The organism is Arthrobacter sp. CG_A4, assembly GCF_035985125.1.
Lineage (GTDB): Bacteria > Actinomycetota > Actinomycetes > Actinomycetales > Micrococcaceae > Arthrobacter.
Genome location: NZ_JAXCID010000037.1, coordinates 1 through 42,727, shown reverse-complemented (window position 1 = coordinate 42,727; position 42,727 = coordinate 1). Strand labels below are relative to the sequence as shown.

General features: G+C 67.4%; 40 protein-coding genes. 23 read left to right on the top strand and 17 right to left on the bottom strand.

Annotated features, from left to right (window positions below):
- Positions 1 to 90: 90 nt before the first annotated feature.
- Positions 91 to 654, bottom strand: coding sequence for a GtrA family protein (locus RCH07_RS14785; RefSeq protein ID WP_326968235.1), 564 nt, complete (start codon positions 652 to 654; stop codon positions 91 to 93).
- Positions 655 to 978: 324 nt separating this feature from the next.
- On the opposite strand from RCH07_RS14785, the gene RCH07_RS14780 reads away from it, so the two are divergent.
- The 5 genes from RCH07_RS14780 to RCH07_RS14760 all read left to right on the top strand — a co-directional run bounded on the left by RCH07_RS14780 (position 979) and on the right by RCH07_RS14760 (position 6,824).
- The gene (locus RCH07_RS14780) at positions 979 to 2,127 is read left to right on the top strand and encodes a 5-(carboxyamino)imidazole ribonucleotide synthase (protein WP_326968243.1); all 1,149 of its coding nucleotides are present in this window, start codon (positions 979 to 981) and stop codon (positions 2,125 to 2,127) included.
- On the top strand, positions 2,124 to 2,759 hold the full coding sequence (purE, locus tag RCH07_RS14775) for a 5-(carboxyamino)imidazole ribonucleotide mutase (protein WP_442784840.1): 636 nt from the start codon (positions 2,124 to 2,126) through the stop codon (positions 2,757 to 2,759). Before RCH07_RS14780 ends, purE begins: the two co-directional genes overlap by 4 nt.
- Positions 2,760 to 2,769: 10 nt before the next feature.
- On the top strand, positions 2,770 to 4,416 hold the full coding sequence (locus RCH07_RS14770) for an LCP family protein (protein WP_326968234.1): 1,647 nt from the start codon (positions 2,770 to 2,772) through the stop codon (positions 4,414 to 4,416).
- A gap of 103 nt (positions 4,417 to 4,519) precedes the next feature.
- Complete coding sequence (gene manA / locus RCH07_RS14765; protein ID WP_326968233.1) at positions 4,520 to 5,812, top strand: mannose-6-phosphate isomerase, class I; 1,293 nt, start codon at positions 4,520 to 4,522, stop codon at positions 5,810 to 5,812.
- A gap of 4 nt (positions 5,813 to 5,816) precedes the next feature.
- On the top strand, positions 5,817 to 6,824 hold the full coding sequence (locus RCH07_RS14760; RefSeq protein WP_326968232.1) for a lipid II:glycine glycyltransferase FemX: 1,008 nt from the start codon (positions 5,817 to 5,819) through the stop codon (positions 6,822 to 6,824).
- A 166-nt stretch (positions 6,825 to 6,990) separates the two neighbouring features.
- Here RCH07_RS14760 and galE read toward each other — a convergent pair whose 3' ends face one another.
- Together galE and glpX are read right to left on the bottom strand one after the other, a co-directional pair.
- A complete protein-coding gene (gene galE, locus RCH07_RS14755; RefSeq protein WP_326968231.1) occupies positions 6,991 to 7,962 on the bottom strand; it encodes a UDP-glucose 4-epimerase GalE in 972 nt (323 codons plus the stop codon).
- Between the two features lie 173 nt (positions 7,963 to 8,135).
- On the bottom strand, positions 8,136 to 9,158 hold the full coding sequence (glpX, locus tag RCH07_RS14750; protein WP_326968241.1) for a class II fructose-bisphosphatase: 1,023 nt from the start codon (positions 9,156 to 9,158) through the stop codon (positions 8,136 to 8,138).
- A 238-nt stretch (positions 9,159 to 9,396) separates the two neighbouring features.
- Here glpX and RCH07_RS14745 point away from each other — a divergent pair, with 238 nt between their 5' ends.
- From RCH07_RS14745 to RCH07_RS14735, 3 genes are all read left to right on the top strand, one after another.
- Positions 9,397 to 10,176: a DUF4245 domain-containing protein gene (locus RCH07_RS14745; RefSeq protein WP_326968230.1), complete on the top strand. Its 780-nt coding sequence runs from the start codon at positions 9,397 to 9,399 to the stop codon at positions 10,174 to 10,176.
- A gap of 10 nt (positions 10,177 to 10,186) precedes the next feature.
- A complete protein-coding gene (locus tag RCH07_RS14740; RefSeq protein ID WP_326968229.1) occupies positions 10,187 to 10,801 on the top strand; it encodes a carbonic anhydrase in 615 nt (204 codons plus the stop codon).
- A 72-nt stretch (positions 10,802 to 10,873) separates the two neighbouring features.
- Positions 10,874 to 12,310 (top strand): class II fumarate hydratase, encoded by a 1,437-nt coding sequence (locus tag RCH07_RS14735; RefSeq protein WP_326968228.1) that lies wholly within the window; start codon positions 10,874 to 10,876, stop codon positions 12,308 to 12,310.
- A 115-nt stretch (positions 12,311 to 12,425) separates the two neighbouring features.
- Here the strand turns inward: RCH07_RS14735 and RCH07_RS14730 are convergent, their stop codons facing one another.
- Complete coding sequence (locus RCH07_RS14730) at positions 12,426 to 12,938, bottom strand: VOC family protein (RefSeq protein ID WP_326968227.1); 513 nt, start codon at positions 12,936 to 12,938, stop codon at positions 12,426 to 12,428.
- Between the two features lie 73 nt (positions 12,939 to 13,011).
- Between RCH07_RS14730 and RCH07_RS14725 the strand changes: the two genes are divergently transcribed.
- On the top strand, positions 13,012 to 13,827 hold the full coding sequence (locus tag RCH07_RS14725) for an AraC family transcriptional regulator (protein ID WP_326968226.1): 816 nt from the start codon (positions 13,012 to 13,014) through the stop codon (positions 13,825 to 13,827).
- Positions 13,828 to 14,113: 286 nt separating this feature from the next.
- Here RCH07_RS14725 and RCH07_RS19315 read toward each other — a convergent pair whose 3' ends face one another.
- Both RCH07_RS19315 and RCH07_RS14720 read right to left on the bottom strand, forming a co-directional pair.
- Positions 14,114 to 14,503: an META domain-containing protein gene (locus RCH07_RS19315; protein ID WP_442784841.1), complete on the bottom strand. Its 390-nt coding sequence runs from the start codon at positions 14,501 to 14,503 to the stop codon at positions 14,114 to 14,116.
- Positions 14,504 to 14,828: 325 nt separating this feature from the next.
- The gene (locus tag RCH07_RS14720; RefSeq protein WP_326968225.1) at positions 14,829 to 15,386 is read right to left on the bottom strand and encodes an A24 family peptidase; all 558 of its coding nucleotides are present in this window, start codon (positions 15,384 to 15,386) and stop codon (positions 14,829 to 14,831) included.
- Positions 15,387 to 15,443: 57 nt separating this feature from the next.
- Between RCH07_RS14720 and RCH07_RS14715 the strand changes: the two genes are divergently transcribed.
- The 5 genes from RCH07_RS14715 (at position 15,444) to lepB (ending at position 19,749) form a co-directional block, all read left to right on the top strand.
- Positions 15,444 to 16,280 carry a hypothetical protein gene (locus RCH07_RS14715; protein ID WP_326968224.1) on the top strand — a complete coding sequence of 279 codons (837 nt, stop codon included), beginning with the start codon at positions 15,444 to 15,446 and terminating at the stop codon, positions 16,278 to 16,280.
- 46 nt (positions 16,281 to 16,326) lie between these two features.
- The gene (locus RCH07_RS14710) at positions 16,327 to 16,971 is read left to right on the top strand and encodes a GNAT family N-acetyltransferase (protein WP_326968223.1); all 645 of its coding nucleotides are present in this window, start codon (positions 16,327 to 16,329) and stop codon (positions 16,969 to 16,971) included.
- A gap of 80 nt (positions 16,972 to 17,051) precedes the next feature.
- Positions 17,052 to 17,582 (top strand): hypothetical protein, encoded by a 531-nt coding sequence (locus RCH07_RS14705; RefSeq protein ID WP_326968222.1) that lies wholly within the window; start codon positions 17,052 to 17,054, stop codon positions 17,580 to 17,582.
- Between the two features lie 77 nt (positions 17,583 to 17,659).
- Complete coding sequence (locus tag RCH07_RS14700; protein WP_326968221.1) at positions 17,660 to 19,264, top strand: multicopper oxidase family protein; 1,605 nt, start codon at positions 17,660 to 17,662, stop codon at positions 19,262 to 19,264.
- Positions 19,243 to 19,749, top strand: a complete 507-nt coding sequence (lepB, locus tag RCH07_RS14695) for a signal peptidase I (RefSeq protein ID WP_326968220.1) — start codon at positions 19,243 to 19,245, stop codon at positions 19,747 to 19,749. Before RCH07_RS14700 ends, lepB begins: the two co-directional genes overlap by 22 nt.
- Before the next feature lie 100 nt (positions 19,750 to 19,849).
- On the opposite strand, the gene RCH07_RS14690 is transcribed toward lepB, so the two are convergent.
- The 3 genes from RCH07_RS14690 to RCH07_RS14680 all read right to left on the bottom strand — a co-directional run bounded on the left by RCH07_RS14690 (position 19,850) and on the right by RCH07_RS14680 (position 23,104).
- On the bottom strand, positions 19,850 to 20,410 hold the full coding sequence (locus tag RCH07_RS14690; protein ID WP_326968219.1) for a Dps family protein: 561 nt from the start codon (positions 20,408 to 20,410) through the stop codon (positions 19,850 to 19,852).
- Between the two features lie 259 nt (positions 20,411 to 20,669).
- Positions 20,670 to 22,109, bottom strand: a complete 1,440-nt coding sequence (locus RCH07_RS14685) for a PhoH family protein (protein WP_326968218.1) — start codon at positions 22,107 to 22,109, stop codon at positions 20,670 to 20,672.
- A 233-nt stretch (positions 22,110 to 22,342) separates the two neighbouring features.
- Positions 22,343 to 23,104: an isoprenyl transferase gene (locus tag RCH07_RS14680; RefSeq protein ID WP_326968239.1), complete on the bottom strand. Its 762-nt coding sequence runs from the start codon at positions 23,102 to 23,104 to the stop codon at positions 22,343 to 22,345.
- 213 nt (positions 23,105 to 23,317) lie between these two features.
- Between RCH07_RS14680 and trhA the strand changes: the two genes are divergently transcribed.
- The gene (gene trhA, locus RCH07_RS14675) at positions 23,318 to 23,980 is read left to right on the top strand and encodes a PAQR family membrane homeostasis protein TrhA (protein ID WP_326968238.1); all 663 of its coding nucleotides are present in this window, start codon (positions 23,318 to 23,320) and stop codon (positions 23,978 to 23,980) included.
- Between the two features lie 59 nt (positions 23,981 to 24,039).
- On the opposite strand, the gene RCH07_RS14670 is transcribed toward trhA, so the two are convergent.
- From RCH07_RS14670 to mca, 3 genes are all read right to left on the bottom strand, one after another.
- Positions 24,040 to 26,247, bottom strand: a complete 2,208-nt coding sequence (locus RCH07_RS14670) for a thioredoxin domain-containing protein (RefSeq protein WP_326968217.1) — start codon at positions 26,245 to 26,247, stop codon at positions 24,040 to 24,042.
- A complete protein-coding gene (locus tag RCH07_RS14665; protein ID WP_326968237.1) occupies positions 26,225 to 26,629 on the bottom strand; it encodes a hypothetical protein in 405 nt (134 codons plus the stop codon). Before RCH07_RS14665 ends, RCH07_RS14670 begins: the two co-directional genes overlap by 23 nt.
- A 143-nt stretch (positions 26,630 to 26,772) precedes the next feature.
- On the bottom strand, positions 26,773 to 27,678 hold the full coding sequence (gene mca, locus RCH07_RS14660; protein ID WP_326968216.1) for a mycothiol conjugate amidase Mca: 906 nt from the start codon (positions 27,676 to 27,678) through the stop codon (positions 26,773 to 26,775).
- Positions 27,679 to 27,846: 168 nt separating this feature from the next.
- On the opposite strand from mca, the gene RCH07_RS14655 reads away from it, so the two are divergent.
- The gene (locus RCH07_RS14655) at positions 27,847 to 28,305 is read left to right on the top strand and encodes a DUF4307 domain-containing protein (protein WP_326968215.1); all 459 of its coding nucleotides are present in this window, start codon (positions 27,847 to 27,849) and stop codon (positions 28,303 to 28,305) included.
- 255 nt (positions 28,306 to 28,560) lie between these two features.
- Positions 28,561 to 29,055: a transcription elongation factor GreA gene (gene greA / locus RCH07_RS14650; RefSeq protein WP_326968214.1), complete on the top strand. Its 495-nt coding sequence runs from the start codon at positions 28,561 to 28,563 to the stop codon at positions 29,053 to 29,055.
- Positions 29,056 to 29,865: 810 nt separating this feature from the next.
- Here greA and RCH07_RS14645 read toward each other — a convergent pair.
- Genes RCH07_RS14645 through RCH07_RS14630 form a run of 4 tightly spaced genes read right to left on the bottom strand, consistent with a single transcriptional unit; the run spans position 29,866 to position 34,124 of the window.
- Entirely contained in the window at positions 29,866 to 30,489 is a 624-nt protein-coding gene (locus RCH07_RS14645; RefSeq protein WP_326968236.1) for a rhomboid family intramembrane serine protease, read from the bottom strand.
- A gap of 8 nt (positions 30,490 to 30,497) precedes the next feature.
- A complete protein-coding gene (gene ilvA / locus RCH07_RS14640; protein ID WP_326968213.1) occupies positions 30,498 to 31,736 on the bottom strand; it encodes a threonine ammonia-lyase in 1,239 nt (412 codons plus the stop codon).
- Positions 31,737 to 31,780: 44 nt separating this feature from the next.
- Complete coding sequence (locus tag RCH07_RS14635; protein WP_326968212.1) at positions 31,781 to 33,079, bottom strand: AI-2E family transporter; 1,299 nt, start codon at positions 33,077 to 33,079, stop codon at positions 31,781 to 31,783.
- Between the two features lie 4 nt (positions 33,080 to 33,083).
- A complete protein-coding gene (locus tag RCH07_RS14630) occupies positions 33,084 to 34,124 on the bottom strand; it encodes an aldose 1-epimerase family protein (RefSeq protein ID WP_326968211.1) in 1,041 nt (346 codons plus the stop codon).
- 46 nt (positions 34,125 to 34,170) lie between these two features.
- On the opposite strand from RCH07_RS14630, the gene galK reads away from it, so the two are divergent.
- Both galK and RCH07_RS14620 read left to right on the top strand, forming a co-directional pair.
- Positions 34,171 to 35,322, top strand: coding sequence for a galactokinase (galK, locus tag RCH07_RS14625; protein WP_326968210.1), 1,152 nt, complete (start codon positions 34,171 to 34,173; stop codon positions 35,320 to 35,322).
- 20 nt (positions 35,323 to 35,342) lie between these two features.
- Positions 35,343 to 36,581 carry an acetyl-CoA C-acetyltransferase gene (locus tag RCH07_RS14620; protein WP_326968209.1) on the top strand — a complete coding sequence of 413 codons (1,239 nt, stop codon included), beginning with the start codon at positions 35,343 to 35,345 and terminating at the stop codon, positions 36,579 to 36,581.
- A gap of 218 nt (positions 36,582 to 36,799) precedes the next feature.
- On the opposite strand, the gene RCH07_RS14615 is transcribed toward RCH07_RS14620, so the two are convergent.
- Complete coding sequence (locus tag RCH07_RS14615; RefSeq protein ID WP_326968208.1) at positions 36,800 to 37,696, bottom strand: Bax inhibitor-1/YccA family protein; 897 nt, start codon at positions 37,694 to 37,696, stop codon at positions 36,800 to 36,802.
- A 504-nt stretch (positions 37,697 to 38,200) separates the two neighbouring features.
- On the opposite strand from RCH07_RS14615, the gene RCH07_RS14610 reads away from it, so the two are divergent.
- From RCH07_RS14610 to RCH07_RS14595, 4 genes are read left to right on the top strand one after another with little or no spacing between them, the layout of a single operon-like run.
- Positions 38,201 to 39,484 (top strand): branched-chain amino acid ABC transporter permease, encoded by a 1,284-nt coding sequence (locus RCH07_RS14610; protein WP_326968207.1) that lies wholly within the window; start codon positions 38,201 to 38,203, stop codon positions 39,482 to 39,484.
- Between the two features lie 9 nt (positions 39,485 to 39,493).
- Positions 39,494 to 40,462, top strand: a complete 969-nt coding sequence (locus RCH07_RS14605) for a branched-chain amino acid ABC transporter permease (protein ID WP_326968206.1) — start codon at positions 39,494 to 39,496, stop codon at positions 40,460 to 40,462.
- Positions 40,459 to 41,544, top strand: a complete 1,086-nt coding sequence (locus RCH07_RS14600) for an ABC transporter ATP-binding protein (protein ID WP_326968205.1) — start codon at positions 40,459 to 40,461, stop codon at positions 41,542 to 41,544. Before RCH07_RS14605 ends, RCH07_RS14600 begins: the two co-directional genes overlap by 4 nt.
- On the top strand, positions 41,541 to 42,314 hold the full coding sequence (locus tag RCH07_RS14595) for an ABC transporter ATP-binding protein (protein WP_326968204.1): 774 nt from the start codon (positions 41,541 to 41,543) through the stop codon (positions 42,312 to 42,314). The genes RCH07_RS14600 and RCH07_RS14595 overlap by 4 nt, the downstream gene beginning before the upstream one ends.
- The last annotated feature ends 413 nt before the right edge of the window (positions 42,315 to 42,727 follow it).

Genomic DNA, 42,727 nt, shown 5'->3' with positions numbered 1-42,727 from the left:
CCCAGAGACCCTGCCGAATCCCGGGAACCGGCCCGGCGATTTAAACCCAAAATCGAGAACCCGCCGCTACCCGACTAATGACCCACGCACCTAGGCGGGAGGGCCGGGACGTTCCGGATTTTTGACGGACTGCTCCGGCACCCGGACGCCCGGCTGGGTGTGCGGGTGGCGTTCGATGATCTCGTGGTCGTGGGAGAACTCCGGCTCGTCGTCGAGTTCCTTGTTGAAGACCAGGAAGCGGTAGGCGAAAAACCGCACCACGGTTGCGACGAGGATGCCGACGATTCCCGCGGCGAAGAGCATGTTTTTGTCGGTAACACCGAGGCTGTACTTGGCCAGGGCGGTGAACCCGGTGGAGATGCCGATGCCGATGCCGTTGATCAGGACAAACATCAGGAACTCGCGGATCACGTTGTCCTGGCGGCGGTGGCGGAAGGTCCAGAAACGGTTCGCGATCCAGGAGAATACGGTCGCGATGCTGGCTCCCACGAACCGGGCCTTGGCCTCGCTGTCCGTCATCGGGCCGTGCATCAGGTAGTAGGTGAACCCGTTGTCAATGATGAACGCAACACCGCCCACCGCCCCGAACTTGGCCACTTCCCGCCAGAAGAGCGAGGCAAGGCCCCGCAGGCGCTCAGCAAGTGTAGTAATCATGACCCTCCGTGGCCTGTTGGAACTGTCGGCCAGTGGGCCACCGGCCCTATTTTAGCGCCGATTCCCGTGAGCGCGCCCCGCCCGCCAGCCTGATCGCTGTCCCGGCGTCGCCCTGTCACCGCCGGGAAGACGGCGTCACCCCCGGCGGGCAGCCGGCGCTGTGCCCTGCGGCAACACCGTGGCAACACTGCCGAAATGCGCCCAAATGCCGCACCGGACCGGCGCAGGAAGTCCCCAAAGCCCGGTTGTGCTGAGGTTTTCGGTAGGCTGGGACTTGTGACTTTTCCTGTGATCGGTGTTGTTGGCGGCGGCCAGCTTGCCCGAATGATGGCCCCGGCGGCCACCGCCCTGGGCTTTGAGCTCCGCGTCCTTGCCGAACGTGAGGACGTCTCCGCCGTCTCCGCCGTGGCCAACGCCCCGGTGGGTGACTACACCGATCTGGACCATCTGCTCGAGTTCTCCCGCGGCCTGGACGTCCTGACCTTCGATCATGAGCACGTCCCTGCCGGCCACCTCCGCTCCCTGCTCGAGTCCGGCGTCAATATCCACCCGGGTCCGGATGCCCTGCTCAACGCCCAGGACAAGCTCGTGATGCGGGCCGCCGTCGACCGGCTGGAACTGCCCAATCCGCGCTGGGCGTCCGTCGACGACGTGGCCGGGCTGATTGCCTTCGGCGATGACATCGGCTGGCCGGTGGTCCTGAAGACTCCCCGCGGCGGCTACGACGGGAAGGGTGTTCGGATGGTGGGCTCAGCGGAAGAGGCCGGGGCCACCGCGGACTGGTTCCAGGCCATGACTCCCCTGCTGGCCGAAGCCAGGGTGGATTTCAGCCGCGAGCTCTCCGCCCTGGTCGCACGGACCCCTGACGGGGAGTGCCGTGCCTGGCCGGTGGTGCACACGATCCAGGTCGACGGTGTCTGCGACGAAGTCATCGCCCCCGCGCTGGACATCCCCCTTGAGGTGGCCGCCGCGGCTGAGAACGCCGCGATCCGGATCGCCAACGAACTCGACGTCACCGGCGTCATGGCCGTGGAATTGTTCGAGACCCCCGGCGTCGGGCCAGGCTTCCTCATCAACGAACTCGCCATGCGCCCGCACAACACGGGCCACTGGACGCAGGATGGTTCCGTCACGAGCCAGTTCGAGCAGCATCTCCGGGCCATCCTTAACCTTCCGCTCGGCGCGACGGACCTGCTCGGTCCCGTCGTTGTGATGAAGAATTTCCTCGGCGGAGCGAACCAGGATCTGTTCTCCGCCTACCCCGCCGCCCTCGCCAGCGAACCCGCTGCGAAGGTCCACTGCTACGGCAAGGCCGTCCGCCCGGGCCGCAAGTTGGGCCACGTCAACCTCGTCGGCGGTTCCGCGGCCGAGGTCGATTCCGTCCGGGAACGGGCCAGCACCGTAGCCAACATCATCCGGAACGGCCGGGCCCAGTCCAACACCGCATCGGGAATCTCCGAGGAGAACGCATGAGCGCCAGCAACGCAGCCACGCCCCCGGCAGCCCAGTCCCCGAAAGCCCAGTCCCCGCTGACGCAGGACTCCTTGGTCACTGCCCCGATCGTGGGCCTCGTGATGGGATCGGACTCGGACTGGCCGGTCATGGAGGCCGCCGCGGAGGCTCTCGCGGAGTTCGGCATCCCGTTCGAGGCCGACGTCGTCTCCGCCCACCGCATGCCCGCCGAAATGATCCGATACGGGCAGACTGCGCAGGCCCGCGGTCTGCGGGTCATCATTGCCGGTGCCGGCGGCGCCGCCCACCTGCCCGGCATGCTTGCCTCCGTCACCCCGCTGCCGGTGATCGGCGTCCCCGTGCCGCTGAAGACCCTCGACGGCATGGACTCCCTGCTGTCCATCGTGCAGATGCCTGCCGGGGTTCCGGTCGCCACCGTCTCCATCGGCGGGGCCCGCAACGCCGGGCTCCTTGCCGTGCGTATCCTCGCCTCCGGAACCGATGCCCCCGCCGCCCGGCTCCGGGCCGGGCTCCTCGACTTCGCCCAGGAACTCAACGACGCCGCCACCCGCAAGGGCGACAGGCTGCGGCACAAGGTGAGTGAAGTGTTCTCCGACGAAAACGGAAGCACAGCCACCCGGGGCAGCCGTTAAGGATTCCCAGATGACCAACAGGTATGCCCCCTCCCGCCGGCCGGGTCGGCAGAACGGGCAGCAGCCGGGCCAGACCCTGACAGACCCGGTCCGCCACCCCTCGGGCGCGGCGGCGGCGGTCCTGAACAAGCGTGCCTTCCTGCTGATCCTGATGACACTGCTGGTCCCCGGCAGCGCGCAGACTGTCGCGGGCAACCGGCGGATCGGGCGGATCGCCCTGCGCATCACGCTGACGGTCTGGGCCGTGACCCTCGCAGTGGTCCTCCTCCTGGTGACGTCCCGTTCAACGCTGATCACCTTGCTCACCAACCCTGTGGCCTCGCTCCTGCTGGTCATCGTCCTGGCGACGCTGGCCGTCGGCTGGGCTGGCCTGTTCATCAACACCCTGCGCCTGATCCGCCCGGTGATGCTCGCACCGCGGATCCGCGCCGCCGTCGTCGTAAGCCTCGTGTTCGCCATGATCCTTAGCAGCGGCTCGCTGGGCTACGCCGCCTACCTGCTTAACGTCGGCCGCACCGCCATCGGCAGCATCTTCTCCAACGGACCCGCCATGGAGCCGTCCGAGGGCCGCTTCAACTTCCTGATGATGGGCGGCGACGCCGGTGCGGACCGCACCGGCCGCCGGCCGGACAGCCTTTCCGTGATCAGCGTGGACGCCAAGACCGGCCAGACCGCCATCATCTCTGTACCCCGGAACCTCCAGAACGCGCAGTTCAGCGAGGGCTCACCGATGCGCCAGATCTACCCCGACGGCTACGACTGCGGCGACGAATGCCTCATCAACGCCATCAACACCGAGGTCACCAACGAACACAAGGACCTCTACCCCGGTGTCGCAGACCCGGGCGCCCAGGCCACGCTGGAAGCCGTGTCCGGTTCGCTGGGCATCAAGGTGCAGGCCTACGTCCTGGTGGACATGGACGGCTTCGCCAAGCTCGTCGATGCCATGGGCGGCATCCGGATCAAGGCCGGCGGCTGGGTCCCCATCAGCGGCGAGACCATCGATGAGGCCAACGGCATCCACGGCATGCCGCTGGGCTGGATCCCGGCCGGCGACACTACCCTCGATGGCTACCACGCCCTCTGGTACGGCCGCTCCCGCGAATTTGTGGACGACTACGCCCGCATCGCGCGGCAGCAGTGCGTCCAGCAGGCCATGCTCAAGCAGCTGGACCCGGGGACCCTGCTGTCGAAATTCGAGGACATCGTGAATGCCGGCACCAAAGTGGTGGACTCCAACATCTCCGCTGGCCAGCTCGGCAGCTTTGTTGACCTGGCGATGAAGGCCAAAGGCCAGGAGACGAGCCGGCTGACCATCGGGCCCCCCGACTTCGACGCCTCCTTCTCCACGGTGCCGGACTTCGACCAGATCCACGAAAAAGTGGATAAGCTCCTTGCGCCCCAGGCCTCGGGGTCAGCGGAGGACGGCATCCTCCAGCCGGGCACCGCGCCCGGGCCACTCTCGGCCGCCGGCACGGCGCGCTTCGCCCAGCCCGGCACGCAGCCCGCTCCGCCGACGTCGGACTTCACTCCGGTGACCACAACGCCCGACGGCGAGCCGATCACCGAGGAGATGCTCAACCAGTTCAAGCGCCAGGGCGACGAACAGTCGATCCGCGAACTGGTGGCCACCAACGGCCAGTGCGCCCCGCTCTAGGCTGCGCAACGAAAGGCCCGGCGCCAGCGGCGGGCATCAATGTCCGACCTCCAATGACCGAACGTCAGTGACCGAACGTCAGTGACCAGATAGGGACCAGGCAGTGCACGAACTTGAGAACGTCCTCCGGCCCTACGCCTGGGGCTCCACGACCGCCATCGCCGGGCTGCTCGGCCGGCCCGCTTCGGGCGGGCCCGAGGCGGAGCTGTGGATCGGCGCCCACCCGGACTCACCATCCGTGGCGCTGTCGTACGCCGCGTCCGGTTCCCGCGGGGCGCACGCCGCAGGATCCGAGGACGGCGGACGCCGGCCCCTGGATGAGCTGATCGCGGAAGATCCGGTGCGCCACCTGGGCAGTGACAGCATCGCAGAGTTCGGCCCCCGGCTGCCGTTCCTGCTCAAGGTCCTGGCCGCGGAACGCCCGCTTTCCCTGCAGGTGCACCCCACACTCGACCAGGCCCGGGCAGGTTTCGCCCGCGAGGAAGCCGCCGGCGTCCACCGTTCCGCCGCCGAGCGGAACTACAAGGACGCCTTCCACAAGCCCGAAATGCTCTTCGCACTGTCACCCTTCGAGGCGCTGTGCGGCTTCCGGCCGGCGGTGGAATCCCGCCGCGTCTTCCTGCACCTGGCGGCGTGCTTTGACCTGGCCGGGCTCGAACTTCCCCCGCTGCTTCCCCAGCTGCTGGCAGACCTGGCCCAACCCGATGAGCACGCCGCCTTGCGAGCCGCGTTCGAACGGCTGATTGCCGGCGGAGAGAGCGTCTCGCACGCGACCGCGATGATCGTCGCGGCCCTCATCTCGGGTGCGCCGATGGCCCCGCACCAGGCAGAACTCTCCACCGTGGTCAACCTCAACGGCGAATATCCCGGCGACCCCGGAGTGCTCATCTCGCTGCTGCTGAACCGGATCTCGCTGGCGCCGGGCGAGGCCGTATACCTGCCCGCCGGCAACGTGCACGCCTACCTGAACGGGCTCGGTATCGAGGTGATGGCCTCCTCGGACAACGTGCTCCGCGGCGGGCTGACCCCGAAATTCGTGGACGTGCACGAACTGCTCCGGACCGTCGCGTTCGAGGCCGTCGGCGTGCCGGCGCTCAGCCCCGAGACCACGATGCTGGGCCAGGAACTCTACCGGCCGCCGTTCCGGGAATTCCAGCTGCAGCGGATCGAGCTTGTTCCCGGTGCGGAGCCCGTTCCGCTGGCGCAGTCCGGAGCGGCCGTGATCATTGTGGTCTCCGGCTCCGTGCTCCTCGACTCCCCCAAGGGCGATCTCCGGCTGGGCCGCGGAGCGAGCGCTTTCCTGCCCGCCGCCGAGGCGCCGGTCAACGTGCACGCCGTGTCCGGCGCCACCGGAACCGCCCTGGCCTTTGCCGTCACCACTGCCCTGAAAGCCTGAGAACGTGGACTATTTCCTGCACAGCCCGGTCTGGGCCGACTTCCAGCGCGCCCTGGGCCGCACCGTCCATGAACAGTCCGGTCCGGGCTGGAGCTTTTTGGCCGTCGAGGAGTCGAACCCGGCGGGGAAGCTGCTCTACGTGCCCTACGGGCCGGTCGCCGCGTCCCTGCAGGCATTTGACGCCGCGCTGGGGGCGTTGACGGAATTGGCCCGCCGCTGCGGGGCCGTGTTCGTCCGGATCGAACCGGTCGACGCCGGAATTGTGGCAGCCGACGCCGGGATTGTGGCAGCCGACGCCGGCATGGCGGCGGCCGACGCTGTGCTGCGCAGCCGCGGCCTGCGTCCCGCGCCGGCCAACCAGCAGCCCGAGCTGAGCTGGATCGTGGACCTGGACCGCGACTTCAAGGACGTCCTGGCGGACATGAAGCCGGTCAACCGCAACCTGTACCGGAACGTCCACAAGAAGGGCGTGACGTTCCGCTCCAGCCAGGATCCGGCCGAAATCTCGGTACTGCTGGACTTCCTGCACATGACGGCGGCCCGCAACGGTTTCAAGCCGCAAAGCGATGAGTACCTCAGCCAGATCGCCCGCTCACTGATGCCCGCCGGTGCAGCGACCCTCTTCGTCGCCGAGCTCGCCGGTACACCGATCGCCGCCGCCCTGGCCTACGACTCCGCGGACACCCGCACCTACGCCCACGCCGCGCTGGATGACACGCACCGGAAGCTCAGCGCCGGAATCCCGCTGCTGGTCACCCTGATCGCCGACGCCATGGAAAAGGGCCTGAAGCACGTGGATCTCTGGGGCGTGGCCCCAGCGGACCAGCCGGAGCACCCGTGGGCCGGTTTCACCGCGTTCAAGAAGTCCTTCGGTGGCCGCGAAATCGCGTACCCGGGAACCTGGGACCTGCCGGTGAACAAACTTCGCTACGGCGCCTACCAAATGGCCCGCGCGGCCGCCCAGACGGCAAAGAAGCTCGTGAGTGGGCTGCGGACCCGGCTCCACCGCTAGAGTTTCGCCTACCCGCGCGCCTTACCGCGCCCCCGCCTTCCTGACTCCCCGCCTCCACGGGACATGCCTCACGCTCAGGCCGGCGCGTGGACATAGTCCCTACATGCGCATTCCCCCGCACGAAGACTGGACATGTCCCCCTGCCGCAGCTGCCCCGCCTGCCCGCCTAACTTTCGGAGGCGGCTTTCATCTGCGCCTCGTAGGCGCTGGCAACCATGTCCTCGACGGAGTGCCGCATCTTCCAGTCCAGGTCCCGGGCGGCCAGTGTGCCGTCCGCGACGATCCGGTCCGGGTCGCCCGTCCGCCGGGGGCCGATCTCCGGTTCAAAGTCGATTCCCGTCACCTTAGCCATCGCCGTCATGATCTGACGAACGGACAGCCCGTCACCGGAGCCTAAGTTGTATACGCGTTCCAGCGGCCTGCCGGCGGCGAGGGCCCGGGCGGCGGCAACGTGTGAGGTCGCGAGATCGGCCACGTGCACGTAGTCCCGCACGCAAGTCCCGTCTTCGGTCTGGTAGTCGGTGCCGTTGATGCGGGGCGTCTTCCCTGCCGTGAGCGCGCGGAGCACGATGGGGAACAGGTTGTGCGGACTGGTGTCGTAGAGCTCGGGCGACCCGGAGCCAACGACGTTGAAGTAGCGCAGCGAGGTGTGCAACAGACCCCGGGCCCGTCCCTGATCCCGGATCAGCCATTCGCCGATGAGCTTGCTCTCGCCGTACGGCGACTCCGGAAGCGTGGGCGTGGACTCAGTGACGACGGCGCCGGTAGGGGTGCCGTAGGTGGCTGCGGAGGAGGAGAAGACCAGTTTGTCGACGCCGACACGTTCCATAGCCGTGAGCAGCGCAGCGGTGCCGGTGACGTTCTGTTCATAGGTGAGGAGCGGCTCCTGCACCGAGACGCCCGCGTACTTGAACCCGGCGAGGTGGATCACCCCGGTGACGCCGTGCTCCAGCATGGTGCGGGCCACCAGATCGGCGTCGAGGATGCTGCCGTGCACAAACGGCACCCCCGCCGGGACGAACTCCCGGTGCCCGCTGGACAACGAATCAATCACCACCGGAGGGATCGAGGCCGCGCGCAACGCGGCAACCACATGCGAACCGATATATCCTGCACCACCAGTAACAAGCCAAGTCATGGCTCCACCCTATCCAATGGCAGCCGAGCAAGGGCAACGGCAGCAATCCGACGACGACGGCAGCCGACCAGAGCCGGGGACCGGTCGCCCGGAACCGCCAAAGCAGCGGATCCCGGGGCGCAAAACGCGTCCCCGGGATCCGGTGGTGCCTATGGTGCCTTTCGTTCGGAAAGCTAAGCCCTGCGGGCGTAGCCTTCCCACTTGCTGGCCTGGTGCTCGCCGTCCACGAAGCGGATGGTGCCGGACTTGGAGCGCATCACGATGGACTGGGTGAGGACCTTGTCCTTGGAGTAGCGCACTCCCTTGAGGAGGTCGCCGTCAGTGATGCCGGTGGCGGCAAAGTAGCAGTTGTCGCTGGAGACGAGGTCGTTGGTGGAGAGCACCCGGTCCAGGTCGTGGCCGGCGTCGATGGCCTTCTGCTTCTCGTCGTCGCTCGTGGGCCACAGCCGGCCCTGGATCACGCCGCCGAGGGACTTGATGGCGCAGGCCGAGACGATGCCTTCCGGCGTGCCGCCGATTCCCATCAGGGCGTCAACGCCGGTCCCGGCGCGTGCGGCAGCGATGGCGCCGGCGACGTCGCCGTCCATGATGAATTTGGTGCGCGCTCCGGCTTCACGGATTTCCTCCACGAGCCCGCGGTGGCGGTCCCGGTCCAGAATCATGACGTTGAGCTGGTTGACCTTGACGCCCTTAGCCTTGGCGATCAGATGCAGGTTCTGCTTGACCGGCAGGCGCAGGTCCACCATGTCGGCCGCTTCCGGGCCGGTGACGAGTTTCTCCATGTAGAACACGGCGGAGGGGTCGAACATGGAGCCGCGCTCGGCGACGGCCAGGACGGCGAGGGCGTTGTTGATACCGAGCGCTGCCAGGCGTGTTCCGTCGATCGGGTCGACGGCGACGTCGCACTCGGGGCCGGTGCCGTCGCCGACGTTCTCACCGTTGAAGAGCATCGGGGCTTCGTCCTTCTCGCCTTCACCGATGACAACAACACCGTTGAAGTGGACGGTCTGGAGGAAGGAACGCATGGCGTCGACGGCGGCACCGTCTGCCTTGTTCTTGTCCCCGAAACCAACCCAGTGGCCGCCGGCGATGGCTGCGGCTTCGGTGACGCGGACCAGTTCCAGAGCAAGGTTGCGGTCCGGCTCGTCGATCCCGACGGCGAGGGACGGGGAAAGCGTGGAGTACTTCTGGGTCATTGGCGCTGGTGTCACGTGAACCTCTTCTTCGAGTGGCGATCATCGAACCCGGACGGCCAAGATCGATCCGTCGCGGTGTGCGTCTACTACGATCTCGTCTGTTAATGATCCGTCTGCTAACGATCATAGTCGCGGCGGGAACATGCGTCGCGGGCTAACCATCCGCGAAACGTCCCGCTCCATCCCCGCCGATGCTACCGAATGTGAGATCAGCGCGGATATGGGCGACTATAGAGGGGTGAGTGAATTGCAGGACACGTCCGCAGCATCCCCGGCGTCCCCCGCTGCCCGGGCCGGTCAGGAAGCCCGCGCCGGCCAGGAAGCCCGGGCCGGCCTGGAAACCACCGTCGGGGCAGGCCAGCCGCCCGTCAGGCCCGTCCTCCGCCCCGGTGCGGCGAAGCGGGCGAATGCCTCCGTGATTGGGATGTTCATTGCGCTGGCTCTGAGCATCGGCACATTTCTTCCAATCGTCCTGATGAACCCTTCGCCGAAGTCCGACGGTTACCGCCCCGACATCAACGTCAGTGAGATCGCCCGGTACGCCGCGGATGTGGCGGGATTCACACCCGTCACTCCGGCGACCGGCGACACATTCCGCCCGAACTACGCGCGCTGGGAGTCCGGAACCGGAAACGGCGTCCCGACCTGGGAGGTGGGCTACCTCACGCCGAAGGAATCCTTCATCGGCCTCGTGCAGACTCGGCAGCCCAATCCGACCTGGCTGCTGCAGCAGGTGAAGAACGCCCCCGTGACCGGGACCCGGAACGCCGGCGGCCGCGACTGGGAACTGCGGGACAGCGGCAAGGGGGAGAAGAGCATGGTGCTCGAGGACGGCGGCACCACCGTCATCCTGACGGGCACGGCGCAGCTGGACGAATTCTCCGTGCTCGCCGCCGCCGTCGTGTCGTCCCTCGCCAGCGCTGCCCCCGCAAGTGACGCGCCGGCCAACCCGCCGGCGAGCCTTCCGGCCGGCACGCCGGGAGTAACAATTTCCCCCTCAGCCGCTCCCTCGCCGTAAGGTAAATTCCGTGGCCACTTATCTGACTCCCGCCCTCGCCTGGCGCCGCCTCCGGGAAGGCAACGAACGTTTTGTTGCCGGCGAATCCTCGCACCCCAACCAGGACGCCTCGCGCCGGTCGTCCCTCGTGGAAAACCAGCACCCTTTCGCCGTGATCTTCGGTTGCTCCGATTCGAGGCTCGCCGCCGAGATCATCTTTGACCTGGGCCTCGGGGACGCGTTCGTCGTCCGCACGGCCGGCCAGGTGATCGACGACGCGGTGCTCGGTTCGCTGGAGTACAGTGTCAGCGTGCTGGGCGTTCCGCTGATCGTGGTGCTCGGCCATGACAGCTGCGGAGCGGTCACCGCCACCAAGAACGCCGTGGAAACCGGTCAGATGCCCGTCGGCTTCATGCGCAGCCTGGTCGAACGCATCACCCCGTCCGTGCTGACCTCGTTGCGCAACAACCAGCCCGAGATTAATGACATGGTGGTCGAGAACGTCAAGCAGACCTCCCAGCGCCTGGTGGATAGCTCCCGTGTGATTTCGGACGCGGTCGCAGGCGGCCGGGCCGCCGTGATCGGGCTCGCGTACAGCCTCGCAGACGGCAGGGCGGACGTCGTTTCCGGGGTCGGCGAACTCTAAGCGCCGCGGCGGTGCCTGCCGTCAGCGGATCACGGTTTTCGATGGAACGCCCTCGCGCCCTAAGCTAGCCCCATGACTTCCAAAGCAGAGTTGAACACCGCAGAGTTCCGCATTGAGCACGACACGATGGGCGAAGTCCGGGTCCCCGTGAACGCCTTGTACCGCGCCCAGACGCAACGTGCGGTAGAAAATTTCCCGATCTCCGGCAAGACCCTGGAACGCACCCACATCGAGGCCCTCGCGCAGGTGAAAAAGGCCGCTGCGCAGGCCAACGCGGAACTGGGCGTGCTCGACGGCGAGCTGGCCCAGGCGATTGCCGATGCCGCCGATGAGGTTGCCACCGGGAAGTACGACGGCGATTTCCCCATCGATGTCTTCCAGACCGGCTCCGGCACGTCCTCGAACATGAACACCAACGAGGTCATCGCAGAGCTCGCCACCCGCGCACTCAAAGCCGCCGGCAGCGACAAGGTGGTCCACCCGAACGACCACGTCAACGCCTCACAGTCGTCCAACGACGTGTTCCCCACCTCGGTCCACGTGGCCGCCACGTCCGCCCTGATCAACGATCTCATCCCGGCCCTCGGCTACCTGGCGGATTCGCTGGGCCGCAAGGCCGTCGAGTTCAAGGACGTCGTCAAGTCCGGCCGGACCCACCTGATGGACGCCACCCCCGTGACCCTGGGCCAGGAGTTCGGCGGCTACGCCGCCCAGGTCCGCTACGGCATCGAGCGAATCAATGCCTCCCTCCCCCGCGTCGCTGAGGTCCCGCTGGGGGGCACCGCCGTCGGCACCGGCATCAACACCCCGGCCGGCTTCCCGGAGCGCGTGATCGAACTGCTCGCCGCCGGCACCGGCCTGCCGCTGACCGAGGCCCGCGACCACTTCGAGGCGCAGGCCAACCGTGACGGCCTGATCGAGGCCTCGAGCCAGCTGCGCAACATCGCGATCTCCTTCATGAAGATCAACAACGACCTGCGCTGGATGGGTTCCGGCCCCAATACCGGCCTCGGCGAAATCTCCATCCCGGACCTGCAGCCGGGTTCCTCGATCATGCCCGGCAAGGTCAACCCGGTCATCTGCGAAGCCTCTATCATGGTGTGCGCCCAGGTCATCGGCAACGACACCGCCATCGCCTGGTCCGGGACCAACGGCGCGTTCGAGCTCAACGTCGGGATCCCCGTCATGGCCGCCAACTTACTCGAATCCGTCCGCCTGCTGGCCAACACCAGCCGCGTCATGGCCGACAAGATGATCGACGGCATCACCGCCAACGTCGAACGCGCACGCTTCCTGGCCGAGGCCTCGCCATCCATCGTCACCCCCCTGAACAAGTTCATCGGCTATGAGAACGCCGCCAAGATCGCCAAGAAGGCCGTGGCCGAGGGCCTGACCATCCGCGAGACCGTGGTGGCCATGGGCTTCCTCGAGCGCGGCGAACTGACCGAGGAGCAGCTGGACACCGCCCTGGACGTGATGTCCATGACGCGTCCGCCGCACAAGGCATAGGTCCCCTGCACCACTGACGTCCGACGGCGGCCGGCCCCTTTCCCAGCGAAAGGCACCGGCCGTCGTTCGTGACGGAACCCCGAGTTGATGCGAGAGAGTGCGCCATGTGGTCGGTTCAGCCTTGTTTGGAGGCCCAGTCAGCGACGCGCTGGGTGCTTTCCTCCTCGGAGAGGTCCTCGACGCGCGTCATGATGGACCAGCGCACACCGTACGGGTCTCGGATGCTTGCGAATCGGTCTCCCGATACGAACGTGGACAGCGGCTCCCTAATGGTGGCTCCTGACTGCTCCGCGCGCGCAACGAGACCGTCCGCATCGGCGCAGTAGAGGCCGACAGAGAAGCAATCATCGTCCCCGTTGGGCGCCGGGACGAGGTGATAGTCGGGGTTGGGCTCACCAATTTGGAGCCGCCCCTGACCGAAGTCAAGTTCGGCGTGCACGACGACTCCGCCGACCTCGGTGACGTTCACGGTACGCGCGCCGAAAACGTCCCGGTAGAAGGCGATCGCCTCCTTGGCAGAGGCAATGGCAAGAAACGGCGTCAGGCTCGTGAAGCCATGCGGGGTACCGAATCTCGTGTGCCTGCCATCGGCGGCTGTGGTCAGTCCGGGGCTTGTAGTATGAGTCATGGATTCCACGGTACGCACACGTGCGCAACGAGGCTTGGAGAATCGCGACAGCATGGCTACGGAGGGTCCACCCATGGTGGGTTCGTTCAAGGGAATCCTCTACCCGGCCCGACTTCCCACTTTTCACCGCGTGCCAGCGCCCGAGGCCGTCACGAACCTGGTGCAGTGGTTTTGGATCCCCGAATGGGACATTGAGCCAGGGCACAGCTCACGCCAGCACCTGATCGCGTTCCCGACGTCCAACCTTGTGGTTCAGAAGGATCTCGTTGAGTTCGCAGGCCCAACAACTCGTCGAGCGCATCGCGATCTCACAGGCCGGGGCTGGGTGGTTGGGGCGCTCCTGCGTCCCGCGCTGGTTCCGCGTTTCACCGATGATCCGGGAAGCCTGAGAGATGCCCAGATGCCACTGCCGCTCGCGGATCTGCATGCCTCAGTGTCGGAGGCGATGAGCGGGACCAATCCAGAGGAACGTCGACGATGCGCGGTCGAGGCTTTCACTGGCTGGCTCGTAACGCAGTGTCCGGAGGTGTCCGAGGAGGGCAAACTGGCGAACGCGATGATGGACATCATCGGAACATGCACCGACGTGACCCGCATTGAAGACGTTGCGGCGCGTCTATTTGTTTCGACGAGAACCCTTCAACGAGTCGCGAAGAAATACATCGGTCTTAGCCCGTCCACGCTTATCCGGAGACGCCGCCTGCAAGAGGCCGCCGATCGGTCACGGACCGACCCAGCGACAGACCTCGCGGCGATCGCTGCCGAACTCGGCTACGCCGATCATGCCCACCTGACAAACGACTTCCGAAAGTTTCTGGGATTCACGCCAAGTAAATATCGACAATCAGTCCACCAAGACCAACCCATGGATCACGACCATGATGGGTAACTGACGGTCTGATACGGCTCGTACTCGTCTATCAGGCTGCGGGGCGGCGACCCAAGGGGCGCCGGCTTGGGGCTCACAACTCCCCGGGCTGTTCCGTTGGGGCTCGAAGTGGGCACCTGTCGGCGTTAGGGAAGGTGGCCGGCCCCACCGTGCCCACCGAAACAACACGCTCTGCCTCCGCCACCACAGCGGTTTCTTTGAGAATCTCCCGCACGATTCCCGGTGCAGGCATGTGGCCATCCCATCCGGCCGCCGGCTTCAGCCATGAAGCTGCCGGCCGGATATCTCACAGATTGGGATTCGGCCCCGAGTCCCGGAACTCCACGGTGCCGTGACTGTTCCGCAGGACCAGAGACTGACCGTCCCGCGTCCAGGTGACGGCTAGCCTAAAAAGTTCATGGGTCCAGGCCTCATATCCGCTCTCCGGTCCAAGGCAGCCCACGGCTGTGGCGATAATTTCACCGGGGATCAACTGGTCCCCTTGGAGATCAACCTCGACTCCCAGGCCATTGCACGGCGTCTTGACTCCAACAGTCCAGGTTCCGTTCACAAAAACCGTCGACACCACAAGCGGCTGGGACTGCAGCCAGGCAAGCTCACCGGAAGAATCACGGCCGCCGACTGATTGATACGAACGGCACCCGAACGGCCCGCCCTCGCAGAACGGAAGCGGCATCGCTGGTTCGGTAGGCTGCGGAGTCGCGGGCCCGCCGGAATCCTGGGGCGCGTCCGGTGCCACAGGGAGCGAACCCGCGACGGTACTTGTGGGTGGTGCGGTCTCCTTGGGAGAAGGGGCCCCTGGTAATCCGCCGCAGCCTCCCAGGACAGCCGCCAGGAGCGGCACTGCCAGTACTGCCTGCAGCCGGCTGTGGTTGGTCATCAAGTCCCCCTCTGCATGGATGCGGCGTCGGCTGGGCGTGGTCGCTGCGCCCAGTCTGCTCTGGTAAATGCCCGCAGGGAAGCGCAGCCGGCTTACGGTTCGGCTTTGGCAAGCCAGGCCGTCAGGCTGGCAGCAGGAGCATCGCGGCCGCAGCGCCGGCCAGCATGAACGGCCCGAACGGGATGTTCGATTTCAGGGTGCCCCGCCGGACGGCCAGCAGCCCCAGGCTCCAGAGACCGCCGACCAGGAACGCGGCGAACGTCCCCGCGAAGACATGCGACCAGCCCAGGAAGCCCAGATACATGCCGAGCACGCCGGCGAGCTTGACGTCGCCGAATCCCATGCCCGGCGGGTAGGCGGCCCGGAGCAGGAAATAAAAGAGCCAGAGCGCCGCTCCCCCGGCCAGGATGCGCAGCCCCGGCACGCCCAGGAGCCCGGCACCGCCGCCTGGCAGGGCCGTCTGTGTGCCACCCGTGAGAAAGGAACTGGCCGCGGCCCCGATCAGCAGGACCCCCGCGGCAGCGTAGGAGGGGAAGATGATCCGGTCCGGCAGCAGGTGGTGCCGGACGTCGATCACTGTGAGCCGGACTGCCATGACCGCGAAATAGGCGCAGGCCGCCGCCGCCAGCCAGAAGGCCAGCGGGGTCCCTTCGCCCAGTGCGCCGAGTCGTTGGATCACCCTCGGATGCTACTTGAATTTCCGCCTGCCGTGGCCGGGCCCGCGTAAGCTGTGGATATGGCCGCATGGGACAGCAGGAACCGGCCCGGGCCGCGCACCCCCGGGGACCCGGCGGAACAGGCGTCCGCGTTCCGGAACCTTTGCCGTTCCTCGCCGTGGAAATGGCAGTCCCTGCGCTTTGAATACCTCGACCGGCCCTTGGCTGCCATGGGCGCGGACGCGGACATGGCCGGCGATCCTGCCGCGGGTGCCTCCGACCTGGTCCGGGCGTGGCTGCGGCGCCCGGGAGCACTGCGGCTCGAGACCGCCGCCGGGCTGGTCCTGCACAGCACCACGGGCATCAACGATTCCCGCGACGTCTTCTACGTCAGCTCCACCCGGAAGACCTGGCTGCTGCCGCCGCACCTCGTCACCCCGGTCTACGACGACGGCGGGCGGGTCCGGCGCCGCCCCGAAGCAGCCTACGGCGAACCCTGCTTCGGCAATGGCCGCTTCGCCGCCGCCCTGGACCCCGTGGAACTGGCAGGAAACGCCCCGGTCCCGCTCGAATTCCCCAATTCCAATGCCGTGGAACTGGGTACCATCACGGCGGTGGAGCACGAGGGCCGTCCCGCGCTGGAAACCACCGTCACCCCCAATCCCGGCTACCGCCCCGCCGATCCCGAGGCGCCGCTCTGCCGGCCGGGGGGCACGCTGGTGCGGATCGACGCCGGCACCGGAATCTGCGTCGCGAGCCGCTGGCTGAAGGGGGCCGAGGACGGCCGTGAGGGCTACGGCCACTGGCTTCGGATCGTAGCCGTGGACGAGTACATGCTGGATGACCTGTTCCTCGCCGAATCCATGAACCTCACCGACGTCCGCCGGCATATCAGCTGGGACGTGGCGGCAGGCTGAAACCGTGTGACTGGCCGGCCGGCGTCCGCGCCGCTAAGCTGCCGGGATGACTGCGCTTGATCGCTACTGGCCGCCTTTCGGCCTCACCCTGGCCACACCCCGCCTGGTACTGCGGCCCATCCGCGATGAGGACATCCCGGCCGCGGTGCAGGCGGCCCTGAGCGGGATCCACGAGCCCGGACGCAGCCCTTTCAGCCGTCCCTGGGCCGAATCCCCCGCCGAGGAGCTCGGCCCGAACATGGCACAGTGGTACTGGCGGTGCCGCGCGAGCATGTCCCCGCAGGAATGGCTCCTCCTGCTCGGGATCTGGCACGACGGCGAGTTCGTCGGCTGCCAGGACATCGAGGGCAAGAGTTTCGCCACGCTCAAGACCGTCGGCAGCGGCTCCTGGCTCCGCCGGAACGCCCAGGGCCAGGGACTCGGCAAGGAAATGCGCGCCGCCGTCGCCCTCTACGCCTTCGACTGGCTCGGCGCCGAGGTGGCGGAATCCGAGGCGGCCGTCTGGAACCAGCAGTCCCTCGGCGTCTCCCGGTCCCTCGGGTACGAGCTCAACGGCGTCACCCGCGCCTCGTGGGGCGGCACGGCAGAGGAGGTGCAGAAAGTCCGCCTTACGCCAGCCACCTTCAAGCGCCCCGGCTGGACCCTGCAGGTGGAAGGCCACGAAGCAACCGCGAAGTATTTAGGGATCTAAGGCCTGCGGCCGGCCTGCGCGGCGCCACGCCGAACCCCGGCCACAGGCTTTTCCCAAGCCGGACCGGCTTGGCTGTCAGTATGTCCGGAACAGCGATCGAGATCACGCCCCGCACGTCCCCGGGACGGCGCCGGGCCCTGCTGATTCCGCTGACGCTGCTGCTCGCCATCGGGCTCGCCCTGTCCTTCCTGTTCCTGACGGCAAAACCGGCCCCGAGCGTTCCTTTGGGCGCGTCGGCCCTCATCCCGGGGGGAATGGCCAGCATCAGCGAAATCGTCCCGCTGGAAGCGGACGGCTGGCAGCCCGGTGCCAGCGGCGCCGCACTCTCCGGCACCCCGCCCGGGGGAAGCCACCGCGTCCGGCTCGTGGTCCGGCTTACCGCGCTGGACGCCGCAGGCGTGCAGGTGGCTGCCGGCGGCTTCACCGTGACCGGGTTGGGTTCCCTCAAGGCTCAGCCGATCTGGAGCTCCGCGCCGGACACCGCGCTGCGGCAGGGCGAATCGCACGGAACAACGCTGATCTTTGAAGTCCCGGACCGGGCCGTCGCACTGGTACTTGAAGGCCCCGGCAGCTCCCGGCTCTCCATGGGACTGGCCCACCACAGCGGCTAGCCCGCCCGAGGGTTTTCCCAAGCCCGAGGTCGCACGCTGACGGAAGACATTGTAGGTAAAGGGGAAGGCTGGTCACCATGTCCGTTTCACGGCGTCAGGCACTTATTCTCGGCGGCCTCGGCCTGGTCGGGACGGGTCTCGTGACCGTCCCGATTTCCGGCGTCACCGCTAAATCCGCGAGCAAACTCAGCGACAGGGACATGCCCCGCCCCTACCGGACGCCCCTGACGCTGCCCCCCGAACTCCCATACACGACCATCGTCGGCGCCGACGGGCTCCCCGCCCGGCGCTACACCCTGACGCAAAAGCTCTCCACCGCGCAGATCCTGCCCCGGCTGACCACCCCGATCCTGGGCTACAACGGCATCTTCCCCGGCCCCACCCTCCGGATCGAACGGGGCATCCACACGGTGGTCCACATGAGGAACCAGCTGCCGGCCCGGCATCCGTCGCTCGGCCACGCGATGCCGACGTCGACGCACCTGCACGGCTCCGCCTCGCTGCCCCAGTTTGACGGCTACGCGAATGACCTCACACTTCCCGGATTCTTCAAGGACTACCAGTACCCGAACTACCAGCCGGCCCGGACCCTTTGGTACCACGACCACGCGGTCCATTTCAGTGCCCAGAACGTCTACTCGGGACTCGCCGGCCAGTACCTGATCAGCGATCCGGAGGAGAGGGCCCTGCTCCCCCAAGGAAAATTCGATGTCCCGCTGACCATCAGCGATGCCATGTTCGCAGCCAATGGCTCGCTGGGCTTTGACGACCGGGACCACTCCGGGTTGTGGGGTGACGTCATCCTGGTCAACGGGAAGCCCTGGCCCGTGATGAAGGTCCAGCGTCGGGTCTACCGCTTCCGCATCGTCAACGCCTCGATCTCCCGCTCCTACCGCTTCACGCTGAGCACCGGCGATCCCGTCACCGTGGTGGCCACAGACGCCGGGCTCATCCCGGTGGCGCAGACCACCGGCTCCTGGCGGCACGCCAGTGCCGAACGCTACGAAATCCTCATTGACTTCCGGAACTACGCGCCCGGAAGGCGGATCGAGCTGCGCAACCTCTCCAACGACAACAACCGCGACTTCGACAACACCGGAAAGATCATGGCCTTCGACGTCGTGGCCGACCCGGTCGACACCACGGATCCGACCTGGAACCGGATACCTTCCACGCTGGTCCGAAGCCACGCGATGGACCTCACGGCCGCCGCCGCAACCAGGACCCGCAGCTTCCGGACAAAGCACGACGACGTGACCAACATCTGGACCATCAACGACATGACCTGGGAAGAGGTCATCGCCAGCGGGTTCCGGAAGGTGATGGCCAACCCGGCCCTGAACGCCGTGGAAATCTGGGAGTTCCGGAACACTTCGGGCGGCTGGCACCATCCCATGCACATGCACCTGGTCGATTTCCAGATCCTCAGCCGCAACGGCAAGCCCCCCTTCCCCTACGAAAAGGGGCCCAAGGACGTGGTTTATGTCGGAGAAGGTGAAACGGTCCGCGTGCTGGTCCACTTCGGCCCGAACAAGGGCCGCTACATGCTCCACTGCCATAATCTGACGCACGAGGACCACGCCATGATGCTGCAGTTCCGGGTGGGGCTCGGCGAGGATGACGCCGATCCCAACGATCCGATCGGGGCAGCTCCCGCAGTGTGGGACACGGAACAGGACTGAGCGGCGTGCGCCGGCGGGACTGGGGCTGGGCGGGTGTCGGCCTGGGCGCCGTGCTGGCGCTCCGGCTGCTCGTGCTTGAACCGATCACGGTCGGCTCGGTCAGTATGGAGCCGACGATTCCGTCCGGCAGCGTGGTCTGGCTGAACAAGGCCGCGCCCCGCCTCGCTGACATTGAGAGCGGCCAGCTCGTGGTCTTTCCGGAGCCAGAGGTCGGCGAACGTTCGGACGGACTCCTGCTCAAGCGGGTGGTGGCCCGCGCCGGTCAGACCGTCGCCATGAAGGACGGCGTGCTGTTCGTCGACGGAACCCCCGCCCGGGAACCCTACGTCGACCAGCGCACCATCGACGGCGTCTACTTCGGCGCAGTGACGGTCCCGGCCGGCCAGCTGTTCGTCCTGGGCGACAACCGCGAAGCCTCCATAGACTCCCGGGACTTCGGCCCGATCCCGGCGGCCACAGTCGTGGGCACGGTCCTGGGCCAGTGAGCGCCTGGGCCGGTGAGCGCCCATCCCGGTAAGCCCGTCGAGATGCCGGTTTCGAGGATTCGCCACACACTACATCGCGATGGCGGTCCGCTGTCGACTCCTATTTCGCTTTCGAAGCTGCGGACTTCTCCGTGCGGGCGCCGGCGTTGGCGAGGGCGCCGGAGCCGTCTTCCAGATGGGCGCGCATGAACCACTGAAAGAGCTCCAGCTTGCCGGTCTGGCCGATCAGCAGATCTTCCGTGACCGGATCGATGGGCCCGACTTCCTCAATCGCCGTCCGATGGCTGGCCACCACGCCGTTGTAGACCAGATCGAGTGCGGCCAGATGCTCGGCGGTTTTGGCCCGGCCGATGGAGTAGTCGTCCCAGTCGCGGGCGTTGACCATGGCGCCGGGCAGCCCGTTGGGCGAAACCCCCAGGGTGGCCATGCGTTCGGCAGTTTCATCCACCATGGCCCGCACCAGTGCGATCTGCGGGTCCAGCATCTCATGGACTCCGATGAAGTCCCGGCCAACAACATTCCAGTGGGCGTGCTTGAGGGTGAGCTGCAGATCGTTGAGGGCATGAAGCCTTGACTGGAGGATGACTGCGACCTTGTGGCCCTCCTTCAGCTCCAGACCCGGTACGGTAAATCCTGCCAGTTCCTTCTTCTTGCCGGACATAAAAGCCTCCCGTTTCCCGCCGCCGCGTGCCGGCGGATACTCCACGGTAACAATCCGGGGCGGTGCCGTCTACGCCCTGGTTCCGCGAGGCAATGTCACTCACCACACGGTCGACGCCACACGCTGCTCTACAATGACACCGGCACCGCGCATCGCGGCACGTCGGACCCCGAGGGTCGCCCCGCGACCTCCGCGCTAAGCGACGCCGAAGGCCCGTGGCCCGGCGAACCGGACCACGGCTGCCAACCGATGACTGCGCCTAGATCTCCGCCCCCTCCAGCAGCTCCGTCACCAGGGCCGCGATCGGCGAACGCTCCGAGCGGGTCAGGGTCACGTGGCCGAAGAGCGGGTGCCCCTTGAGCGTTTCGACGACGGCGGCAACGCCGTCGTGCCGGCCCACCCGGAGGTTGTCGCGCTGGGCGACGTCGTGGGTCAGGACGATTTTCGAGTTCTGGCCGATCCGGCTCATGACGGTGAGCAGGACGTTCTTCTCCAGGGACTGCGCCTCGTCCACGATCACAAAGGCGTCGTGCAGCGAACGCCCCCGGATATGGGTCAGCGGCATCACCTCAAGCATGCCCCGGCCCATCACTTCCTCCACGACTTCCTGGCTGACCAGCGCCCCCAGGGTGTCGAAGACCGCTTGGGCCCACGGGTTCATCTTCTCGGCCTCGGAGCCGGGCAGGTAGCCGAGCTCCTGGCCGCCCACGGCGTAGAGCGGGCGGAAGACGATCACCTTGCGGTGCTCCCGGCGTTCCAGCACGGCCTCGAGGCCGGCACACAGGGCCAGTGCCGACTTTCCGGTGCCGGCACGTCCGCCGAGGGAGACGATGCCCACGGACGGGTCCATGAGCAAGTCGATCGCCAGCCGCTGTTCGGCGGAGCGTCCGTGCAGTCCGAAGACGTCGCGGTCGCCCTTCACGAGACGGACCTGCTTGTCCGCTCCCACCCGGCCCAGCGCGGACCCCCGGTTGGAGAGCAGGACCAGGCCGGTGTTCGTCGGCAGCTCGGCCGCCTCCGGGATGAAGACCGGCTCGTGGCCGTAGAGCGCGGCGACCTCCTGCTCGGTCGCGTCAATCTCGGCAACCCCGGTCCAGCCCGAGTCCTTGACGAGCTCGTTGCGGTATTCGTCAGCCTGCAGACCCATGGCGGAGGCCTTGACCCGCATCGGAAGGTCCTTGGACACCACCGTCACGTCCCGGCCCTCATTGGCGAGGCTCTTGGCGACGGCGAGGATCCGGCTGTCGTTATCGCCGCCGCGGAAACCGGCCGGGAGGACCTCGGCGGAGACGTGGTTCAGTTCCACCATCAGGGTGCCGCCGTCGTGGCCCAGCGGGATCGGCCGGTTCAGTCCGCCGTGCTCCACCCGCAGGTCATCAAGGAGCCGGAGCGCCTTGCGGGCGAAGTAGCCGAGCTCAGGATCGTGGCGCTTGCCCTCGAGCTCGGTGATGACCACGATCGGCAGGATGACTTCGTGTTCCGCAAAGCGGAGCAGGGCCCGCGGGTCCGAGAGCAGCACCGAGGTGTCGATCACGAAGCTCCGGGCCGGTTCCCTGGTTGCTATCCCTTCCCCGGAAACAGCAAGACCGGCCGCAGCGGACTCCGCTGCACCGGTCTTTTGGGTGGCTCGCTTGGCGCGAGAGGTAGCTTTCTGTCCCTGGTCGGTCACGACGTCGGGCAGTTGTTCAGAAATAGCCACATCGACTCCAGCCCCGGGGCACATGCCCGGAATTGTTAGTGGTGAGGCGGCTCGGCCGTGAGGCCGGACGCGGCCTCCCATACACCCGGTGCGAATATCCGCTCCATGTACCGGCCTCCCCGATCAGCCGGCGGTGTGCCTGCTGATGAGATCAACGTACGCCCCGGTGCGGCGATTTGGTGTCTATTTTCCGGCGATTCTTATTGCGGTCAGATGAACCGCGGGTGAACGGCTCAGGACCCGAAGCGCCGCTGCCTGCCGGCGTAGTCGCGGAGGGCGCGGAGGAAGTCCACTTTCCGGAAAGCGGGCCAGAGGGCCTCGCAGAAATAGAACTCGCTGTAGGCACTTTGCCACATCAGAAAACCGGACAACCGCTGCTCACCCGAGGTCCGGATCACGAGGTCCGGATCGGGCTGGCCGCGGGTGTAGAGGAACCGTGAAATGTCGTCCACGGTCAGCCCGTCGGCCAGTGTCCCGATGTCGGCGCCGCGGTCGACGGCGTCGTGCAGCAGTTCGCGGACGGCGTCGACGATCTCCCGCCGTCCGCCGTAGCCGACGGCGACATTGACGTGGATTTTCTCCCGCACGGGTGTGCGCGCGGTGAGTCTGTTGAGCCGTTCGGCAAGGTAGTCCGGCAGCAGCTCCGGCGCCCCCATGGCGTGCACCGAAATGTCGGCGTCCTCGTCCAGCCGGTCCAGGGTATTGGCGATGATTCCCATGAGCAGATCGAGTTCTTCGCCCGAGCGGTTCATATTGTCAGTGGAGAGCATGTAGAGGGTGACCACCTTGACGCCCAGTTCCTGGCACCAGCCGAGGAACTCGTGGATCTTGTCGGCCCCGGCCTGGTGCCCCTGGCTCGTGGGGGCGTTGAACTGGCGGGCCCACCGCCGGTTGCCGTCCACCATGACGCCGATGTGTTTGGGGATCCGCTCCGGGTCCAGGGACCGCTGGAGCCTGCGCTCGTAGAAGCCATAGAGGAACCCTGGCATTTCCATCCGGAGATTCACCTGGCTTCCTTGAAGGACGACTGCTGTGCAGATCCTAGGCTACCTGCCGGAGGGCGGGGCGGGGGGCACGGCCGGGCCGGGTGTCCCCCGCGGAGCCGTTACCCGCGGGTAACTTACTTGTCCGTAGGATATTATGGCCGGATGGAAAGCAACACTCCTGAGCCCCGGCCGGAACAGCCTGCAGACCCAAAAAAGGGCCCGATGGACGATGCCGCGGTCCGGCTGGCCGAACTCCTGATGATCAAGCCGCAGTGGCGCGGCTGGATCCACACCGTGACGGCTCCGCTGGCGCTGGCGGCCGGCATCGTGCTCGTGGCACTGGCCCCGACGCCGGGGCTGAAAATTGCCTCAGCCATCTACGTCTTCACGGGTGTCCTGCTCTTTGGCATCAGCGCCATCTACCACCGCGGGAACTGGTCCCCGGGCGTCAAGATCGTGCTGAAGCGGCTGGACCATACCAACATCATGCTGGTGATCGCCGGAAGCTATACCCCCCTGGCTTGGGCCCTCCTGGAGCGGCCCAAGGCCGTGCTGCTGTTGTGGGTCATCTGGTCCGGGGCCATCCTTGGGGTGCTGTTCCGGCTGCTGTGGACGGATTCCCCGCGCTGGCTGTACGTGCCGATCTACATCGCGCTGGGCTGCGGCTCCCTGTTCTTCCTGCCCGAGTTCTTCGCCGCCAGCGTGGCCTCGGCCGTGCTGATCTGCGTCGGGGGCGCCCTCTACATCACCGGCGCCGTCTTCTACGCCCTGAAGAAGCCCAACATCAGCTACAAGCATTTCGGCTTCCACGAACTGTTTCACGCCCTGACGGTCGTGGCTTTCGCCGTGCACTACATCGCCATTGCCATCGCCGTCCTCGGCTGATCTCAGGTGAAGCTCGGCCCCGCGAGGTACGCCCTGTCGTGCGGCGTCCACTGGGCGCTTCATTCCGCCATGGCAGCGAGGCGCTCCCGCACTTTCCCGGCAGAACCCAGCGGGAGCCCGCAGACCATCCCGCGGCACAGGAAGACCAGCGGCGAGCCGTCGGCCGCCGCCTCGCGGCCGCGCAGCAGTGGGACCGCACCCTCGGCGGCGGATTCCCCTTCCCGGTCCTGGAGCGCGATCACCAGTCCCGGGCTTGGCGAGAGCAGCAGTTCCCGGTGCAGCGCCGCCCGCGCCGGCGTGGGCGGGCCGACGACGGCGGCCTCCACCGGTCCTGCCAGGGCGGCCTGTGCCGTCGCGAGCAGCCAGCCGGCCGCTCTGGGTGCCGTGGCCGCCAGCGGGGGCAGCAGGGCGAGGATGCTGCCGGCCAGGGTCCGGTGTTCGCTGGAGCCGGACAGCGCGGCGGAGGACAGCAGCGCGCCCGCGAAGGCGGCGGCGCCGCTCGGCGTGGCGCCGTCGAAGGGGTCCAGCGCCGCGCGCCGGCCCTGGGCGTTGAATACCTGCTCCGACTCCCCCGCGGCGTCGCGCAGGGCCCCATCCGAGGCGAACCGCCCGACGGCGGCGGCGACGATATCCTCGGCCAGCCGGTACCAGCGCGCCCGGCCGGTGACGGCGTAAAGCGCGAAGAGGCCCTCGGCGCAGAAGGCATAATCCTCCAGCAACCCGCCGATCCCCCGGGCCAGTCCCTGGTGGGAGACCCGCATCAGGGTGCCGCGTGCTCCCCCGGATCCGGCGCTCCAGTGCACCCGCTCGAGGTAGGCCGCTATGCGTTCCGCGGCCGCCACGAGTCCGGGCCGTTCCAGCACGGCGCCGGCATCGGCCAGCGCCGCAACGGCCAGCCCGTTCCAGCCGGCCACCACCTTGTCGTCGCGGGCCGGCTGCGGCCGGTGTGAGCGCGCTGCCAGGAGCACCGGCCGGACCCGCTGCCAAAGCGCCGTGTCCGCGGCGTCCATGGCCCGCCCGGGATGCAGCGGGGAGCCGTCCGCGGTGACGGTGCCGCGGGCCGTGACGTTCATTAAACGGGCGACGGCGGCGCCGTCCCCGGACCCCAGCAGCCCGGCGAGGTCCGCGGCGGTCCAGAGGTAGGTGCCCCCCTCGGTGTGCGCTCCGTCCACTACGGTGTCGGCGTCGAGGGAAGACGCCAGCGCCCCGGGATGGGACGCCGGCCCGGACTTGTCCGTTCCCGGTTCCGGCGGCACTGTCAGTCCAAGCGATGCGATGAGCCAGTCCGCGGTGCGGCCGGCGACGTCGGCGGCGTCGGCCGCGGGGTACTCTGCGGCTCCGCCGAGCCGGACCCAGTGGACGTAGACGCGCAACAGCTGGGCATTGTCGTAAAGCATTTTCTCGAAGTGCGGGACGGACCAGTCGCGGCTGACGGAATAGCGGGCGAAGCCGCCGTCGAGCTGGTCAAACAGGGCTGAACGGGACATCGCGGCGAGGGTGCGGCCGGCCATCTCCCGGGCTGCGTCCGCGGTACCGGACCCTGCGGCGGCGTGCCGGACCAGGAACTCCAGGACTGCGGAGGGCGGGAACTTCGGTGCGGTGCCGAATCCTCCGCCGGAGGGGTCTTCGGCACCGGCCAGCGCGTGCACGGCGTCGGAGAGCAGGGCCGAGCCGATGGGGTCGGGAGGGCCGTCCAGCCGCACCGCGGAGCCGAACTGCGCGGCTGCAAGGCCGCGGGCCAGAGTGTCGGCATTCTGTACCAGCGCGTCGCGGCGCTCGAGCCAGGCTTCGGTCACGGCCTCGAGGACCTGCCGGAAGGAGGGCCTGCCCGGCAGCGGCCGGGGCGGAAAGTAGGTTCCTGCGTGGAAGGCCCGGCCGTCCGGCAGCAGGAAGACGGACATCGGCCAGCCGCCTTCCCCGGTGATCGCCTGGGTCGCGGCCATGTAAACGGCGTCGACGTCGGGCCGCTCTTCGCGGTCCACTTTGACGGCTACGAAGCTGGCGTTCAGGTAGTCCGCGGTGCCCTGGTCCTCAAAGGATTCGTGCGCCATAACGTGGCACCAGTGGCAGGCCGCGTAGCCGATCGAGAGGAACACGGGGACGTCGCGGGCGGCGGCAAAGGCGAAAGCCTCATCCCCGAAGGGCCGCCAGTGCACCGGGTTCCCGGCGTGCTGCCGCAAATAGGCAGAGGGTTCCCCGCCCAGGGCGTTGGCCGCCTCGGGGAAAGTCGGGGACGGATCCCGGTCAGCGGGTCCCGGGCCCTGCATCGCCGTTGATTTCCGGCCGGCTGCCGGCGGTGCCGGCAGAATCCTGCGGGGACTGGAGCCCCGGGGCCTTGACGTCCGGGGACTTTGCGCCCGGGGACTGCGTTTGCGGGGACCTTACGTCCCTGGACTGTGGTTGCCGGTCCCGGGCGGCGTCGTCGGGCTCTGCCGCTTCGGCGGCGGCCCGCTCTTCTTCGACTTGGGCGCGGTAGCGGACCCGGCGGATGCGCCGCACCATGTCCACGATCAGCAGCGCCGTCAGCAGCACAATGAAGGCTGTCAGCAGGAAGCCCAGGAGGCCGGGTGTCACCTGGTCCTGGGAAAGTCCCGGACGCAGCGACGGTGATGGGGCGGGCGCCGGGGCTGTTGCCAGAGCGGTGAGCATGGAATGCACGGATAAAACCTTCTGTGGGACTGATAGCGGCCCGAGGCCGGGGCTTCGGGGCTACTTCTGGACGACTGCTGTTCCGGCTCGCTGCAACTTCCCTGCTACGCAGTTCCACGCGGCATGTAAATTGCCTGCCGGGTCTATCTTAGCCCGGCGAAGAAGTCCTTTTCGGGCAGATCGGCAGGGATCCTGGACTGGATCAGCGAGTAGTCCTCCCATGGCCAGACGCGGCGCTGCATCGCCGGTGACACGGCGAAGAAGAAGCCACCCGGGTCCACCTGGGTGCGGTGGGCGCGCAGGGCGTCGTCCCGGGCTTCAAAGAAGTCCCCGCACTCGATCTGCGTGGTGGTGGGGTGGGTCGGCGCCGGCGGCGTGTGGCCTTCCGCGTCGGTCTCAAGCCACGCGGCGAGCCTTTCGGCGTAGGGCGACTGGAGCCCGGACTCCTCCAGCGCGTAGTGCAGGGCGCGGAAGCGTTCGGGGCTGAAGGCGCGGTCGTAGTAGAGCTTGCTGGGCGCCCAGGCCTCGCCGGTTCCCGGGTACCGGGCCGGATCGCCGGCCGCCTCGAACGCCTCGACCGCGACGCGGTGCGCCATGATGTGGTCCGGGTGCGGATACCCGCCGTTCTCGTCGTAGCTGAGGATCACCTGCGGCCTGAACGTCCGGACCAGCCGGACCAGGGGCGCAGCCGCCCGCTCCAGCGGCAACGTCGCGAAAGAGCCCACCGGCAGCGGCGGCAGCGGATCGCCTTCCGGCAGCCCCGAATCGACGAATCCCAGCCAGCGCTGACTGACACCGAGGACCCCGGCGGCGCGGTCCATCTCGAGCCGCCGGGCGCCGGCCATGTCGCGCTTGGGGTGCGGCTTGCCTTCCATCTCAGGGTTCTGGATGTCACCGCGGGAGCCGTCGGTGCAGGTCGCCACCAGGACGTCGACGCCGGCCGCGGCGTACATCGCCATGGTGGCGGCGCCCTTGCTGGACTCGTCGTCGGGATGGGCGTGGACGGCCAGCAGCCGAAGCGGCGCGGACGGGCTGGGGGACGCTGTCATCGTGGGACGGCTCCTCTTTCTACGGGTCTTCGTGTGCGGGACTGATGATGCGGGACTTCGAGTGCGGAACTGCTGCTGCGGAACTGCTGCTGCGGGTCTTCTGGCGGGAATACGGGCCGCAGCGGCGGCGCGGACAATGCCCGTCCCGATCCAGCCTAAACTGGACTGGTGACTTCCAAGGATCAGCCTGCCGCGCCCGCGTCGGCGTCTACCAACCTAGCCAATCGTTACGGCGGCAAAAAGCGCGCCTTGGGCGGCAGTGCCAGGCGGGCCATCCTGGTTGCCGCCCTCGCGGGGGGGATCGGGTTCATGGCCTGGATCTCGACCTCGAATGCCACGGAGAGCATCACCTTCAAGGACATCGGCTACAGCACTCCGGACGCCACCGTGGCGGAGATTGATTTCCAGGTCACCAAGGAACCGTCAACGGACGCCAAATGCGCCGTCAAGGCGCTGGATGCCAAGTTCGCGGTGGTCGGCTGGAAAGTCGTGGACATCGCCCCCAATGCCACCGACGCCGGCTCCGACGGCGGCCGCACCACCGCCCACCGGGCGCTCCTCCGCACGGAATCCCAGGCTGTGTCCGGCGTCGTCGACAGTTGCTGGCTTCCCGACGCCGCCGAGTAGCCCCGCCACCCCGACCCCGGCCCCGACCCCGACCTCGATATCGACCTCGACCTCGACCTCGACCTCGACCTCGACCTCGACAAGGGTTGCCGCAGTGGCGGGTACTACGGTGTGATCCACACCGCAGGCTTCTTTGGTATATCCACAGGATTGACTACAATGGATCAATACCTTTTCCCCGCCGAGCTGGTTGCTGAGTCCCAAAAGTGGCCGCCGTGGCGGGGTCTTTGCTTGTTTGACCATAAGGAGAAGTCCATGTCTACCACCAACAGCGCAACAGCAGCTTGGCTCACCCAGGAAGCTTTTGACCGCCTGAAGGCAGAGCTGGACCACCTCTCCGGCCCCGGCCGGGCGGAAATCGTGCAGAAGATCGAAGCGGCCCGCCAGGAAGGCGACCTCAAGGAGAACGGCGGCTACCACGCGGCCAAGGAGGAGCAGGGCAAGATCGAGGCCCGGATCCGCCAGCTGACCGCGCTGCTCCGGGACGCGCACGTGGGCGAATCCCCGGCTGATGACGGAATCGTCGAGCCCGGGATGCTGGTCGTTGCCAGGATCGCCGGCGAGCAGGAGACCTTCTTGCTCGGGTCCCGTGAAATTGCCGGCGACTCAGACCTCGACGTCTTCAGCGAAAAGTCCCCGCTGGGCGCGGCCATCGTCGGCCACCAGCAGGGCGACAAGCTCAGCTACACTGCCCCGAACGGCAAGGTCATCCCGGTGGAGATCATCTCCGCCAAGCCGTACGCCGGCTGACACCCGCACCTACCGACCCACCGGAAAGTCCCTGCCTCGGCGGGGACTTTCTGCTTTCCGCGGCCCTGGCGGTCATTTTTGTTCGTTCGTCGGGGGTCAAACGGAGCCCGGACCTTTTCGCGCCGGCGGGACATGCCCATTTTCCGCACCCGGGACCGGGTATTCTTCACACCAAGGGGCGAGTTCCGGGCACAATGACACTATGTCCATCCGCTGCCCCCGGCGCTGGGCATGTCCTTTTGGGCGGGTGTGCAGTCCAATTGTCCAGTCCAGCGGGACATGTCCATTTTTAGCACCCGGGACCGGACACAATGACACTATGTCCATCCGCTGCCCCCGGCGCTGGGCATGTCCTTTTGGGCGGGTGAGCAATCCAATTGTCCAGTCCAGCGGGACAGCTCCGGCCCGGCGGGCACGTTCCGCCCGCTGGCTGTTTTCGTTGACCTGGCCAGCCGCAGGTTTCGTTGGCGGCGCTCCTTCCCGGTTACTTGCCGCCACAGCTCCTATCGGCCCGGGGAAGGCCCGGATTCCCGCTGGCTTGTGGCGCGGGGCGCCGAAGTAACTGGGCAGGAACGTCGCAGCCCGTCGCGTTGGGCTGGTCCGGCCAAGCGTTGGGCGGGTCCGGCGGCCCGGAATCTGGCTTCGCCGCAGGGGACATGTCCATTTTTCGCACCCGGGACCGGGCACAATGACACTATGTCCGCCCGCTGCCCCCGGCGCGGGGCATGTCCCAGAGCCCGGTCGGGCAGCGCCCGGACCCGTGACGAACTAAAGAAAATGCCCACCAGCCGGCGGGCCGGCGTCGTAGTGCTAACGCCCGCTGAGCTGCGTTCCGGCGCGCCGGTTGCTCAGGAGCAGGGCGGCCAGGACGCCCCCGATGGCGCCGCCGAGGTGCGCCTGCCAGGAAACGAAGCTCGCCACGGACGGCAGGATGCCGAAGAGGATGCCGCCGTAGCTCAAGAACAGCACGACGGACAGCAGAATCTGCCACCAGTTGCGGTTGAAGAAGCCGCGCACCAGCAGGAACGCGAAGAGCCCGAAGACCAGGCCGGACGCCCCCACGGTGATGTTGAAGCCGCCGATCAGCCACACCATCACCCCGGATCCCAGCCAGCTCGAGGCCAGGGCCGTGGCGAACACCCGCCGGCCGGACAGGAACACGAGGAAGCCGAAGATGACCAGCGGCAGCGTGTTGGAGAAGAGGTGCGCCAGATTGGCGTGCAGCAGCGGAAACGTCAGGATGTCCAAGATCCCGTCGAGCCGCCGCGGCCGCAGCCCGAAGGTCCCGTTGAGGGTATGCAGCATCAGGGTATTGACGATTTCGATCAGATACAGCAGCAGCACGAACGAGCCCACCACCAGCAGGCCCTTCCGGGCACGCACCGCAGTCGTTTCGGCGGACGGGGGCCTGTCGTTGCGCGTGGAGTCAAGCATCATGGACCCTAGTGAACCACGATCGGCTGGAAGCCCTCGGCCCGGAGTGCCGCGAGGACCTGCTCGCAGTGCTCGTGGCCCTTGGTTTCCAGGTTCACCGTGATGGAGACGTCGCCCATGCTGATAGACCCGCCCACCCGGGTGTGGTCCAGACCGGTGACGTTGGCGTCGTTCTCGGCGATGATCCGGGCGATCGTGGCCAGCGAACCGGGACGGTCGTCCAGCATCATCCGCACGGTCATGTAGCGGCCGGCGGCGGAGAGCCCGCGCTGGATGACCTTGAGCATCAGCATCGGGTCGATGTTGCCTCCGGAGAGGACGACGGCGACGGTTCCGGGACGCTCGATCTTGCCTTCCATCAGCGCCGCGATGCCCACGGCGCCAGCGGGCTCCACCACCATCTTGGCGCGTTCCAGCAGGAAGATCAGCGCGCGGGCCAGGGCGTCCTCGCTGACGGTGACGACGTCGTCGACCAGTTCGCGGATGATGCTGAAGGGCAGCTGGCCGGGCCGGCCGACGGCAATGCCGTCGGCCATGGTGGAGACGCGCTTGAGCGGGACCAGCGCGTCCGCGGCGAGCGACGGCGGGTAGGCGGCTGCGTTTTCGGCCTGGACCCCGATGATCCGGATTTCACGGCCGAGTTCCTTGGCCCTGGCCTTGACGGCCACGGCCACGCCGGCGAGCAGCCCGCCGCCGCCGACTCCCATCAGGATGGTGTCCACGTCGGGGATCTGTTCGAGGATTTCGAGGCCCACCGTGCCCTGGCCGGCAACGACGTCGACGTCGTCGAAGGGGTGGACAAAGACGGCGCCGGTCTCATCGGCGTAGCGCTTCGCCTCGGCGAGGGCCTCGTCCACGTTGTGGCCGTGCAGCACCACTTCAGCCCCGTGGCTTCGGGTGGCCGCGAGCTTGGGCAGGGCAACACCGAGGGGCATGTAGATGCGGGCCTTGATGCCGAGACTCTTCGCCGCGACCGCGACGCCCTGGGCGTGGTTGCCGGCAGAGGCCGCGACGACGCCGCGCTTCTTTTCCGCCGGGGAAAGTTTAGCCATCCGCACGTAAGCGCCGCGGACCTTGAAGGAGCCGGCGCGCTGCAGATTCTCGCACTTGAGGTAGACCTCGGCGCCCACCATGGTTCCGAGGGCCCGGGAGGATTCGACCGGCGTCCGGGTAATGATCCCGTCGAGCAGCTTCTGCGCCGCCAGGACATCGTCCAGCGTGACGGGCAGGCTCTCAAGGTTGTTCACTAACTAGTCTCCTTCTCGGATCAGGCTGCGGTCCGGACGGTACGTCAGGCCCCGGTGTCCCGTCCGGCATCGCCGCCCGGGGCACCGCGGTGCTGTGCGGCGCCATCGCCGCTGCCGGGGGCTTGACTCGGCAGGCGGACGTCCCGCACGGTGTTCTCTGTGCCGGCTGCCGGGGCAAGGACGGCCTGAAGACCCGCGGCCGCCAGCACCTCATCATGTTCCCACGTTCTGCCGGCAATATAGCGAATCGACGAGTTTGCTACGGCCAGGATCGGCACGGAGAAGAGGGCCCCGGGGATACCGGCGAGGTAGGAGCCGGCCGCGACGGACAGGATCACGGCGACGGGATGCAGCGACACGGCCTTGCCCATCACGAGCGGCTGCAGGATGTGGCTCTCGAACTGCTGCACCAGCAGCACGATCCCCAGCATGATCAGGGCATTGACCGGGCCGTTGGCCACGAGGGCCAGCAGAACGGCAACAGCGCCGGTGACGAGGGCGCCGACGATCGGGATGAAGGAGCCCAGGAACACCAGGACGCCCAGCGGCAGCGCCAGCGGAACACCAATGATGGCGGCACCGGCACCGATCCCGATGGCGTCCACGAAAGCCACGAACATCTGGATCCGCGCGTAGCTGACCATCGAGGTCCAGCCCTTGCGGCCGGCCCCGTACGCGGCGGCACGGGCCTTCCGGGGGAGCAGGCGGACGATGAACGCCCAGATCCGGTCGCCTTCGAGCAGGAAGAAGATCAGGACGAACAACGCCAGGACCAGGCCGGCGGCGAAGTGTCCTGCGGTGCTGCCGAAGTTCAGCGCCCCGCTCAGGATGCTGCTGCTGTTGGTCTGCAGCGCCGCGGAGGCTTCCTTGATGTACTGGTCGATCTGGGCCGCCGTCAGGTGCAGCGGGCCCTCGGAGAGCCAGGCCTGGACCTGCTGGACCCCGGCGAGCGCCTCTGTCCACAGTTCGCCGAATCCGGTCGCAAGCTGCCGGCCCACGAGTGTCAGCGCGCCGGCGATGACTCCGAGGAAGCCGAGGACGGTGACCGCTACGGAGAGGCCCCTGGGCACCCGGTGCCGTGTCAGCCAGCGCGTGACGGGGCTGAGCAGGCCCGCCAGCAGGGCTGCCACCATGACCGGGATAATCAGGAAACTCACCCTGCCGAGCAGCCAGACCAGCGCACCGGCTACCAGCAGGATAAGGCCGATCCGCCAGGCCCAGGAGGCCGCCATCCGTACGCCGTAGGGAATGTCCTGGTCCAGCTCACTGTCCGTGAGTGCCCGGCGGGGAACCTGGGCAGTATCTGCAGGGCGTTGCGGGGCGGCGTCGTCAGCTGGCGTCATAACCCTATGATTCACCAGCGGCGGCCGGATGCGAAAACCCCTGATCCAGGCACTGATCCAGGGAAGCGCTGATACCCCATGTCATGGTGAACCGCTCGCCCGGGTCCAGCCAGCGCAGGCCGTCGCCGCTGTTGAAGGCGTTGGCCGGCCCGGTCATGGGCTCGATCGCCACCGCCTTGGGCCGGCCCGGGAAGTTTGTGGTCACGAAGACATGGACGTAGCCGCAGGTCGCGTCCTGCCACAGGGTCACGCTCCGCCCGTCCGGGGCGCGGAGCGTGTGCCGGGCGAGGCCGCCGTCGAACTCCAGGTCCGTGAAGGCGGAGTCGAGGTCCAGACCGGCTACGGGCCGGCCGGCGCGCAGGTCGAAGTCGCCGCCCACCGGTTCGGTACCGCGCGGGATCAGGCGGTCATCCGTCACCAGCCGGGTCCGGGCGCGGACCGTCACGGTGAGGTCCTCACTCGGCACCTCGCCCAGCCGGAGGTAGGGATGGGCGCCCAGGACAAACGGTGCCGGCTCCGGCGCGTCGTTGATGAGCGTCTGCCGGACCACCAGGCCGAGGTCGTCGGCCAGTTCGTAGCGCACCCGGTGGCGCAGCAGGAACGGGTAGCCGTGCTGCGGGAAAATTGCCGCTTCCAGTGTCACGGAAAATTCGGACTCGTCCACGAGATCGTAGGTGGAATTGCGCAGCAGCCCGTGGCTGGCGTTGTTGTTCGCGACCTCGGTGATGTCCAGCTGCTGCTTTTTGCCGTTGAGGTGCCAGACGCCGTCTTCCACCCGGTTGGCCCACGGCGCCAGCGTGATCCCGGTGGCGCCCGGCGGGATCTCCTCGTCGCCGTAGCTTTCGGTCAGCTGCGTGCCGCCGCGGCTGTACAGCCGGAGGCCGGCGGCCAGTCCGGTGACGACGGCGAGCGCGTCGCCGCGCCGCAGCTCGTACTGCCTTCCCGAGGCGTAGCGCCGCGGGGAGCCGTCGAGGGCGGCAGCGCGGGGTCCGCCGGGGGCCCCGCTATCAGCGGCGTGAAGGGAGGATGAGTTTGTCAGGTCCATGGCACCACCGTACCGAGCCGAACACCAAGCCGTATACCGTGGAGCCATGACCAGCACGGAGGACCTTGCGGCCCGCTTCGAATCCGTCTTCGGCGCGGCACCCGACGGCGTGTGGCGGGCGCCCGGCCGCGTCAACCTGATTGGCGAACACACCGACTACAACGAGGGTTACGTGCTGCCCTTCGCCATCGACAGGGCCGCCCGGGTGGCGGTCCGCGTCCGGCCGGACTCCACGCTGCGGCTGCTGTCCACCTTCGGCAACCAGGGACTGACGACGGCGGATGCCGGCGCCCTGCAGCGCGCAACGGCGCGCGGCTGGACCAAGTACCCGCTGGGCGTCCTGTGGGCCCTGCAGCAGCGCGGAGTCCGCATCCCCGGGCTGGACCTGCTGCTGGACTCAGATGTCCCCCGGGGCGCCGGGCTGTCCTCCTCCCATGCCATCGAGTGCGCCGTCGTCTGCGCGCTCAACGAGCTCACCGCTGCGGGGCTCGGCGCCGAGGACATGGTCCTGGCCACGCAGAGCGCGGAAAACGACTTCGTCGGATCCCCCACGGGCATCATGGACCAGTCCGCGTCCCTGCGCGGCGCTGCGGGCCACGCCATCTTCCTCGACTGCCGGGACCAGTCCCTCCGCCTGGTGCCGTTCGACGCCGAAAGCGCCGGGCTGGTCACGCTCGTGATCGACACCAGGGTGTCGCACTCCCATGCCGGCAGCGGCTACGCCTCCCGGCGCGCCTCCTGCGGACTGGGCGCCGAAGTGCTCGGGGTCCAGGCCCTGCGCGACGTCCGGCCCGCGGATCTGGGGGACGCCAGCGCCCTGCTGGATCCGGTAACGTTCCGCCGTGTGCGGCATGTGGTCACGGAGAATGACCGCGTACTGCAGGCCGTAGCGCTCCTCGGCAGCGCAGGTCCGACGGCGATCGGCCCGCTGCTCGACGCCAGCCACGCCTCAATGCGGGACGACTTTGACATCTCCTGCCCCGAGCTGGACCTTGCGGTGGAGACCGCGCGCTCCGCCGGCGCGATCGGCGCCCGGATGACCGGGGGCGGCTTCGGCGGCTCGGCGATTGCGCTCACCCCGGTGGACGCGGAGCAGCGGGTCCGGGCCGCCGTCGAACGCGCCTTCGCCCGGGCCGGATATGCCGCACCGGACATCTTCGGCGTGCGCCCGGCGGCGGGTGCCATCCGCGTGGGATGACCGGGGCGTAGGCTGGGCGCATGCCCGACGCCGTGATCGTTTCCACTGCCAGAAGCCCCATCGGGCGCGCCTTCAAGGGCACGCTGAAAGACGAGCGGCCCGACGACCTGGCCGCCGCGATGGTGACCGCGGCCCTGGCCCGGATCCCGTCCTTCGACGCCGCGGACCCCACCGGCCGCGGCCTGGATGACCTCTATCTTGGCTGTGCCGAGCCAAGCGGGGAAGCCGGCTCCAACATGGCCCGCGTGGTGACCATCCTGGCTGGACTGGACAACGTCCCCGGCGCCACCATCAACCGATTCTGTGCCTCCAGCCTGCAGACCCTTCGGATGGCGTTCCACGCCATCCGGGCCGGCGAGGGGCACGCGTTCGTCTCCGCCGGGGTGGAGGCCGTGTCCCGCTACCGCGATTGGGCCGGGGCCGGGGAGACCGACGCCGGCACCCACAATCCGCTCTTCGACGCCGCCCGGCAGCGCACCGCGGCCCGGGCCGCCGCTAACACGCCGTGGACCGACCCCCGGCTGGGCGGTCGGATGCCGGACATCTACCTTTCCATGGGCCAGACGGCCGAGAATGTCGCCACGAGCTACGGCATCAGCCGGGCGGACCAGGACGCCTGGGCGGTGCTGAGCCAGAACCGGGCCGAAGCGGCCATCGCCGCGGGCTTCTACGCCCGGGAGATCACGCCCTACACCCGCAAGGACGGCACCGTGGTGGACCGGGACGATTCTCCCCGGGCGGGCGTCACATTCGAGTCCGTCAGCGCCCTGCAGCCCGTTTTCCGCGGCTCGGGCACGGTCACTGCCGGCAACGCCTGCCCGCTGAACGACGGCGCCGCCGCCGTCGTCGTGATGAGCGATGTGCGGGCCCGCGAACTCGGGCTGGAACCGCTCGCACGGATAGTCTCCACCGGCGTCAGCGCCCTGTCCCCCGAACTCATGGGCATGGGCCCTGTCGAGGCGACCCGGCGGGCGCTGACGCTTGCGGGGCTGGGCATCGGGGACATCGACCTCGTGGAGCTCAACGAGGCCTTCGCCGTCCAGGTGGTCGCGAGCGCCAAGGAACTCGGAATCGATCACCACAAGCTCAATATCCACGGCGGTGCCATCGCCCTGGGCCACCCGTTCGGCATGACCGGCGCCCGGATGACCACCACCTTACTGAACGGGCTTCGGGAACGGGACGCGGGCCTGGGCCTGGCCACCCTGTGCGTCGGCGGCGGGCAGGGCATGGCGGTGGTGCTGGAGCGGCTGAGCTGAGCTTGGTTCCTCCCCGGCGCGAATGAGTCTGTTGGACGGTGACGTGCGGATGATTCCGTGGGCCGGTGCAGCGCGGGCCGGTGCAGCGCGGGCCGGTCAAGCGCGGGCCGGTCAAGCGCCAACCGGACACAAGCAGAGCGGGCCCCGCCGTCTGGCGGGGCCCGCTCTTGTCTGTGACTAACAGTCTGTTGTCTGTGACTGACAGTTAGCCGCTACGGCTAGTCGTTGCCGCGGAGGATTGAGAGCAGGCGGATGATTTCCACATAGAGCCAGACCAGGGTCACTGTCAGGCCGAAGGCCGCGGTCCAGGCGAAGCGCTGCGGGGCGCCGTTGCGGACGCCGGCTTCGATGCTGGTGAAGTCCATGATCAGCGAGAACGCGGCCAGGCCGATCGCCAGCACGCCGATGAAAACGCCCAGCGGGATGCCGAAGATTTCGACGCTGGTGCTCAGGCCGAAGGGGGATTTAACGGCGCCGGTCCACACCATGACCATGTTGACCAGCGCGAAGACCGCGTAGCCGATCATGGCGATCATAAAGAAACGCATGGCCTTCGGGGTAGCCCGGACCTTGCCGCTCCTGAAGAGCACCAGAGTCACGGCGAATACGGACAGGGTGCCGATCACGGCCTGCAGGCCGACGCCCGGGAACATTCCGTCGAGGATCCGGGTCAGGCCGCCGAGGAAAAGGCCCTCCAGTGCGGCGTAGGCCAGGATGAGCGCCGGTGAGGGCTGCTTCTTGAAGGTGTTGACGAGGGCGAGCGCGAATCCGCCCAGCGCGCCGACGATCATCAGCAGATTGGCCAGGCCGGGCGCCACCACGAGGGTAACGGCCGCACCGGCGATCACGGCGCCAAGGCAGAGCGCGGTCTTGACGATGACGTCGTCGTAAGTCATACGTCCCGTGTCCGCAGGGCCGGCGGCGGGCCGGTTGTACATGTCCTGGAGCTGGTCCTGGGTCATGCCCTGCTGGGCAGCGTTCCAGCCCTGGCCGTTCATGACCTGGCCCGGTGCCTGGCCGTAGGGGCCCTGGCCGTAGGCCTGCGGGGCAGGCGGTGCCTGGGTTGCTCCACGGAAATTCTTTCCGTTGAAGACTGGGTTTCCGCCAAGTGCCATTACTGGTGTCCTCCAAATAAAGGGGGTGGATGATGTTCCGGTGGTGAACTGCGGGCGATTGCCTACATCCCACGCTACCAATTTCCACGGCTGACCGGCAGTGTTAGTTCCCGGGAAGGACCTGCCGCAACCCAACCGTGATCTGCGGCAGCCCCTTGCGCAGAGCGATTGTTTAGGCATACTCGGAATCAACAAAAGTTTTCTTTAGCACGGGTAAATCGTGCTGAGTGCCGAGCTACACGGTTGTTACCGGATCGCGACGTTCTGCCTGCTCGCGACGGCATTCTTTGCCCTGAACGGGCTGTAACATTGGCCAAGCAGGGTGACGGATATCACAAGCTGTACCGCTCCAACCGCATCGCATAACGCACCACCCCTCGTCACCCTGACTGTTCGCAGCGGTTGCAAAGGCGCAACCCACACCACCCCCCTGTGGAGGTTTTCATTTTGAGAAGTACACCGAGAGGCCTGTTGCTGAGACGGCGCGGCAGACTGCTGAAAGCTGTGGGGGCTGTTTTCGCCGCCGTGGCAGCACTACTGCTGATCGTCGCCCCGGCATCGGCCGCCACGACCCCCTCGCCGGCACCATCCCCGTCGGCAACCACGTTCCAGAACAGCATCAGCGGCTTCCTGCGCGGCGATGACCGTACGCCGATCGCTGACGTCACCATCTCCGCCACAAGCGGTGACTTCACGGGAACCGCGAAATCGGGTGCCAACGGCGCCTGGACCATCGGCGTCCCCACCCAGGGCACCTATGAGGTCAAGCTGGATGATTCCACGCTTCCGGATGGCATCAAGCTCGCCGACGGCCAGGAAAACCCCCGCAAGGTCACCTTCAGCCAGACCTCCAACCTCTCCGTGATCTTCGCCTTCGGCGAGGGCATCGTTGTGCAGCAACAGGATTTCGGCCAGAACCTGATCAACCGCCTTGTCGCGGGCCTGAGCTTCGGCCTCCTGTTGGCTCTGGCATCGGTGGGCCTATCGCTGATCTTCGGCACCACCGGACTGACCAACTTCGCCCATGGTGAAATGGTCACCCTCGGCGCTGTCCTGGTCTTCGCCTTCAACGCCATGAACCTGCCGTTCTGGCTGGCGATCGTGCTTGCCCTGCTCGGCGGCGGACTATTCGGCTACGTCCAGGACGCCGGCCTGTGGAAGCCGCTGCGCCGCCGCGGCACCGGCCTGGTTCCGATGATGATCGTCAGCATCGGCCTCGCCCTGGCCGTCCGCTACGTGATCCAGTTCTTCTTCGGCGGCGCCACACAACAGCTGCCGTTCGCCCAGAGCGCGGAAATCCAGATCGGCCCGGTCTCCATCTCCCCCAACAACCTCTGGTCCCTCGTAATCAGCGCCGTCGTTATCGCCATCCTTGGTGTTGTCCTGCTCAAAACCCGGCTCGGCAAAGCCACCCGCGCGGTGGCCGACAACCCGGCCCTGGCAGCGGCCTCCGGCATCGACGTCGACTCGGTCATCCGGATTGTCTGGGTCACCGGCGGCATGCTGGCCTCCCTCGGCGGCATCCTCTGGGCCTACTACCGGCCCGGTGTCACCTTCGACATGGGTTCGCAGATCCTGCTACTCATCTTCGCCGGCGTCACCCTGGGTGGTCTCGGCACGGTCTGGGGCGCCCTGCTCGGATCCATCATTGTCGGCATCTTCGTGGAGCTGACCACCGTGTTCGGCCTCGCCGCCGACCTCAAATACGTGGGAGCACTGTTCATCATGATTATTGTCCTCTTGATCCGGCCCCAGGGTATCCTGGGCCGTCGCGAGCGCGTGGGTTAGGAGACAGCCATGGACTTCGGATTCATTCTTTCAAGCGCTGCAGGGGAACTGTTCAGCCCGACGACGGCGGCCTACGCCCTCGCCGCGCTCGGCCTTGCGGTTCACTTCGGCTACGCCGGCCTGCTCAACTTCGGCCAGGCCGGCTTCATGGCGGTGGGTGCCTACGGCTTCGCCATCTCCACTCTGACCTTCGGCGCCCCGTTCTTCGTGGGGCTGCTGATCGCGGTGGTCGCCGCGGCCATCTTCGCCCTACTCCTGGGTATTCCAACCCTCCGGCTGCGCGCCGATTACCTGGCCATCGTGACGATCGCCGCGGCGGAAATCGTCCGCTACATCGTCACCACCAACCAGCTGACCGCCGTGACCGGCTCGGCCAACGGCCTTGCCGCCTTCGAGGGCGGGTTCTATGCCATGAACCCCTTCCCCGAGGGCTCCTACCTGGGCATGAACAACAGGGACTTCTTCATCCGCGTCGTCGCCTGGATTGTCGTCATCATCTGCTGCACCCTGGTGTGGCTCCTGATGCGCAGCCCATGGGGCCGTGTCCTCAAGGGCATCCGCGAGGACGAAAACGCCGTCCGCTCCCTGGGCAAGAACGTGTACGCCTACAAGATGCAGGCCCTCATCATCGGCGGTGTGCTCGGCGCGCTGGCGGGAATGGTCTTTACGCTCCCCCGCGGCGCGGTCCAGCCGGCCAACTACGGCACGGAGCTGACGTTCTTTCTCTACACCTGCCTGCTGCTCGGCGGCCTCGGCACGGTGCTGGGGCCCGTCGTCGGCGCGATGATCTTCTGGGTGGTGCTGTCCCTCACACAGGGCGTCCTGTATGGCCTGATCGAATCCGGCGCCGTGACCTGGCTGAACACAGTCCAGGCCGGCCAGCTGCGGTACATCCTCGTGGGTATCGCGCTGATGCTGCTGATGATCTTCCGGCCCCAGGGCGTCTTCGGCAACAAGAAGGAGCTGGCGTTCGCATGAGTACGCAGAGCGAAGAATTTGGCACTACAGGCACCACAAGCAGCACAGAGACCATTGACTACATGACGGATACGCGTCCGATTGCCGCCGGGGAGATAGCGCCCGGCTGCAAGAAGCGCGATCCGATCGTGGTGGCGGAGAACGTCACCCGCAGCTTCGGCGGCATCAACGCCGTCGACGTCGAATACCTTGAAATTCCGCGGCACAAGATCACGGCGCTGATCGGCCCCAACGGCGCGGGCAAGACCACCCTGTTCAATCTGCTCACCGGCTTCGACACGCCCAACTCGGGCAAGTGGCAGTTCGAAGGCAACAGCATTGCCGGCGTCTCCTCGTACAAGGTTGCCCGCATGGGTATGGTCCGCACGTTCCAGCTGACCAAGGTCATGGGCAAGCTCACCGTCATGGAAAACATGCGCCTCGGCGCCTCCGAACAGTCCGGCGAGCGGCTCTCCAAGGCCCTGTTCAAGGGAATCTGGGGCGGCCAGGAAAAGAAAATCACCGAAGAAGCCAACGTGCTGCTGGAGAAGTTCAAGCTCGACGCCAAGAAGGACGACTACGCCGCGTCCCTCTCCGGCGGCCAGCGCAAGCTGCTGGAGATGGCCCGTTCGCTCATGGTGCGGCCCAAGCTGGTCATGCTGGACGAGCCGATGGCCGGTGTGAACCCGGCCCTGACGCAATCCCTGCTGGACCACATCAAGAACCTCAAGGCCGAGGGCATGACCGTATTGTTCGTCGAGCACGATATGCATATGGTCCGCCACATCGCCGACTGGGTGGTGGTCATGGCCGAAGGCAAGATCGTGGCCGAAGGCCCGCCCGCCGAGGTGATGAAGAACCCGGCCGTGATTGACGCCTACCTGGGCGCCCACCACGATGTGGACCTGGGCGATGCGGAGGGCATCAAGGAGCTCGCCGCCGAGCTCGAAGCCGACGAGGAGTCGATCGTCGGCACCGAAAACGCCGGCCTCATCGCCGCCGACGTCATTGCGGCCGAGGCGGCTGCGCCGGAGGCCAACGGGACGACGCATGGCAGGCGCAGCGCCGACGAGCCGAACCGCACAGAGAAGGACACACAATGAGCGCCACCAGCGCGGCCCCCGCCGCCAAGCCCGTCCATGATGAGGATTCGGTGGTCAAGGTCACCGACCTGGTGGCCGGTTACATCCCCGGAGTGAACATCCTCAACGGCTGCAGCATCGAGGCCCGCAAGGGTGAGCTGATCGGCATCATCGGCCCCAACGGCGCCGGCAAGTCGACGCTGCTGAAGGCGATGTTCGGGCTGGTCAAGGTCCACTCGGGTTCAGTTGTGGTCCGTGGCCAGGACATCACCGGGCTCAAGGCCAACAAGCTGGTCAGCCGGGGCGTGGGCTTCGTTCCGCAGAACAACAACGTGTTCGCAGCCCTGACCATCGAGGAGAACATGCAGATGGGCATGTTCCAGCGGCCCAAGGACTTCGCGGAGCGCTTCGATTTCGTCACGGGGCTCTTCCCGGAACTTGGCAAGCGGCGCGCCCAGCGGGCCGGTTCACTCTCCGGCGGCGAACGCCAGATGGTGGCCATGGGCCGGGCCCTGATGATGGATCCGGCCGTGCTGCTGCTCGATGAGCCCTCGGCGGGCCTCTCCCCGGTCAAGCAGGATGAGACCTTCCTCCGGGTCCACGAGATCAACCGTGCCGGCGTCTCCGTGATCATGGTGGAGCAGAACGCACGACGCTGCCTGCAGATCTGTGACCGGGGCTACGTGCTGGACCAGGGCAAGGACGCCTACACCGGCACCGGCCGTGAGCTCATGAAGGATCCCAAGGTCATCCAGCTGTACCTGGGCACCCTGGCCGACACGGTCGAGTAGCGCTTCGGGCAGTATCCCCAGCAGGAGGGCCGTCACCAGCCGGTGGCGGCCCTTTTGCGTGCCCGGGGGTGCTGCCAGTCGGTGTTCTTGCCCACCAGCCCCCCCTCAGATCGACGACGGCGTCACGCGGCGCAGGGTTATGGGCGGACACACCGCGGGCTGAGGCGGGTTTCCGCCGTCGGACGCTCCCCTGGTTGCCTGAATTCTGCTGTGCGTGACGGGCCCGCCGCTGCTGCCCCGCCAGCGTGGGTCCGCCCGGGCCCGCCCCTCCCCCGCACGCAAGAAACCCCCGTCCGGAGTGGACGGGGGTTTCTTGTGGCTAGGTGCGTGGGTCATTAGTCGGGTAGCGGCGGGTTCTCGATTTTGGGTTTAAATCGCCGGGCCGGTTCCCGGGATTCGGCAGGGTCTCTGGG

Coding starts and splice junctions, on each gene's coding strand:
- RCH07_RS14770 (WP_326968234.1), top strand. CDS start 2,770: ATGACCAACAGGTATGCCCCCTCCCGCCGGCCGGGTCGGCAGAACGGG.
- RCH07_RS14635 (WP_326968212.1), bottom strand. CDS start 33,079: ATGACGCCAGCTGACGACGCCGCCCCGCAACGCCCTGCAGATACTGCC.
- RCH07_RS14600 (WP_326968205.1), top strand. CDS start 40,459: ATGAGTACGCAGAGCGAAGAATTTGGCACTACAGGCACCACAAGCAGC.
- RCH07_RS14615 (WP_326968208.1), bottom strand. CDS start 37,696: ATGGCACTTGGCGGAAACCCAGTCTTCAACGGAAAGAATTTCCGTGGA.
- RCH07_RS14785 (WP_326968235.1), bottom strand. CDS start 654: ATGATTACTACACTTGCTGAGCGCCTGCGGGGCCTTGCCTCGCTCTTC.
- galK (WP_326968210.1), top strand. CDS start 34,171: ATGACCAGCACGGAGGACCTTGCGGCCCGCTTCGAATCCGTCTTCGGC.
- RCH07_RS14700 (WP_326968221.1), top strand. CDS start 17,660: ATGTCCGTTTCACGGCGTCAGGCACTTATTCTCGGCGGCCTCGGCCTG.
- RCH07_RS19315 (WP_442784841.1), bottom strand. CDS start 14,503: ATGCCGCTTCCGTTCTGCGAGGGCGGGCCGTTCGGGTGCCGTTCGTAT.
- RCH07_RS14730 (WP_326968227.1), bottom strand. CDS start 12,938: ATGACTCATACTACAAGCCCCGGACTGACCACAGCCGCCGATGGCAGG.
- RCH07_RS14780 (WP_326968243.1), top strand. CDS start 979: ATGATGGCCCCGGCGGCCACCGCCCTGGGCTTTGAGCTCCGCGTCCTT.
- RCH07_RS14710 (WP_326968223.1), top strand. CDS start 16,327: ATGACTGCGCTTGATCGCTACTGGCCGCCTTTCGGCCTCACCCTGGCC.
- RCH07_RS14645 (WP_326968236.1), bottom strand. CDS start 30,489: ATGCTTGACTCCACGCGCAACGACAGGCCCCCGTCCGCCGAAACGACT.
- mca (WP_326968216.1), bottom strand. CDS start 27,678: ATGACAGCGTCCCCCAGCCCGTCCGCGCCGCTTCGGCTGCTGGCCGTC.
- galE (WP_326968231.1), bottom strand. CDS start 7,962: ATGACTTGGCTTGTTACTGGTGGTGCAGGATATATCGGTTCGCATGTG.
- RCH07_RS14620 (WP_326968209.1), top strand. CDS start 35,343: ATGCCCGACGCCGTGATCGTTTCCACTGCCAGAAGCCCCATCGGGCGC.
- RCH07_RS14715 (WP_326968224.1), top strand. CDS start 15,444: ATGGCCGCATGGGACAGCAGGAACCGGCCCGGGCCGCGCACCCCCGGG.
- RCH07_RS14670 (WP_326968217.1), bottom strand. CDS start 26,247: ATGCAGGGCCCGGGACCCGCTGACCGGGATCCGTCCCCGACTTTCCCC.
- RCH07_RS14680 (WP_326968239.1), bottom strand. CDS start 23,104: ATGGAAATGCCAGGGTTCCTCTATGGCTTCTACGAGCGCAGGCTCCAG.
- RCH07_RS14705 (WP_326968222.1), top strand. CDS start 17,052: ATGTCCGGAACAGCGATCGAGATCACGCCCCGCACGTCCCCGGGACGG.
- RCH07_RS14630 (WP_326968211.1), bottom strand. CDS start 34,124: ATGGACCTGACAAACTCATCCTCCCTTCACGCCGCTGATAGCGGGGCC.
- glpX (WP_326968241.1), bottom strand. CDS start 9,158: ATGACCCAGAAGTACTCCACGCTTTCCCCGTCCCTCGCCGTCGGGATC.
- RCH07_RS14665 (WP_326968237.1), bottom strand. CDS start 26,629: ATGCTCACCGCTCTGGCAACAGCCCCGGCGCCCGCCCCATCACCGTCG.
- RCH07_RS14595 (WP_326968204.1), top strand. CDS start 41,541: ATGAGCGCCACCAGCGCGGCCCCCGCCGCCAAGCCCGTCCATGATGAG.
- trhA (WP_326968238.1), top strand. CDS start 23,318: ATGGACGATGCCGCGGTCCGGCTGGCCGAACTCCTGATGATCAAGCCG.
- RCH07_RS14735 (WP_326968228.1), top strand. CDS start 10,874: ATGACTTCCAAAGCAGAGTTGAACACCGCAGAGTTCCGCATTGAGCAC.
- greA (WP_326968214.1), top strand. CDS start 28,561: ATGTCTACCACCAACAGCGCAACAGCAGCTTGGCTCACCCAGGAAGCT.
- RCH07_RS14605 (WP_326968206.1), top strand. CDS start 39,494: ATGGACTTCGGATTCATTCTTTCAAGCGCTGCAGGGGAACTGTTCAGC.
- purE (WP_442784840.1), top strand. CDS start 2,124: ATGAGCGCCAGCAACGCAGCCACGCCCCCGGCAGCCCAGTCCCCGAAA.
- RCH07_RS14690 (WP_326968219.1), bottom strand. CDS start 20,410: ATGTCCGGCAAGAAGAAGGAACTGGCAGGATTTACCGTACCGGGTCTG.
- RCH07_RS14725 (WP_326968226.1), top strand. CDS start 13,012: ATGGTGGGTTCGTTCAAGGGAATCCTCTACCCGGCCCGACTTCCCACT.